General features: G+C 63.6%; 59 protein-coding genes (2 of these 59 only partly in view). 22 read left to right on the forward strand and 37 right to left on the reverse strand.

What is annotated here, in order from left to right; genetic code table 11:
- The 3 genes from thyX to AMS69_RS16660 form a co-directional block, all read left to right on the forward strand.
- On the forward strand, positions 1-260 hold the 3' portion of the coding sequence (thyX, locus tag AMS69_RS16655; RefSeq protein ID WP_053969189.1) for an FAD-dependent thymidylate synthase. Its footprint begins 484 nt before the window's first position; the window shows 260 of its 744 coding nt (coding positions 485-744); the start codon falls outside the window, past its left edge; the stop codon is at positions 258-260.
- 198 nt (positions 261-458) lie between these two features.
- The gene (locus AMS69_RS20320) at positions 459-632 is read left to right on the forward strand and encodes a DUF7556 family protein (protein ID WP_154021034.1); all 174 of its coding nucleotides are present in this window, start codon (positions 459-461) and stop codon (positions 630-632) included.
- Positions 633-684: 52 nt separating this feature from the next.
- Positions 685-1,089, forward strand: a complete 405-nt coding sequence (locus tag AMS69_RS16660; RefSeq protein ID WP_014040534.1) for a translation initiation factor IF-2 subunit beta — start codon at positions 685-687, stop codon at positions 1,087-1,089.
- On the opposite strand, the gene AMS69_RS16665 is transcribed toward AMS69_RS16660, so the two are convergent.
- The 6 genes from AMS69_RS16665 to AMS69_RS16690 form a co-directional block, all read right to left on the reverse strand.
- Positions 1,090-1,269 carry a DUF7836 family putative zinc-binding protein gene (locus tag AMS69_RS16665; protein ID WP_004515550.1) on the reverse strand — a complete coding sequence of 60 codons (180 nt, stop codon included), beginning with the start codon at positions 1,267-1,269 and terminating at the stop codon, positions 1,090-1,092.
- 73 nt (positions 1,270-1,342) lie between these two features.
- Complete coding sequence (locus AMS69_RS16670; RefSeq protein WP_053969190.1) at positions 1,343-2,311, reverse strand: transcription initiation factor IIB; 969 nt, start codon at positions 2,309-2,311, stop codon at positions 1,343-1,345.
- Between the two features lie 477 nt (positions 2,312-2,788).
- A complete protein-coding gene (locus tag AMS69_RS16675) occupies positions 2,789-3,091 on the reverse strand; it encodes a hypothetical protein (protein WP_053969191.1) in 303 nt (100 codons plus the stop codon).
- Between the two features lie 55 nt (positions 3,092-3,146).
- Positions 3,147-3,422, reverse strand: a complete 276-nt coding sequence (locus AMS69_RS16680) for an ArsR/SmtB family transcription factor (protein ID WP_014040537.1) — start codon at positions 3,420-3,422, stop codon at positions 3,147-3,149.
- Between the two features lie 200 nt (positions 3,423-3,622).
- The gene (locus tag AMS69_RS16685; RefSeq protein WP_053969192.1) at positions 3,623-4,144 is read right to left on the reverse strand and encodes a fasciclin domain-containing protein; all 522 of its coding nucleotides are present in this window, start codon (positions 4,142-4,144) and stop codon (positions 3,623-3,625) included.
- Positions 4,145-4,218: 74 nt separating this feature from the next.
- Entirely contained in the window at positions 4,219-4,503 is a 285-nt protein-coding gene (locus AMS69_RS16690) for a DUF357 domain-containing protein (RefSeq protein ID WP_053969193.1), read from the reverse strand.
- Between the two features lie 101 nt (positions 4,504-4,604).
- Between AMS69_RS16690 and AMS69_RS16695 the strand changes: the two genes are divergently transcribed.
- Positions 4,605-5,654, forward strand: coding sequence for an NAD(P)/FAD-dependent oxidoreductase (locus AMS69_RS16695; RefSeq protein WP_053969194.1), 1,050 nt, complete (start codon positions 4,605-4,607; stop codon positions 5,652-5,654).
- A gap of 62 nt (positions 5,655-5,716) precedes the next feature.
- Positions 5,717-6,004, forward strand: a complete 288-nt coding sequence (locus AMS69_RS16700) for a DUF7545 family protein (RefSeq protein ID WP_014040541.1) — start codon at positions 5,717-5,719, stop codon at positions 6,002-6,004.
- A gap of 16 nt (positions 6,005-6,020) precedes the next feature.
- On the opposite strand, the gene AMS69_RS16705 is transcribed toward AMS69_RS16700, so the two are convergent.
- Both AMS69_RS16705 and AMS69_RS16710 read right to left on the reverse strand, forming a co-directional pair.
- A complete protein-coding gene (locus AMS69_RS16705) occupies positions 6,021-6,680 on the reverse strand; it encodes a 2,5-diamino-6-(ribosylamino)-4(3H)-pyrimidinone 5'-phosphate reductase (RefSeq protein WP_053969195.1) in 660 nt (219 codons plus the stop codon).
- Between the two features lie 38 nt (positions 6,681-6,718).
- Positions 6,719-7,183 carry a hypothetical protein gene (locus tag AMS69_RS16710; protein WP_053969196.1) on the reverse strand — a complete coding sequence of 155 codons (465 nt, stop codon included), beginning with the start codon at positions 7,181-7,183 and terminating at the stop codon, positions 6,719-6,721.
- A gap of 244 nt (positions 7,184-7,427) precedes the next feature.
- Here AMS69_RS16710 and AMS69_RS16715 point away from each other — a divergent pair, with 244 nt between their 5' ends.
- The 3 genes from AMS69_RS16715 to AMS69_RS16725 all read left to right on the forward strand — a co-directional run bounded on the left by AMS69_RS16715 (position 7,428) and on the right by AMS69_RS16725 (position 11,300).
- Positions 7,428-8,708, forward strand: a complete 1,281-nt coding sequence (locus AMS69_RS16715) for a Single-stranded DNA binding protein (RefSeq protein ID WP_053969197.1) — start codon at positions 7,428-7,430, stop codon at positions 8,706-8,708.
- On the forward strand, positions 8,705-10,465 hold the full coding sequence (locus tag AMS69_RS16720; protein WP_053969198.1) for a hypothetical protein: 1,761 nt from the start codon (positions 8,705-8,707) through the stop codon (positions 10,463-10,465). Before AMS69_RS16715 ends, AMS69_RS16720 begins: the two co-directional genes overlap by 4 nt.
- Before the next feature lie 85 nt (positions 10,466-10,550).
- Positions 10,551-11,300, forward strand: coding sequence for a metallophosphoesterase (locus AMS69_RS16725; RefSeq protein WP_053969199.1), 750 nt, complete (start codon positions 10,551-10,553; stop codon positions 11,298-11,300).
- 17 nt (positions 11,301-11,317) lie between these two features.
- On the opposite strand, the gene AMS69_RS16730 is transcribed toward AMS69_RS16725, so the two are convergent.
- A complete protein-coding gene (locus tag AMS69_RS16730) occupies positions 11,318-12,166 on the reverse strand; it encodes a class 1 fructose-bisphosphatase (protein WP_053969200.1) in 849 nt (282 codons plus the stop codon).
- Between the two features lie 177 nt (positions 12,167-12,343).
- On the opposite strand from AMS69_RS16730, the gene AMS69_RS16735 reads away from it, so the two are divergent.
- The gene (locus tag AMS69_RS16735; RefSeq protein WP_053969201.1) at positions 12,344-15,178 is read left to right on the forward strand and encodes a DEAD/DEAH box helicase; all 2,835 of its coding nucleotides are present in this window, start codon (positions 12,344-12,346) and stop codon (positions 15,176-15,178) included.
- A 21-nt stretch (positions 15,179-15,199) separates the two neighbouring features.
- Here the strand turns inward: AMS69_RS16735 and AMS69_RS16740 are convergent, their stop codons facing one another.
- Both AMS69_RS16740 and AMS69_RS16745 read right to left on the reverse strand, forming a co-directional pair.
- Positions 15,200-15,937: a sporulation protein gene (locus tag AMS69_RS16740; RefSeq protein WP_053969202.1), complete on the reverse strand. Its 738-nt coding sequence runs from the start codon at positions 15,935-15,937 to the stop codon at positions 15,200-15,202.
- A 158-nt stretch (positions 15,938-16,095) separates the two neighbouring features.
- Positions 16,096-17,232 carry a PAS domain-containing response regulator gene (locus AMS69_RS16745; RefSeq protein ID WP_053969203.1) on the reverse strand — a complete coding sequence of 379 codons (1,137 nt, stop codon included), beginning with the start codon at positions 17,230-17,232 and terminating at the stop codon, positions 16,096-16,098.
- A 200-nt stretch (positions 17,233-17,432) separates the two neighbouring features.
- Between AMS69_RS16745 and AMS69_RS16750 the strand changes: the two genes are divergently transcribed.
- Both AMS69_RS16750 and AMS69_RS16755 read left to right on the forward strand, forming a co-directional pair.
- Positions 17,433-18,041 carry a zinc ribbon domain-containing protein gene (locus AMS69_RS16750; protein ID WP_053969204.1) on the forward strand — a complete coding sequence of 203 codons (609 nt, stop codon included), beginning with the start codon at positions 17,433-17,435 and terminating at the stop codon, positions 18,039-18,041.
- Between the two features lie 35 nt (positions 18,042-18,076).
- On the forward strand, positions 18,077-19,834 hold the full coding sequence (locus AMS69_RS16755; RefSeq protein ID WP_053969205.1) for a MutS-related protein: 1,758 nt from the start codon (positions 18,077-18,079) through the stop codon (positions 19,832-19,834).
- A gap of 10 nt (positions 19,835-19,844) precedes the next feature.
- Here the strand turns inward: AMS69_RS16755 and AMS69_RS16760 are convergent, their stop codons facing one another.
- The 6 genes from AMS69_RS16760 to AMS69_RS20750 form a co-directional block, all read right to left on the reverse strand.
- Positions 19,845-20,309 (reverse strand): SRPBCC family protein, encoded by a 465-nt coding sequence (locus tag AMS69_RS16760; protein WP_053969206.1) that lies wholly within the window; start codon positions 20,307-20,309, stop codon positions 19,845-19,847.
- Positions 20,310-20,582: 273 nt separating this feature from the next.
- The gene (locus tag AMS69_RS16765) at positions 20,583-20,894 is read right to left on the reverse strand and encodes a hypothetical protein (RefSeq protein WP_053969207.1); all 312 of its coding nucleotides are present in this window, start codon (positions 20,892-20,894) and stop codon (positions 20,583-20,585) included.
- A gap of 355 nt (positions 20,895-21,249) precedes the next feature.
- The gene (locus tag AMS69_RS20745) at positions 21,250-21,420 is read right to left on the reverse strand and encodes a hypothetical protein (RefSeq protein ID WP_170083379.1); all 171 of its coding nucleotides are present in this window, start codon (positions 21,418-21,420) and stop codon (positions 21,250-21,252) included.
- A 128-nt stretch (positions 21,421-21,548) separates the two neighbouring features.
- The gene (locus AMS69_RS16770) at positions 21,549-23,930 is read right to left on the reverse strand and encodes a heavy metal translocating P-type ATPase (RefSeq protein ID WP_053969306.1); all 2,382 of its coding nucleotides are present in this window, start codon (positions 23,928-23,930) and stop codon (positions 21,549-21,551) included.
- Positions 23,927-24,700, reverse strand: a complete 774-nt coding sequence (locus tag AMS69_RS16775) for a sulfite exporter TauE/SafE family protein (protein ID WP_053969208.1) — start codon at positions 24,698-24,700, stop codon at positions 23,927-23,929. Before AMS69_RS16775 ends, AMS69_RS16770 begins: the two co-directional genes overlap by 4 nt.
- 1 nt (position 24,701) lies before the next feature.
- Positions 24,702-24,878 carry a hypothetical protein gene (locus tag AMS69_RS20750; RefSeq protein ID WP_023843297.1) on the reverse strand — a complete coding sequence of 59 codons (177 nt, stop codon included), beginning with the start codon at positions 24,876-24,878 and terminating at the stop codon, positions 24,702-24,704.
- A 167-nt stretch (positions 24,879-25,045) separates the two neighbouring features.
- On the opposite strand from AMS69_RS20750, the gene AMS69_RS16780 reads away from it, so the two are divergent.
- Genes AMS69_RS16780 through AMS69_RS16795 form a run of 4 tightly spaced genes read left to right on the forward strand, consistent with a single transcriptional unit; the run spans position 25,046 to position 29,109 of the window.
- Positions 25,046-26,275, forward strand: a complete 1,230-nt coding sequence (locus AMS69_RS16780; RefSeq protein WP_053969209.1) for a halocyanin domain-containing protein — start codon at positions 25,046-25,048, stop codon at positions 26,273-26,275.
- 4 nt (positions 26,276-26,279) lie between these two features.
- Positions 26,280-26,849 carry a cytochrome c oxidase subunit II gene (locus AMS69_RS16785; RefSeq protein ID WP_053969210.1) on the forward strand — a complete coding sequence of 190 codons (570 nt, stop codon included), beginning with the start codon at positions 26,280-26,282 and terminating at the stop codon, positions 26,847-26,849.
- Complete coding sequence (locus tag AMS69_RS16790) at positions 26,849-28,537, forward strand: b(o/a)3-type cytochrome-c oxidase subunit 1 (RefSeq protein ID WP_053969211.1); 1,689 nt, start codon at positions 26,849-26,851, stop codon at positions 28,535-28,537. Before AMS69_RS16785 ends, AMS69_RS16790 begins: the two co-directional genes overlap by 1 nt.
- Positions 28,538-28,560: 23 nt before the next feature.
- On the forward strand, positions 28,561-29,109 hold the full coding sequence (locus AMS69_RS16795; RefSeq protein WP_053969212.1) for a hypothetical protein: 549 nt from the start codon (positions 28,561-28,563) through the stop codon (positions 29,107-29,109).
- A 5-nt stretch (positions 29,110-29,114) separates the two neighbouring features.
- Here the strand turns inward: AMS69_RS16795 and AMS69_RS16800 are convergent, their stop codons facing one another.
- The 9 genes from AMS69_RS16800 to AMS69_RS16840 all read right to left on the reverse strand — a co-directional run bounded on the left by AMS69_RS16800 (position 29,115) and on the right by AMS69_RS16840 (position 38,875).
- Positions 29,115-30,377, reverse strand: a complete 1,263-nt coding sequence (locus AMS69_RS16800; RefSeq protein ID WP_053969213.1) for a hypothetical protein — start codon at positions 30,375-30,377, stop codon at positions 29,115-29,117.
- A gap of 40 nt (positions 30,378-30,417) precedes the next feature.
- Positions 30,418-31,545 (reverse strand): double zinc ribbon domain-containing protein, encoded by a 1,128-nt coding sequence (locus tag AMS69_RS16805; protein WP_053969214.1) that lies wholly within the window; start codon positions 31,543-31,545, stop codon positions 30,418-30,420.
- A 60-nt stretch (positions 31,546-31,605) separates the two neighbouring features.
- Positions 31,606-32,811 (reverse strand): PP2C family protein-serine/threonine phosphatase, encoded by a 1,206-nt coding sequence (locus tag AMS69_RS16810; protein ID WP_053969215.1) that lies wholly within the window; start codon positions 32,809-32,811, stop codon positions 31,606-31,608.
- A complete protein-coding gene (locus tag AMS69_RS16815) occupies positions 32,808-34,046 on the reverse strand; it encodes a serine/threonine protein kinase (RefSeq protein WP_053969216.1) in 1,239 nt (412 codons plus the stop codon). The genes AMS69_RS16810 and AMS69_RS16815 overlap by 4 nt, the downstream gene beginning before the upstream one ends.
- 56 nt (positions 34,047-34,102) lie before the next feature.
- Positions 34,103-35,287, reverse strand: coding sequence for a vWA domain-containing protein (locus AMS69_RS16820; protein ID WP_053969217.1), 1,185 nt, complete (start codon positions 35,285-35,287; stop codon positions 34,103-34,105).
- 133 nt (positions 35,288-35,420) lie between these two features.
- Positions 35,421-36,023: a hypothetical protein gene (locus AMS69_RS16825; RefSeq protein WP_053969218.1), complete on the reverse strand. Its 603-nt coding sequence runs from the start codon at positions 36,021-36,023 to the stop codon at positions 35,421-35,423.
- A complete protein-coding gene (locus tag AMS69_RS16830; protein ID WP_053969219.1) occupies positions 36,013-37,128 on the reverse strand; it encodes a DUF3179 domain-containing protein in 1,116 nt (371 codons plus the stop codon). The genes AMS69_RS16825 and AMS69_RS16830 overlap by 11 nt, the downstream gene beginning before the upstream one ends.
- 108 nt (positions 37,129-37,236) lie before the next feature.
- Positions 37,237-37,875: an alpha/beta hydrolase gene (locus AMS69_RS16835; RefSeq protein WP_053969220.1), complete on the reverse strand. Its 639-nt coding sequence runs from the start codon at positions 37,873-37,875 to the stop codon at positions 37,237-37,239.
- A 166-nt stretch (positions 37,876-38,041) separates the two neighbouring features.
- Positions 38,042-38,875, reverse strand: coding sequence for a VOC family protein (locus tag AMS69_RS16840; RefSeq protein WP_053969221.1), 834 nt, complete (start codon positions 38,873-38,875; stop codon positions 38,042-38,044).
- 285 nt (positions 38,876-39,160) lie between these two features.
- Here AMS69_RS16840 and AMS69_RS16845 point away from each other — a divergent pair, with 285 nt between their 5' ends.
- The gene (locus AMS69_RS16845; RefSeq protein WP_004592453.1) at positions 39,161-39,397 is read left to right on the forward strand and encodes a UPF0058 family protein; all 237 of its coding nucleotides are present in this window, start codon (positions 39,161-39,163) and stop codon (positions 39,395-39,397) included.
- Between the two features lie 132 nt (positions 39,398-39,529).
- Here the strand turns inward: AMS69_RS16845 and AMS69_RS16850 are convergent, their stop codons facing one another.
- Positions 39,530-40,003, reverse strand: a complete 474-nt coding sequence (locus tag AMS69_RS16850; protein ID WP_053969222.1) for a DUF555 domain-containing protein — start codon at positions 40,001-40,003, stop codon at positions 39,530-39,532.
- 249 nt (positions 40,004-40,252) lie between these two features.
- On the opposite strand from AMS69_RS16850, the gene AMS69_RS16855 reads away from it, so the two are divergent.
- From AMS69_RS16855 to AMS69_RS16865, 3 genes are read left to right on the forward strand one after another with little or no spacing between them, the layout of a single operon-like run.
- Positions 40,253-41,161, forward strand: coding sequence for a DNA-3-methyladenine glycosylase family protein (locus AMS69_RS16855; protein WP_053969223.1), 909 nt, complete (start codon positions 40,253-40,255; stop codon positions 41,159-41,161).
- Between the two features lie 53 nt (positions 41,162-41,214).
- On the forward strand, positions 41,215-41,490 hold the full coding sequence (locus AMS69_RS16860; protein WP_053969307.1) for an acylphosphatase: 276 nt from the start codon (positions 41,215-41,217) through the stop codon (positions 41,488-41,490).
- A 40-nt stretch (positions 41,491-41,530) separates the two neighbouring features.
- Positions 41,531-42,964 carry a bifunctional ADP-dependent NAD(P)H-hydrate dehydratase/NAD(P)H-hydrate epimerase gene (locus tag AMS69_RS16865; RefSeq protein ID WP_053969224.1) on the forward strand — a complete coding sequence of 478 codons (1,434 nt, stop codon included), beginning with the start codon at positions 41,531-41,533 and terminating at the stop codon, positions 42,962-42,964.
- Between the two features lie 6 nt (positions 42,965-42,970).
- On the opposite strand, the gene hflX is transcribed toward AMS69_RS16865, so the two are convergent.
- Together hflX and katG are read right to left on the reverse strand one after the other, a co-directional pair.
- Positions 42,971-44,281 (reverse strand): GTPase HflX, encoded by a 1,311-nt coding sequence (gene hflX / locus AMS69_RS16870; protein WP_053969225.1) that lies wholly within the window; start codon positions 44,279-44,281, stop codon positions 42,971-42,973.
- A 174-nt stretch (positions 44,282-44,455) separates the two neighbouring features.
- Complete coding sequence (gene katG / locus AMS69_RS16875) at positions 44,456-46,651, reverse strand: catalase/peroxidase HPI (RefSeq protein ID WP_053969226.1); 2,196 nt, start codon at positions 46,649-46,651, stop codon at positions 44,456-44,458.
- A 199-nt stretch (positions 46,652-46,850) separates the two neighbouring features.
- On the opposite strand from katG, the gene AMS69_RS16880 reads away from it, so the two are divergent.
- The gene (locus AMS69_RS16880; RefSeq protein ID WP_004960824.1) at positions 46,851-47,198 is read left to right on the forward strand and encodes an FUN14 domain-containing protein; all 348 of its coding nucleotides are present in this window, start codon (positions 46,851-46,853) and stop codon (positions 47,196-47,198) included.
- A 15-nt stretch (positions 47,199-47,213) separates the two neighbouring features.
- Here the strand turns inward: AMS69_RS16880 and AMS69_RS16885 are convergent, their stop codons facing one another.
- The 6 genes from AMS69_RS16885 to AMS69_RS16910 all read right to left on the reverse strand — a co-directional run bounded on the left by AMS69_RS16885 (position 47,214) and on the right by AMS69_RS16910 (position 50,694).
- Complete coding sequence (locus AMS69_RS16885; RefSeq protein WP_053969227.1) at positions 47,214-47,942, reverse strand: ribosome assembly factor SBDS; 729 nt, start codon at positions 47,940-47,942, stop codon at positions 47,214-47,216.
- Positions 47,943-48,029: 87 nt separating this feature from the next.
- Positions 48,030-48,800, reverse strand: coding sequence for an archaeal proteasome endopeptidase complex subunit alpha (psmA, locus tag AMS69_RS16890; RefSeq protein ID WP_053969228.1), 771 nt, complete (start codon positions 48,798-48,800; stop codon positions 48,030-48,032).
- Positions 48,801-48,802: 2 nt separating this feature from the next.
- The gene (locus AMS69_RS16895; protein WP_053969229.1) at positions 48,803-49,288 is read right to left on the reverse strand and encodes an Rpp14/Pop5 family protein; all 486 of its coding nucleotides are present in this window, start codon (positions 49,286-49,288) and stop codon (positions 48,803-48,805) included.
- 68 nt (positions 49,289-49,356) lie between these two features.
- Positions 49,357-50,076, reverse strand: a complete 720-nt coding sequence (locus tag AMS69_RS16900) for an RNase P subunit p30 family protein (RefSeq protein WP_053969230.1) — start codon at positions 50,074-50,076, stop codon at positions 49,357-49,359.
- The gene (locus AMS69_RS16905) at positions 50,076-50,501 is read right to left on the reverse strand and encodes an RNA-binding protein (RefSeq protein ID WP_053969231.1); all 426 of its coding nucleotides are present in this window, start codon (positions 50,499-50,501) and stop codon (positions 50,076-50,078) included. Before AMS69_RS16905 ends, AMS69_RS16900 begins: the two co-directional genes overlap by 1 nt.
- A 7-nt stretch (positions 50,502-50,508) precedes the next feature.
- Positions 50,509-50,694 carry a hypothetical protein gene (locus AMS69_RS16910; RefSeq protein ID WP_004515500.1) on the reverse strand — a complete coding sequence of 62 codons (186 nt, stop codon included), beginning with the start codon at positions 50,692-50,694 and terminating at the stop codon, positions 50,509-50,511.
- 636 nt (positions 50,695-51,330) lie between these two features.
- Between AMS69_RS16910 and AMS69_RS16915 the strand changes: the two genes are divergently transcribed.
- On the forward strand, positions 51,331-51,900 hold the full coding sequence (locus tag AMS69_RS16915) for an NUDIX hydrolase (protein WP_053969232.1): 570 nt from the start codon (positions 51,331-51,333) through the stop codon (positions 51,898-51,900).
- A gap of 19 nt (positions 51,901-51,919) precedes the next feature.
- Here the strand turns inward: AMS69_RS16915 and AMS69_RS16920 are convergent, their stop codons facing one another.
- Both AMS69_RS16920 and thiC read right to left on the reverse strand, forming a co-directional pair.
- The gene (locus AMS69_RS16920; RefSeq protein ID WP_053969233.1) at positions 51,920-52,744 is read right to left on the reverse strand and encodes a hypothetical protein; all 825 of its coding nucleotides are present in this window, start codon (positions 52,742-52,744) and stop codon (positions 51,920-51,922) included.
- Between the two features lie 289 nt (positions 52,745-53,033).
- Positions 53,034-54,476 carry a phosphomethylpyrimidine synthase ThiC gene (thiC, locus tag AMS69_RS16925; protein ID WP_053969234.1) on the reverse strand — a complete coding sequence of 481 codons (1,443 nt, stop codon included), beginning with the start codon at positions 54,474-54,476 and terminating at the stop codon, positions 53,034-53,036.
- Between the two features lie 117 nt (positions 54,477-54,593).
- On the opposite strand from thiC, the gene AMS69_RS16930 reads away from it, so the two are divergent.
- Positions 54,594-54,896 carry the 5' portion of an extracellular solute-binding protein gene (locus AMS69_RS16930; protein WP_053969235.1) on the forward strand. The gene runs 579 nt beyond the window's last position, so the window shows 303 of its 882 coding nt (coding positions 1-303); the start codon lies at positions 54,594-54,596; the stop codon falls past the right edge of the window.

Below are 54,896 nucleotides of genomic sequence, written 5' to 3' on the forward strand. Positions count from 1 at the left end.
ATCAGGAACTGCTCGAACTCGGAATGCCGCCGGAGGACGCCCGGTTCGTGCTGCCGATCGGTACCAAGGTGAACATCGTGATGTCGATGAACGCCCGGATGCTGATGCACGTCGCGGATATGCGAGCCGCGGCGGACGCACAGTGGGAAATCCGGGAGATGACAGAGGAGATGCTTGACCTGGCGGCCGACTGGTGTCCCAAGACCTTCGAGTACTACGAACGGGAGATGAAGGGACGCAAGAACCGGCTCGCACCCTGACGGCGTCGGCCCTTCTCACAGCGGTTCAGGGCAGCCGGCGTTGCTCGTTGGAATCGACAATCGTTGAATCGACCTTGATACTCACAACGGCAATAGCAAGACACAAGTCGTTTTGTTGCGTAACTGGTCGGATTCCAGAGTATCAAAAGACGAAACGAGTACGACACATTCATTACCGCACATCCTAGATGAACAATTGTGTCTTACGAGGTTGAACGTCCCACCCGTCGGTCGGGAACTGCGTCTGATGTGATGTGTGCTGTCGACGATGTCGACGGCCAGCAGCGGTTCGTCATCGCCGATATTGCCCACGATGACACCTGGATTTCGATGGTAGCGGACGAGACCTGTACACTTACAGCCTGGCGATAGCGGACGACCACTGGCTGAAAAGTTTTTGGTGGCTGCTCTGTGACGTTGGAGTATGGAATACGACGATATGCTTGACCGGGCGATGGAGGAAACGCCCGAGATCGACGGCACAAGTGAACGGTTCGAGGTCCCGGACCCGGATGTCCGACAGGAAGGGAACGTCACCGTCTACGAGAACTTCCAGTCGACGTGTTCCCGGCTCGGACGCGAGGACGACCACGTGATGAAGTTCCTCCAGAACGACCTCGGGACGAGCGGCCACATCGACGAGAGCGGTCGGGCACGCCTAACCGGCGAGTTCGACGCCGACCGTATCGAAGCGTCCATCGACGAGTACGTCGACGAGTTCGTCCTCTGCTCGGAGTGTGGACTGCCGGACACGCAACTGGAACGGGAACAGGGTGCGCTGTTGCTCCGCTGTGAGGCGTGTGGCGCACGCTCGGCGACGAGCGAGTAGTTACTGCAGTCCTTTCAGCGTCTGCAAGTCGTTTTCCGTGCGGGTAAAAACAGCGAGCCGATGGCTCGCGTGACAGTTCGGGCAGTGGAACGTCGTGTCGTGTCGCGGCAAATCTGTCGGCGTCGACTCCCAGTCTTTCTTACACTCGGGACAGAGCAATCGCACGTACGCTTCTTCCATGTATGTTACTCACACACATATCCGATGATTAAAAGCCTTGGCGTCTCCCCATCAGTCTGCCTTCACCCGGGCATCAGGCCGGGAGGTCCTCGGCTTCGAGGAGTTCCTTGTATCGGTTTCGGATCGTCACTTCGGAGATGTCGGCGACATCGCTGACCTGACTCTGTGTGACTTTCTCGTTTGTCAGCAACGCAGCGGCGTAGACGGCCGCAGCGGCGATGCCGACCGGCGACTTGCCGGAAAGCATCCCGGACTGACGAGCGCCTTCGACGAGGTCGCGGGCCTGCCGTTGGGTCTCCTCCGAGAGGTCGAGATCCGAGATGAACCGCGGAAGGTAGTGTTCCGGGTCCGCTGGCTGGACTTCGAGGCTGAGTTCCCGGACGATATAGCGGTAGGTCCGTGTGAGCTCCATCTTTTCGACGCGGGAGACGCGGGCCATCTCGTCGAGCGACCGGGGGTTGCCGGCCATGCGAGCGGCCGCGTACAGCGCGGACGTGGCGACGCCCTCGATGGAACGGCCCGGGAGCAGGTCGTCACCGAGCGCTCGGCGGTAGATGACGCTGGCCGTCTCGCGGACGTTCTGGGGAAGCCCCAGTGCAGAGGCCATCCGGTCGATTTCGCCAAGCGCCTGCTTGAGGTTGCGCTCCTTGGAGTCGCGGGTCCGGAACCGCTCGTTCCAGGTGCGGAGCCGTTGCATCTTCTGGCGCTGTTCGCTGGAGAGGGAGCGGCCATACGCGTCCTTGTTCTGCCAGCCGATGTTCGTCGAGAGGCCCTTATCGTGCATCATGTTCGTCGTCGGCGCGCCGACGCGGGACTTGCGATCCTTCTCGGCGGAGTTGAACGCCCGCCATTCCGGTCCGCGGTCAATCTCGTCCTCTTCGATGACCAGTCCACAGTCTTCACAGACTGTTTCGCCGTGCTCGGCGTCGGTAACGACGTTGCCACTGCATTCGGGACAGGTCTCTACAGCCTCCTGTTCCGTCGGTTCGCTTATTTTCTCGTCTCGTTCTCGTGTGCTTGTCCGCGTTGTTGATTCACTCATGATTGGGAGTCCTGTTCTGCCGGGTGCAGAAATTTTAATACTGTTTAGGGAATTGCCTTACCCTATAGTTAGTTCGTAAAGTATATAAATCTTTCGCCGATGTCTCGCTCGAACCGCGATACAACGCCATGATAGGGTTCACCATGGCTCGCTGTAGGGGTATATAATTTTGACGGTCGTCTCCGACTCCCGTGTGTAACGCACAACCGGGAGACTGCAACACCGTGTGACTCTGTCGGTGTACTGCAGAACAACCGCCCGCCTTCCTACGACAGTCACCCCGATTCAGTCGGGAACAGCGAGTGGGTCCCGAAATTACCGGGTCAGTGGGAGTCACAGTGTGGTTCCGCACATCGTGGGGGGGTGATGAGGTGTAAAGAACGATGTTACCAGTCGCCACAGTTTAGTTACATATACATTCCAGATACGTACATCAAGGACGGTGACACCCCGTTTGGGAAGTATCGCGACGAGCGCTCAATCGAGCGAGATCCACGCCAGAAACAGCAGCCCACCCAGTTCCAGTATCGCGACAAACGTCATCGCGCGGCCGGCCACAGGGGCGGCGTTTCGTAACAACACGGCGACCTCCGGATCAAGCACATAGTAGTAGACAGACAGGCAGTTCTCGGCGAGCAACAGGCACCCGAAAACCGTCAGTCCGAGTGCGTGTTTCGAGCCCACCGACAGGTAGTTGCGGGCCCAGACAGACAGCAACGCAAGCAGCACCAGGACGTTGAGCGCGGACGCGACACTTGCCGCGGTCATCCAGACTGCCATCTGTCCCCTCCTATGCCGGCTCGTGGTAAAACTCCATGCTCGATTTCAGCCATTATCACTCGATCTCCGCAATGATTTCTTCGATGGTGTCCCAGTACTGTTCGGTCCTGTCCGTCAGCGTGTAGACGGAGCCGTAGTCGCCGCCGGTGTTGTCGACGACGCCATTGTCCAACAACACGTCGAGGTGATGTCGGACAGTCTTGTAGTCGAGGTCGAGGTCCTCCGCGAGTTGATTGGCATTCCGGGGCCGCCGCTTGAGGGCCTTGAGGATACGGGCTCTGTTTGGCCCCCCACGGGTCCCGGAAAGAACATACCAGAGGACACCCTCCATCACCGGACTCAACTCTTCGGGCACACGTATATCCTCTGGCCAAATCCATGAGGGCTGCCGACGACCGAAGCCCGGGCGGCTATGCATCAGCGGACGCAGCGAGACCCGGTTTGATGCGGCTGAACAAACGGGAGGGGGTCGTCAGAGGAGGGCCGTCCTGGTTTGCTGTCATAACCACGCAAACTGTGGTGTGCGCCGGGCTATGGAAGCAAGACACCGGTGCCATCGACGTTGTCGCCGTTGATGGCGTGAATGTATCCGTTCGAGGCTTCGATGTTCGTTTGGGCGATGGCCGCCTGGCCGCCGTTGAGGACGGTCCCGTCCACATCTATTTGCGCTCCGTTGAGTGTCGGCACCTGGTCGGAGGTAGTGACTGACTCGGCGTCGCGACGGCCCGGTGCCACGTGGTACGTGAGGATTTCGGCGAGGTCGTCTCGTTCCAAGAGTTTGTCCTTGCTAATACCTAAGACGCGCAGCAAGTTTTCGAACGCCGTATTGGTCGGCGCAAACACGGTCAGTTGTCTGTTTCCGTCGAGTGTCGCCACAAGGCCTGCTTCGCTCAGTGCCTCAACCAAAATCGTGAATCGGTCGTCATTCGAGGCAATGTCGGCAATTGTCTCGCCGTCTCTCGGCGGCGCGGCACTCGCGGCACCGACGCACCCGACTGCGACTGCTGTTCCGGCACCGATACTCCGTAGGATACCGCGTCTGGTCCGTTTCATGGAAACGCAAGCGATTTGGAGGGCTGGTGACACTTAACCGGTTTCCGAACTGGGACCCAAATCAGACCATAGTTTCAGACAGTGAATAGGTGACCCTCGGTCGGCACATCGAAAAGCCCGATGCGTGCGCCCGCGTCCAGCCACGCGTGCCCGTACGAAAACGACGCCAGCGCGTTCACGAGGTCGTCGTCGTCTCGAAAGTGACGCCCATCTTCAAGATACGACGACGCCATCTCCTCGCACTCCAGAGCGGCGTCGTACATCGGCGTTCCGTCTGGAGGGGCGACTGATGCCGCGTCAAGTGCTTCGGCAAGCAGTCCCTCGTACCGGTCGGTCTTCTCTTCGAGATCGGCGGCCATACCCACAGCGAGCGGCGGCAGCGGCCTAAGCGTGTCGTCACGGTTCGAGTTCGGCGCACGACAACACAAGCTAAATACGGCCTGGTAGTCTAACTTGGCTAATGACAGAATCGGTCGAACACCGACGACTCATCGTCGCTGGCACGGGCGCAGCAGGACTGACAGCGGCCATCTACGCCGCCAGAAGCAACAACGACCCACTCGTTCTAGAAGGCGATGAACCGGGCGGGCAGCTCACGCTGACCAGCGAAGTCGAGAACTTCCCCGGCTTCCCCGAGGGTCTCTCCGGTCCAGACCTTATCAACAACATGAAAGAGCAGGCCCAGCGCTTCGGCGCTGAACTCGAACACGGTATCGTCGCCGACATCGACGACAGCGAACGGCCGTTCCGCGTGGAACTGTCGAACGGCGACGTCTACACCTGCGACGCCTTCATCGCCGCCTCCGGAGCCAGCGCCCGGACGCTGGGCGTTCCCGGCGAGGACGAACTGATGGGCTATGGTGTCTCGACGTGTGCGACCTGTGACGGCGCGTTCTTCCGCGGCGAGGACATGCTCGTCGTCGGCGGCGGCGACGCGGCCATGGAGGAGGCCCACTTCCTCACGAAGTTCGCCGACACCGTCTACATCGCACACCGCCGCGAGGAGTTCCGCGCCGAGGACTACTGGATCGACCGCGTCCAGCAGAAAGTCGACGCGGGCGAAATCGAGATCATGCGGAACACCGAACTGCTGGAAATGCATGGCTCCCCCGAGGACGGGGTTGACCACGTCACCCTCGCACGGAACGACGAGGGCTATCCCAGCGAGAAGCTCGACGACGACGGGACCGAAACCTTCGACTTCGATGTGGGCGCTGTCTTCATCGCTATCGGCCACACGCCGAACACCGACTATCTCGAAGACACCGGCGTCGAACTGGACGACACCGGCTACATCCAGACCCACGGCGGCACCGGCGGCGACCAGACCGCCACCGACGTCGACGGAATCTTCGGTGCTGGCGACGTGGTCGACTACCACTACCAGCAGGCCGTCACCGCGGCCGGGATGGGCTGTAAGGCCGCCATCGACGCCGACGAGTACCTCGAAGCACAGGCCGAGGCCGCCGCCGAGGCGGAGTCCGAAGCCGCTGCGGAAGCCGACGACTAGGGCACCTCTTTCTCCAGTCCCACATCCACAGACCCTTTAGGATAGCCCCCGGAGTGAACGGCATGGCAACCGACACTGTCACGCTGACTATCGACGACGGCGAGGAGACCGACGAACTCACAGTTCCGAGCGAACTCGTGGATATCCTCCGAGAGTCGCCCGAGGAGACGGACCCGCAGGTCGTCGGCGACATTGCAATGTTCGGCATGACCCAGCGGATTCACAGCGCTGTCCACCACGCGCAGGGCGAGCCGGACGAGCAGATCGTCGCGCTCGAAGAGGAAACCAGCGAGCTGTTCGAGGAGCGCTTCGGCCAGTCCTTCGCCGAACTGACCGGCCACGACCACTAATTCTGCCGGCCAGTTCTCAGAATTGCCAGTGTAGTACCACTCCGTCGTCAAGCCGCTGGACGTCGGCCAGCTCCGGCTCCGGGAAGTCCTCGATGAAGCCGTCGCCGTCGGCCAGCGTCGGCGCGTCCCGGCCGCCGATGACCTTCGGACCGACGTAGACGAACAGGTCGTCGACCAGCGCCTCCTCAAGCAGGCCGAAGATGAGTTCGCCGCCGCCTTCGACCATGAGCTGGTCGATGCCGTCGCCTTCAAGCTTCGCGAGCGTCGTCGTGAGGTCGACACGGTCCTCGCCAGCGGCGATAACGTACGCGCCAGCGTCTTCCATCTCCTCGATGAAGTCCGGCGGCGCGGCTTCGCTGACGAGGAGGTAGGTCTGGGCGCGGTCGTCAAGCACCGTTGCGTCCGGTGGCGTTCGGATGCGGGAGTCGGCGACGACGCGCGCGGGGTTCTCCGGGTCGCCACGCTCGACCCGGGCGGCGCGGCGGTCGGGGTCATCGATAGTCAGTGAGGGGTCGTCGGCGAGAATCGTGCCGACACCGACCATCACGGCGTCGCTGTCGGCCCGAAGCTGGTCGACGCGGTCGAAATCGTCCGGGCCGGAGATGGCGATCTGTTCGCGGCGGCGGGAGGAGAGCTTCCCGTCGACACTCATGGCGGCGTTGACGACGACGTGCATACTCGTTCGTGCCGGTGATACGTCAAACGGCTTTTGGGTTACGTTCGGGAGGAGGTCGTCTCGGGGCGCTTGGAGAGCTTTCGGACGTCGAGTTTCTTGACGGTGCCGTCGGCGGTTTGCAGCTTCAACACCGTCTTGTTCAGTACCAGCTCCGCGACGTCAAGCGTTACTTCGCTGGTCCAGCCCCGGAGTCTGACCATCCCTTCCTCGTCGATTTCAAGGAACGTCCGCGGCTTGCGCTGGGTGCCCATCGTCCACTCCTCGTCGCCGACAGAGAGTTCCTGCCCGCCGCTTTCCGTCCAGCGGAACACGCAGGCGAACTGCTCGCGGGGTTGGTCGGCGCGGTCGTGATCGACCCGCGTCCACTGCTCGAAGTCGACGCCGAAATGGGCGGCCCACAGTTCCAGATACTCGAAGTCGAACTTCTTTTTGCCGTCGTTGTTCCGACCGCTCCGCCAGATGACGTGAGCCGCAGATGGTTTCGACCCGAACAGACTGCCCATAGTCAGGACCTCCGGTATCCGCGTTCGGTATCAGGTCCGATATTTTCCTTCCCGGTTAGCTTGACAGGCCCAGTAACGAGAAATTCAGCCGTCTGGAACACACTAACTCGGTCAGAGAGCATACACTGAGAGATTGCAGTATCACAAATAAGAATTTTGGGCGATTTCAAACAGGTTGTCGACGGCCGTGCCCGCGAGGGCCGGCCGAAAACGCTTTTGAGTGCGCCCACCGAACCGTCGGTCGATGTCTCTCGAAGACCATGCCGAGGAGCTCGCCTCCGACCTCGGTGTTGACAAAGAGGAGGTCACACGCGACCTAAAGAACCTCGTGAACTACTCCGTCCCCATGGACGAGGCCAAGCAGAGCCTCAGGCGGAAGTACGGCGACGGCAGCTCGGGCGGCGACGCCACGCCGTCGAGCAAGGCCATCAGCGAGGTCTCGACCGACGACTCGAACGTGACGGTCACCGCCGTGGTGCTCACGTCGGGTCGCCGGTCCATCCAGTACAACGGGGAACAGCACGTCATCCGCGAGGGCGAACTCGCCGACGAGACGGGGAAGATATCCTACACCGCGTGGGACGGTTTCTCCGGCGATCTCGAACCCGGCCAGACGGTCCGGCTCGGAAACGCTGGTGTCCGCGAGTGGGACGGCCAGCCGGAACTCAATCTGGGTGACAGCACCGACCCCGAGGTCGTCGACGAAACCCTCGACATCGACTACGATGTCGGCGGCCGCGCTGCGCTGCAGGACCTCGCACCGGGCGACCGCGGCATCAGTGCCGAGGTGCAAGTGCTGGAGTGCGAGCAGAAAGTTATCGACGGCCGCGACGGCGAGACGACGATTCTCAGCGGCGTCCTCGGCGACGAGAGCGGCCGGCTCCCGTTCACCGACTGGGAGCCCCACGACGAAATCGAAGAAGGGGCGTCCGTGCGCTTAGACGAGACGTTTGTCCGTGAGTTCCGCGGCGCGCCATCGGTGAACGTCTCCGAGTTCTCGACCGTGACCGCGCTGGACCGCACGGTCGAGGTGGCCGAAGACGCACCGCGGCTGTCCATCCGCGAGGCCGTCGAGAGCGGCGGCCTGTTCGACGTGGAACTGGCTGGCAACGTCATCGAGGTCCGGGACGGCTCTGGCCTCATCGAGCGGTGCCCGGAGTGTGGCCGTGTCATCCAGAACGGCCAGTGTCGCTCCCACGGCGCGGTCGAGGGCGAGGACGACCTGCGGACGAAGGCGATTCTCGACGACGGGACCGCCACCGTCACCGCGGTGCTTGACGCCGAACTGACCGCCAGAGTCTACGGCGGTGACCTCGACGACGCCCGCGAGCACGCCCGCGACGCCATGGACAAGGAAGTCGTCGCCGACCGCATCAGCGATCGCATCGTCGGCCGCGAGTTCGTCGTCCGCGGGTCGCTGTCGGTCGACGAGTACGGCGCGAACCTCACCGCCTCGACATTTACCGAGGCAGACGACGACCCGGCAGCGCGTGCGCAGACCCTTCTACAGGAGGCAGACACATGAGCGAATCCGGAGACGGCGGCCCCGGCCGCCGTGAAGTCGCCCACCGGCTGTTCGCCGCGGAGTTCGACGACGCCGACTTCTCGTACTCTGAGTCCGACGAGGAGCGGGCCCCGAACTACGTCGTCACGCCGACCGGCGCGCGTGTCAACCGCCTGTTCCTCGTCGGTGTCCTCACCGAACTCGAACAGGTCAACGACGACGTGCTTCGGGCCCGCGTGGTCGACCCGACCGGCCCGTTTGTCATCTATGCTGGCCAGTATCAGCCCGACGAACTGGCCTTCCTCGAAGCCGCCGACCCGCCGATGTTTGTCGCCGTCACGGGCAAGGCCCGCACCTTCCAGCCCGACGACAGCGACCGGGTGTTCACCTCGGTCCGGCCCGAGAGCATCAGCGAGGTCGACGCGGACACCCGGGACCGCTGGGTCGTGCAGGCCGCCGAGCAGACCGTCTCGCGCATCGGACAGTTGGCCAGTGCGAAGCAGGCCGGTCTGGCCGGCGACGACCTCCGCCTCGCGCTGCTCGACCGGGGTGTCGGCGAGAGCGCTGCGGCCGGCATCACGCTCGCGCTGGACCACTACGGCACCACCGGCGACTACCTCGATGCACTTCGAACGACAGCGCTTGACGCCGCTCGCGTCGTCGCTGGCGACACGGACGAAGCGGAGGGGCTGTCGCTGTCACCGGGGGACGGGACCGACGACCCGATTCCGCTGCTTGCCTCCCTCGACCTCGATACTGCCCTTTCGACGCCGGAGACGACCGACGAAGACATCAGCGCGTCAGCCGAATCAGGGTCGCCATCGGAGGGAGCGACCGACGACGGAGACGTGACCGAGCCGAGCGCACAGACGGCCGCAACGCCAGATAGCGAACCGGCGACGGCCGACGTGGCCGACGCGGCCGAGACAGGTGCGCCCGCAGACGCCGCCGACGCCGAGCCGGCCCCAGAGTCAGCCGGTGCGCCGGCCGGCGACGAATCGCCCGAGCCGGACGCTGACGCGGCCACCAGCAACGCTCCCGCCGAGACCCCCGAAACCGCAACCGACGCAGCGGCGGACGAGACCACCGCAGACGACTCCGCAAGCGAGGACGCCTCGACGCCCGCATCGAGTGAGTCCGTGGACGAGGCGACGACGTCGGGCGAGCCATCGACCGACGCGACGCCGGGGGACGTGCCTGACGCGTCGTCGGAACCCGACGATGACCTCGGCGACTTCGATACCGAGTTCGAACTGGATGCAGACGAGCGCGAAGAGATAGAACAGGAGTACGGTACGGACTTCCAGAGCGGGACCGAGGTCGACGAGCCCGGCGCGGCCGACATCGAGACACCGGATCCCGAGGAACTGGCCGACGCGGCCGAGACAGGTGCGCCCGCCGACGCCGCCGACGCCGAGCCGGCCCCAGAGTCGGCCGGTGCGCCGGCCGGCGACGAATCGCCCGAGCCGGACGCCGACGCGGCCACCAGCGACGCCCCCGCCGAGACGCCCGAAACCGCGACCGATGCGTCGGCGGACGAGACTACCGCCGGCGAGGCCGCGAGCGAGGACGCCGCCGAGGATGTGGACCTCGAAGACGCCGCTATGGAAGTCATGGACGAACTCGACGACGGCAGCGGGGCCGACCGCGAGGAACTCCGGTCGACGGTCGCGGGCCGGTACGGCGCGGACGCCGACGCCGTCGAAGACGCCATCCAGGACGCCCTGATGGGCGGTCGCTGCTACGAGCCTGAGGACGGGAAGCTCAAGCCAATATAACCGAAGGACGGCTCATGGCCGGTTCCGGGAGCGCTCTGGAACCGAGCCGCGGTGCTTTTCTCGCCCGACGGCTAACACAGGAGCGATGCGCGTCGAACCGCTCCCCGGCGTTCCAGCGGCCACCGTCGATACTGACGGCGAGCGGTTGCTGGCGGTGGCCGACTACCACGCCGGCATCGAAGCGGGCCTCAGATACGAGGGCGTCGAACTCCAGTCGGCCGCCGCGGCCCGTCGGGAGCGGTTGCTGGTGTGTCTGGACCGCGCCCGTGCTGACCGCCTCGTAGTCGTCGGCGATCTGGGCCACGCTATCGGCGATCCGTTCGATGACGAACGGGGGGAGCTTGAAACGCTGTTCGGTGCCCTCGACATACCTGTAACGCTGGTGAAAGGGAATCACGACGGCGGGCTGGAGTCCGTCCTGACCGACTTCGACGCCGATATCGAAGTGACGCCGGGACATGGCACGCGTATTGGTTCGGTCGGGTTCGCCCACGGCCACACCTGGCCTGCGCCGGATGTACTCGAATCCAACGTCGTCTGTGTCGGCCACGAACACCCGGTCGTCCGACTTGAGGACAGCGTCGGCGGCACACAGAAGGAGCGCGCCTGGCTCCGCGGCTCGCTGGTGGCCGACCCCTTTGCCGAGCAGTTCGGCCAGCCGCTCGATGACGCTCCTGATATTGTGGTCTTCCCAGCGTTTAACGACCGCTCCGGCGGGACATGGGTCAACGTCGACGGGCAGGAGTTCCTCGCTCCGTTCCTGCCCGAGGGGCTGGCGGACGCCGAAGCGTTCCTCCTCGATGGCACGCGGTTAGGGGCCTACCAGCAGGTCTGAGCCGACTGTCTGTCAACCTATTCTTCCGAAAGCCCCGCTTCGAGTTCGTCGACAAGTTCGGTGTTGCCGAGGAACGTCGGCGTCCGGTCGTGGATACCATCCGGTTCGACAGCGAGTAACGACTGCGAGCCATCGCTGGAAGCGCCACCGGCCGCCTCGACGAGGTATGCGAGTGGGGCCGATTCGAAGTGGACCCGGAGTTTCCCGTTCGGATACCCCGTCGTCGCCGGATAGCCGAACAGCCCGCCGTACTCGAGGACCTGCGCCAGATCGGCGACAGTCGCCCCACCGTAGCGGAGCTTCAGGTCCCGCTCGAAGGACTGCGCGATGGCGTTGAACTCGTCGGTTCGCTCGCCGGTCTTACCCGCGAGACCGACAACTGTCGCCTCCGCCGGCAGTTCGAACTGTCCCCAGCGCTCGCTGTGCCCGTCCCGGAGGAGGTGCTCCTGAACGACATCGCGGTCGGACCGGGCGATAGTTAGCGTCGTGTACGGGCCGTACAGCACCATCAGCGACGCGACCATTTCCCGACCTGCCGCGGGGAGTTCGGCGTCGTAGACCCCGATTATTGTCCCCACGGAGTTGTTCGAGGCGAGGTTCGAGGAGCCATCGAGCGGGTCGATAGCGATACTGTAGCCATCGCCGCAGTCGACCACGTCGCTGCGCTCCTCGCTCGCGTACGCACCGATGCCGTCGATGTACGCGAGCGCGTCGAAAAACAGGTCGTCGGCCCACACGTCGCCACCGACCTGTTGTTCCCCGCTCGGGTTCTCGCCGGCGGCTCTGTTGGCGTAGTTCGCCAGATTCCCACTGACGTAATGTGCCGTATCCTTCACCGCTCGTTCGATTTCATCGAGCGTGTTCACGGGCCATCACCGGTCGCAGTTGCACAGGTGTCAGTCATGGTTTCACATGTCTCTGTGCAACGACATAAGGCTGTACCCGCCACGCCCCTGCAACGCCCGCAATGCCCTGGTTACCGACGGGGGACGAGAGAATGTGACACAACGTGTTTAACCCGGTGTAGTCGCTAGAGAGGGGCGATGACTGACGGGGTCGCTCGCGGCGATGACGCCTTTACTGCACTCGGTCCGGCCGTCCGCAGTGCGCTCTCAGAGCGCGGCTTCACGACGCCGACTGACCCACAGCGAAAGGCGATTCCGACCCTGGCTGACGGGCGGGACGCGCTGGTGGTCGCACCGACCGGTACCGGTAAAACAGAGACGGCGATGTTGCCGGTCTTCGACGCATTAGCACAGTCCGAGGACCGTTTTGGCATCGGCGCGCTGTATATCACGCCGCTTCGGGCGCTCAACCGCGACATGCGCCAGCGCCTCGACTGGTGGGGCGAAACGCTCGGCCTCGAAGTGGACGTTCGCCATGGCGACACGACGGACTACCAGCGCCAGAAGCAGGCCGACGACCCGCCGGACGTGCTCGTAACCACGCCCGAGACGCTTCAGGCGATGCTTACCGGGTCGAAGCTCCGGACGGCGCTCGAAGACGTGGAACATATCGTTATCGACGAGGTGCACGAACTCGCCGCGGCCAAGCGAGGTGCGCAGTTGACCATCGGACTCGAACGGCTCCGAGAACTGTCCGGGCAGTTCCAGCGCATCGGACTCTCGGCGACTGTCGGCGACCCACACGAGGTCGGCCGGTTTCTCACTGGCGGCCGGACGTGTGCCATCGTGGAAGTGGACATCGGCAGTCGACTGGACATCGAGGTGGTCCGGCCCCAGATTACCGACCGTGACGAAGAGCTGTCGAGTACACTCGTCACCGACGCCGGGACGGCCAGCCACGTTCGGTATATCGCGGATCTCATCGGCGAGCACGAGTCTGTCCTGCTATTTGTCAATACCCGGCAGACAGCGGAGGCACTGGGCTCGCGGTTCAAGGAACTGGGAACCGACCTCGGCGTCCATCACGGCTCGCTGTCGAAAGAAGCGCGAATCGACGTGGAGGACCGGTTCAAAGCCGGCGACCTCGACGCCCTGCTGTGTACCTCTTCGATGGAATTGGGTATCGACGTGGGCCACGTCGACCACGTCGTCCAGTACGGCAGCCCCCGGCAAGTGTCCCGCCTCGTCCAGCGGGTCGGCCGCGCCGGCCACCGGCGCGATCTCGTCTCCTCGGGGACGGTTGTCACCACCGACACCGACGACACGCTGGAGGCGCTGGCGATTGCGAGACAGGCCGAAGCTGGCGACGTCGAACCGGCCGAAATCCACGACGGCAGCCTCGATACCGTTGCCAACCAGATCGCCGGGCTGGTGATGGACACCGGCGAAATCCGGGCGATGCGGGCCTTCGAGATACTGACCCGCGCGTACCCGTTTCGTGATCTCGGCGAGACCCAGTTCAAGCAGGTCGTCGAAGAACTCGCGGCGAACAACGTCATCTGGCTGGACGAGGACCGGGACACTCTGGAGAAGCGGCGCGGGACCTGGCAGTACTTCTATCAGAACCTCTCGATGATCCCCGACGAGGCCACCTACGACGTGGAGGACGTGGCCTCGGGCCAGCAGGTCGGAACCCTCGATGAGAAGTTCGTCGTCAACTTCGCCACGCCGGGCGAGGTGTTCGTCCAGCGCGGGGAGATGTGGCGCATCACGAACATCGACGAGGAGGAAGAGGTCGTGACCGTCTCGCCCATCGAGGACCCCGCCGGCGAGGTCCCCTCGTGGGTCGGCCAGGAGATTCCGGTTCCAAGAGCTGTCGCCGCAGAGGTCGGTGAACTCCGCCGCGTGGCTGGTCGACAGCTACAGGACGGAGCCGAGACTGACGCCGTCGCCAGAGACGTAGCGACTCGCTACGCCGCCGGCCCCGAGACTGTCGCCGACGGCCTCTCGCAGGTCGAGAACCACGAGGGGCCGATCCCCGACGACACGACTATTCTGGTTGAGTTCCACGGCCGAGAGGTCATCATCAACGCCTGCTACGGCCACAAAATAAACGAGACGCTGGGCCGGGTACTCTCTGCGCTGCTCGGCCAGCGAGCGGGCGAATCAGTCGCGATGGAGGTCGACCCCTACCGGATCACGCTCGAAGTCCCGCGGCGCATCACCGCCGGCGACGTCATCGAGGTCATCGAGGATACTGACCCCGACCACCTGCCCGCTCTCGTCGAACTGAGCCTCAAGAACGCCGACGCGCTGAAGTTCAAACTGGCGCAGGTGGCGACGAAGTTCGGCTCACTCAAGCGCTGGCGGGGCCGCGGGTCGACGGATTTCGGCCGCGACCGTCTGCTCGCTGCGCTGGAGGACACGCCGATGTACGACGAAGCCCTCCGAGAGGTACGCCACGAGGACCTCGCCATCGGGGCGACGGCTGACCTCCTCCGGGACATCCAGCGCGGTGACGTAGCCCTCGAAACGGTGGGCGAGCAAACGCCAATCGGGACCGGCGGGAGCGCCTCCGGGCGAGAACTCCTCTCGCCGGAGAACGCCGACGCGAGCGTCATCAAGACGGTCAAGGAACGAATCCAGAGTGACCGTGTCATCCTCATGTGTTTACACTGCAAGGAGTGGGACCGAAAACAGCAGGTCAAGCGTGTGCGCGACCAGCCGTCGTGTCCACACTGTGGCTCGACCCGCATCGCCGCGCTGAATCCCTGGGCCGACGAAGTCGTTTCGGCCGTCCGGACCGATGACAAGGACGACGAGCAGGAGAAGATGACCGAACGAGCCTATCGCTCGGCCTCGCTGGTCCAGAGTCACGGGAAGCGAGCGGTGGTCGCGCTGGCGGCCCGCGGCGTCGGTCCGCACAACGCCGCCCGCATCATCAACCGTCTGCGGGAGGACGAAGACGAGTTCTATCGGGACATCCTCCGACAGGAGCGGGAGTACGCCCGCACCCAGTCATTCTGGGGTTGACGGCCAGCGGACGCCGGCAGTTTAGCTCAATTCCCGGATCGCTTCCGCGAGTCGCGGCTCGATAGCAGCAGGATCAGGCGCTTCTATCGTGAGTTTCGTGTGTCGCTCGTCGGCGTCGGTCATCTCCGAGAGCAGTCCGGCGCTGCGGTCGACCTCCAGATACACCGTGAGATGGCTGTCGTCGAACACTGGAACGACTTCCACCTCGTCGACCTGGTCCGCGAACTCGCCGCGCTGTGGCCGAAACTCGAACTCCTGAACGAAGTTCGTCGAGGCGGTAAACAGACTCCCGGCTGTGGCCTCGCAGGCAGAGGCATAGAGCGAGAAGCCAAGCGAATCGAGCGCGTCGAACACTACCTGCGTGCGCTGTGTCGGTTCGACCTCGATGTAGTCCTCGTCACCGGGGTCGACCGCCATCGAGATGTCGAGGCCAGTCTCGATTTCAACGGCCGTCGAGCGTGTGGTCACTGGTGTCTCCCGGGGAACATCGATAGTAGTCTCGAAACGGCGTTCCTCGCCCGCTTCGATGGTGAACGGCTCGGTGAGTTGCCACTGGTCGATGATGGCGTCCTTGTACCCCTCGTCGGACCTGTACTCAGTTTCCAGCGCGAAGTAGATCGCGTCGATATCCTGGTCCGTCGATCCGCCCTCAACGTGAACTTCGGCACGGACGGCCTCACCGGCTCTGACAGAATCTGTCGGCAACACCGTGTCCACCGTAGCAGACCCGATGCCGATTCTGGAAAGCACGTCTTTCATTGGTAGTGTGCAATTCAGCCGTCATGTGATATAAAGTTCAGGGCGATACGGAGCGAAGAAATTGTCTGTCGACGGATACAGACATTTCTGCGCGTGGCGGCCCGTCAGCACACAGGGTCGTCGATACCGACCGGTATCTGCGACAGTTGTCCAATCGATCAGCTATCAGGGGCATCCTGACCGAGTATGACCAGCCCTGCTATGTTGTTATCCAGGTCAGTCAGGGAGTGAGCGCGGAACTCGTATGGCTGTCGCTGACCGCTGTCGAGTCGGAGGCTGGCCGTGACAGTCGTTCGGCCAGTACGGAGTGCGTCGTCAACCGCGTCAGTAATCATCTCCCGCTCGTTGTCAGGAAACAAGTCAGTGATCGGCGTTCCGACGGCTGTTTGTTCAGTGTGGCCAGTAGCCTCGAGTGCGCGGCGGTTACAGTGCTTGAGGCTGCCATGAGTATCGGTAACGAACAGTGGCTCATCGAGCGTATCAAGCGCTTGCTGAATGACGGCCCGTTCTTCGCGTAACTTCTGCTCACGGGCGTGCCGTTCGGTGATGTCGGTAAACGCGACGACGAGTTGCTCAACCTCACCGTCTCTGATGATCGGCGTGGTGTTGACTTCGTGAACGACCTCGCCGACCGGATGGGTAAGGGTCACCGTATATGAAATCGTCTCTCGCATGTCGACGCATGTCCGATACGCGCCGACGACCGCTCTGGCATTCTCGTCTCCAAGTGCCTCCTGCGGGGTCTTACCGATAAGTTCCGACTCTGAAAGTCCGGTGAACTCCTGAACCCGTGAGTTACACCGACGGAAGCGAAACCCGTCTTGCTCGACATCAACAAGCAGGAGTCCGTTCCGAGCGTTCTCGAAAACAGCGGCGTACTCCTCTTTCGTCTCGCGTAGCTGTTTTTCTGAGTGATAGCGAGTGACAGCGTTGTTGATACGGTTGGCCAGTAGTTCGTACTGATCGGTTCCGGATTGTTTCTGCAGGTAGTCAGTTGCGCCGGCAGAGATCGCATCGCTTGCGATCTCTTCGCTGCCTCGGCCAGTAAACAGGATGAACGGGAGCTTGGAGTGTTCCGCCCGGACGGCCTCTAAAAACTCAAGTCCGTCAATACCGGGCATCTCAAAGTCGGAAACGATGCAGTCAGGGGAGAAATCGTCGAGTAGCTGTAGGCCCTCTGTCGCGCTTGCGGCAGTCTCCACGTTGAACCGACTGTCCTTGCGTTCGAGGAGGTCGGCGGTCAGACTGGCAAGCCCCTTGTCGTCATCAACGTGTAGAATGTCAACGCCCCCCATATTCTCTGCTTGGACTGTACGGGATTATTTCTTTCTATCAGCTAGGTCACACTCACAATCCGGAAACCGCCGCAAAGACAGCGCACTCTGTTGCACTGGTCGTGCTATGTTGTGGCTGAGTATCATTGCATCTACTGACCAAAGCCAGTGTGTTTGACACTATCCGGGTCACTCAAACCGCTCGGGGCACAAAGGGGAGCATGACCGAGTGGCGTGACGCGTCGGCTCCCGCCTGTCCGGAGTGTGGTGAGTCGCTGGAACCCACAGCGATGGCCTGCCAACACTGTGACGCGTCGCTGCTCACCGACGAACAGGCCGAAATGCTCGACGAGCGTCTGACCGAGACGCTGGAGGCGATGGACTCCGGTGCGCCGACGTGGGCAGTCACGCTCACTGGCCTCTCGCTTGGAATCGCCATTGCGCCGCTCGTGCTGTACGCCGTCGTCATTCTCGTCGGCACTCTCTCGCTTCCCGTGGCCCTCGGCGTCCTGCTGGCCGGCTGGCTCTGCCCGGCCGCGTATCTCTCTCGGCTCCGCAACCCCAGCGAGGTGCTGGCCCGCGGACTGTACCTCGTCGTCGCCGGTGTAGGCGTCGTCGTACTCGTAGTGGGATATGAAGTCTTCCTGTCAGATGGCCCATCAGTCGTCTCCGAGCAGACTGCGCTCGTGTCGCTCGGTCTGGCGATTCCGGCGGCACTGGGCGCACTCATCGCGCGTCGCGCCGCCCGCCGGGCAGACCGGCAGGCCCGTGGCGAGCCGGGACCGCTGCACGAGCGGTTCGGCCCCGACGACGACGAGCCGGAGAACTGAAAACGCCTAAGCGGGCCGCCCGTGTCCACCCGTGCATGCGACTGGAGGAGTACTGGGGCATCGGCCCGAAGACGTCCGAACTGCTCACCGAGGAGCTGGGCGTCGAGCGGGCCATCGAGGCCATCGAGTCGGCGGACACACGAGCGCTAACCACGGCCGGCCTCTCCCGGGGGCGCGCGACGCGCATCCTCCGGCGGGCGACCGGGGCCGAATCGATGGACTTGCTCGCCACCAGAGACACCCGCGACGTGTACAAAGAACTGCTCGACCTCGCCGAAGAGTACGCGGTCACGGCGGATGCGGCCGACAGCATCCGGGTGCTGACGCCGCTACCGACCCGCGAGGCGATGGACGAGCGGCTGGACGACGTACTCGAAGCGCGGGACACGTGGGCTGGCCTCGCCGACGAGGACCAGCGGGCCGTCCTCGACGCCTTTGCTGCCTTCGACGCGGACGGAGGGGAACTGGCCGCGGTCGACGTGGCGCTTGCCCTCCGGGACACCGGCATCGAGAACGGAGTGTTCGAGCCGCTAGCGGCCATCGACGGCGAGTCCCTGTCGGCGGGCCGGGCAGCACTCGCCGGCCTCGCGGGCGACAGCGAGTCCGTCGGCGAAGGGGCCGACGAGGAACTCGACCGCCTGCGCGACCAGCTGGGGCAAATCGAAGACCTCGCGGCCGCCTCGATGGAGGTCGTCGAGGCCGTACAGGAGGGCGCGCGGCGGCCCGACGAGTTCCAGGACGCGCTCGTCCGCCACGTCACGACCGAGACAGGTATCGACGCCGCCAGAGTCCGAGACGCGATGCCACGAGAGGCGACCGACGCGCGTGACTTCGTCGACGTGGCGCTCAGGGAGCTTCGGACCACGCTGCGAAGCGACGTGCAAGACCGTGAGCAGGCGGTCGCCGACCGGCTGGAAGACGACCTCTCCGACGCCCGCGAGGACATCGACGCCGCGGTCGAGGCGGTGGACGACATCGCCTTCTCCGTCTCGCTCGCCCGCTTTGCCATCGCGTTCGACCTGACACGGCCCAGCTTCGTCGAGGACCGCAAGACTATCGCAGTCAAGCGCGCTCGGAACCTCAGTATCGCCGACGCCGAGAGCGTCCAGCCGGTTACCTACGCTATCGGCGACCACGCGCTGGAGCTGGACCGGGCGAACCAGCCGCCCAGCGGCGACCGCGTGGCCGTCCTGACTGGCGCGAACTCCGGCGGGAAGACGACCCTGCTGGAGACGCTGTGTCAGGTGCAACTGCTGGCCCAGATGGGGCTGCCGGTCCCCGCCGAGGCCGCCGAGGTGGGCGTCGTCGATACCGTCGTGTTCCACCGCCGGCACGCCTCGTTCAACGCCGGCGTCCTCGAATCGACGCTGCGCTCGGTCGTGCCGCCGCTGACCGAGAGCGACCGGACGCTGATGCTCGTCGACGAGTTCGAGGCCATCACCGAACCCGGCTCCGCCGCCGACCTGCTGCACGGGCTGGTGACCCTGACCGTCGACCGCGACGCCCTCGGCGTGTTCGTCACCCATCTCGCGGAGGACCTCGAACCCCTGCCCACCGAGGCCCGCGTCGACGGCATCTTCGCTGAGGGGTTGAATCAAGAGCTTGAACTCCAAGTGGACTATCAGCCCCGCTTTGGCACTGTCGGGAAGTCCACCCCGGAGTTCATCGTCTCCCGACTGGTTGCGAACTCGAACGACCCTGTCGAGCGAAACGGGTTCGAGACACTCGCCACAGCCGTCGGCGAAGAGGCGGTTCAGCGGACGCTTTCCGACGCGCTCTGGACCGACGAGTAGCGCAGCGCGGTTACGACAGCGACCTGGCGACGACTTGCTCCTCCCCTTCGACTGCTTCGGCGACGGTAGCCAGAAGCTGCCGAACCTCTCGGCGATTGTACCACCTGATGATCGGTGCGAGGAGAGTCTCTGGGAGTGGTCCCGGAACCTCGTAGTCGGCCGCGTAGGTGAGGCGCGTGCCGCCGTCCTCGGGTTCGAACCGCCAGGCGATGCGCCCCGTCAGGTCACCACGCATCTCGTAGACGATTCGCTCCGGCGGTTCGTACATCGACGCTCGAACTTCGCCGGTAAACGTGAGTCCGAACATCGTGTACTCGTAGGCAGCGCGGTTCCCACCGTTTGGCAGGCGCTCGATGCGGTCGGCACGCGTCAGGCTCGGCGTGACGGTCGCCTGATTCGACGGCTCGTCCATGAACACGAACACCGTCTCGACTGGCGCATCGAGCCAGCGGTCGTCGGAGGTGTGGACCGTCATATGTGGCAGTTCGCGCTCCAGTATCTTACAGGCTCGGCCACACAGACCAGCAGACCAGTCCGGGATCAGAATACTTCGACCGGTCCCGGCGGCTACAGCCGGCGAGTGCGGCGTGACTGTACTCGGCTCTTCGAGTCGCGTCGCCGCCTACCGATGACAGCGGCGAGGTATCGTCGGTCCATAGATCTGGACTTCCCGGCAGGAGTCGAACCTGCGCCGGGCGAAGGCCCGGATCCGTCTGGAACGTTCGGGAAGGCAGTGACGAGGCGGTGCTTACGCGTCACCGGTCACGTCGACGCGGTTGACCGCCATCACGCCGAACCCCTCTTGGAGGAGTTCAGTGCGGCCATCGACAGTGTTCTGTTCGTCGTTGACCCGCAGTGTCAGCGACACGTCGGCGTCGACCCGGATGTCGGTCCAGGTGGGCCGCACGCTGGTCACGCGGTCGACGGCCACGTCTTCGACGCCGTCGACGGCCGCGAGGACGTCGGCGACACCGGCTTCGAGGGTCTCGGACCCGCCACGCGGAACGCGCAGTGATACGTCGGCCGATACCTCGGTCGGGGGGGTCGCCTGCAGCGACATAACGCCGACGGCCGGAGTCGAACCGGGCCGAGAGGGCACTCACCAATCGAGTCGCGTCGGTCGGGGGCTGCGCGGGTGGCGGGCGCGTGCGTCCGGCTTGGAGCGGCCGGTGACGGATTCCCACACCGGGGCGGTGGGGAACCCGAGGGCTGGACAGCGAGATAGCTACACGATGCAGTGCAGGCTCAGGGCCGAGTGGGGACATACCGGCAGACCACACTGACCGGCGCAGGCCTCTCAGACGGAGCAGTCGAGCGGTGGGTGGAGTCCTGCTGCTCGACAGTGAGCCAAATCGAATCGCCGCCGCAGTGCGGCGTCCGTGAGTGGGACGCCGGTCCCACGGGGGCGAACTAGTCTATGGTGCCACGGGCGGAATTTTCACCGAGCGGGTGTCCGCGGCGGCCCGTTCCCCGATAAGGGATGCATACTCGACCGTAGCGTCGAGGCTACGTTCGATGGCCGACCGCCCGCTGTATAGCCAGCGAGCGAACGACGTTGGTGCGGGAACGGGAATTGCGTAGGTCATGGGTCACCACGTCGGTGAAAGCGACGTACATACGACCAGAACCGGTGATATATTAAATCTGTTTCAGACATGATAGCAGATAACAACCTTCAGCGGTTACTGCTACGGCTGCAACCGACAGCACGATGTCAGTCGGCCGCTGCTGGCTGTTTCGGTGCGGCCGGTTCGTCAGGATTCGGCTCGCCGTGTGAAGCCGTGCCCGCCAGCGTCCGCGTGGAGTTCCCCACGACGAGCAGACTGCTCGCCGTCATTGCCAGGGCCGCAAACAGTGGGTTCAGGACGCCGAGCAGCGCGAGTGGGAGGGCAACGGCGTTGTAACAGAACGCCCACGCGAGGTTCTGACGGACCCGCGTACGGGTCGCGGCCGTCACCGCGAAGACGTCAGGGACGGCCCGCAGGTCGTCCGTCGTCACGACTGCATCAGCCGCGTCGGCAGCCAGCGACGTGCCCGACGCCATGGCGATGCCAACGTCAGCAGTTGCGAGTGCCGGGGCATCGTTGCTCCCGTCACCGACCATCGCGACGGTCCCGCGGGACTGCAGTCGCTCGACGACCTCGGCTTTCGCCTCGGGCGGAACGCCAGCGAACACCTCGTCGACGCCGTCGTGGCGCTCGAACGGGGTGGCGGCTTCGGGCCGGTCGCCGGTGATGACGACGACATCGCGGTCACGAGAAAGCGTCGAGACGACTGACTCCCAGTGCGAGCGGAGCCTGTCGCCCGCAACGAGCACGTCCCGTGCTTCATCCTCCCAGCCAACGAGCGCCGGGACGCGCCCGTTCGCGGTCGCACGCTCACACCGGGCCCGGAGGTCGGCGGGCACGTCGAACCCGAGGTCGTCGAACAGCGCTTGTGTCCCGACAACGACGTGGTCCCCATCGACCGTCGCGCTGACGCCCTGACCCGGATGTTGCTCGAACGCCGAGACGGCCGCGTCCGGGATCCGAACAGCGTCCGTCACCGCCTCGGCGATGGGGTGGTCCGCGAACTGCTCGACTGCGGCCGCCCGGGTCATCGCGTCCTCGTCAGCCCGCTCCAGCAGTTCCATCTCGCCGGTGGTCAGTGTGCCCGTTTTGTCGAAGGCCACCACGTCCGCGTCGGTCGCCGTCTCGAATACCGCGTCACCGGTGACGACGGTCCCGCCGTCGAGTGCCCGACGGATGCCGGCCGCGGTCGCAAGCGGCGTCGCCAGCCCGAGCGCGCAGGGACAGGAGACCACGAGTACCGCCAGCCCGGTCAGCATCGCGTCCGTGGGTGTCGCTCCAGTGGCGAGGTGCCCGCCGGTGGCGAGGACAGCCAGGACGACAACAAGTGGGACGAAGACGGCGGCAATGCGGTCGACCAGTCGCTGGACGCCGCCGCGCGTACTCTGGACCTCCCACAGCAGGTTCGTGAGCCGGTCGACCGTGCTCTCGGCGTCAGGCCCGACACGGGCGACAATACCGCCCTGTGTCACGAGCGACCCACCGATAACCTCGTCGCCGTCCGTCTTCCTGACGGCCAGCGACTCGCCGGTGACGAGCGATTCGTCGACGGCCGCGGTCCCCTCGACGACGGTCCCGTCGACAGGGATTCGCTCGCCGGAGCGGACGACGACAGCATCGCCGGCCGACAGCGCCGCTACGTCGACCTCCTCGTGGCCTCCGTCGATGCGTCGCCGGGCGCTATCGGCCCGCTGTGTCGTGAACTCCGTGAGGCGGTCCAGCGCGCGCCGCCGGACCCGATCCTGATAGTAGTCGCCGACTGAGACGGCCATGACGATGACCGTCGCCACGTCGAAGTACACCTCCGTCCGACCGAGGATGACGGCGACGACACTGTACAGGAAAGCAGTCACGGCGGCCATCGCCACCAGCAAGTCCATGTTCGGACGGCCGGCACGGAGGCTGACGTACGCGCCGCGGAGCAACGGCCACCCGGTGTACCCGACCACAACACCGGTCATCACGGCCATGTTCCACAGCAGGTAAGCCCCCGCCTGCCCCGACGGGTCGAACAGTAACAGGGACTGGTCCACGCCGAGATACGCCGGGTAGAGAAAGAGGATGTACCACAGCATGGTCATCATCCCGAAGAAGCCACCAACGATGAGCCGCCCCTCAAGTTCGTACTCGTCGTCGGTCTCCGTGGCCTGCAGGCTTGCGTCGTAGCCGGTGCCGGCCACCGCGTCCGCGAGGTCCGACTCCGAGAGCGCGTCGGTGTCGTAGGTGAGTTTCATCGTCCCCGTCGGATAGCTGGCGGCCGCGGCGGCGATGCCATCGTGGTCTGTGGCCCGCGCTTCGAGGAACGTCTCGCAGGTCGCACAGTGCATCCCGTCGACCGAGAGGAACGTGGTCTCGCCGTCGGCGTCGTCCGGATCGGGGCCAGTGTCGGCAGCATCGCGGGTCTCCGTAGCCGGGTCGTCGAGCGTCCGCGCGACCTCCAGACAGCCGCGACAGCAGAACGTCCCCTCCACGGCGTCGTCGCTGACGGGCGCGTCAACCGGTAGGTCACAGAGCGTGCAGGTGGTCACATCCATGGCATCGGCAGGGGTGGTTTCGGGATGGCGATACCGAACGCCGCCAGCCCGTTCGACAGCGGGACGAGCGCGAGCGCGATGAAAACGACACCGAGCGCCCGATGCAACGTCGCGCGATGGCCCGGCGACAGTGTTCCGAAGGCGGTCCCGTAGGCGAACACCAGCGGAAACGTCCCGAGGCCGAGCGCGGCAAGCGAGAGGCCGCCGGTGAACGCGGAGCCAGTCGCGAACGCGTACAGGAACGCCGGGTACAGCAGCGGACAGGGGAGCAGGCCGTGCATCGCACCCAGCGCGACCATCCCCGGGCCGTCGACCCACCGGTCGACCCGCTCGACGAGCGACGCGGAGAGCCGCTGGAACAGGTCTCCGACCAGCGGCAGCGACCGGGCCACGTCGACGGCGCGGCCGCGGGAGAGATACCCCAGTCCAACGGTAATGATAGCGAGGCCGACGAAAATCCCGACGGTTCCACGGACGGCGGTTCCGAGGCGTGCCAGGCCGGCCACGTCGTACAGTACACTCCCAGCAGCGCCGAGTACCGTCCCGACGAGCGCGTAGCTCACCGTCCGTCCGGCGTTGAACAGCGCGTGTTGGCGTATCTCGTGGCCTGACACCGGTCCGCCGTCGTCGAGTCTGTCGGCGTAAGTAGTGACTAACGGCCCGCACATCCCGAGGCAGTGGACACTCCCGACGAGTCCCAGCCCGACGAACGCCGCGAGACCGGCCGTCTCACCGGAACTCAGCCCCGCCGTCCCAAACTGCATATCAGACGGTACTCGACTCTGTTGGTTGTGTCATCCAGAACAGACTGCCGGCGATGATGACGACGCTGACCAGCGAGAGCGCGACAATGGAGCGGCCGGTTCCCTGCATGTAGTACGCGACCGGCGCGAGCCCGAGCAGCGCCAGCAACGTTACGAGCCGAGGGCTTGACGCAGACATATCTGGCCGTACGTTAGAGGGATTATAAAAAGAAGCGGGTCGTTCCTGCCTGCTGAAAACACCATCAGGGGTTTTTTTAGGTAATCTGCTATTCTCCCAGATATGGTACGGCACGAAGCTAGAGGCAGTCAGCTGCCAGATTCGCACGACGCGGTGGGGGTGCGACAATGGCGCTGAGTCGGCGACAGTTCGTCGGTGCCGCAGCCGGGACAGCGGCGCTGGCCGCGACCGGCACGGCGACGGCACAGGAGGAACCGGACTACGGCGGCTGGTTCGATGACGTTTCGAACTACGACGGGACCGTCGACAAGCGGGGCCAGGACACCGTTACGATCACCGTCGGCGCGCAGGGCAACAACGGCGCGTTCGCCTTCGACCCGCCCGCGGTGATGGTAAACCCTGGCACAGAGGTTGTCTGGGAATGGAACGGCGAAGGCGGCGGCCACAACGTCGTTTCGGACGGCGACGGACCGCTTGACTCAGGCAGCCCGGTCAGCGAGGCCGGAACGACCTACAGCCACACCTTCGAGTCAGAGGGGATGTTCAAGTACGTCTGTACACCCCACAAAACGCTCGGGATGAAAGGCGCAGTCGTCGTTCGACCCGGCGGCTCCGGTGGCAGTGGCTCCGGCGGCCAACAGCAGCAAGGCCCGCCGGCGAACCCGGACTACGGCGGCTGGTTCGATGACGTTTCGAACTACGACGGCACTACCGTCGACAGAACCGGCGCCGACAGCGTCGAGATATCGGTCGGCGCGCAGGGCAACAACGGCGCGTTCGCCTTCGACCCGCCCGCGGTTCGGGTGACGCCTGGGACAGAAGTGACGTGGAAGTGGACCGGTGAAGGTGGCGGCCACAACGTCGTCTCGGACGGCGATGGCCCCCTCGACTCCGGTGACCCAGTCAGCGAATCGGGGACCACCTACAGCCATACCTTCGAAGAGATGGGCGTATACAAGTACGTCTGTACGCCTCACGCGTCACTCGGCATGAAGGGCGCTGTCGTTGTCGGTGGCCCGCTCGATGGCAGCGGTGGCGGCAGTGGCGGCGGAAGCGGACAGGAGGGTAGCGGTATCGAACTCTCCGGCCCGCAGTGGCTCCTCTCAGGCTCGGTCCTGCTTGCGTTCTTCTCGCCGCTGTTGTTCGCAGTCGCGATGCGACGCCGACAGAACGGGCGGCCGCCACAGACGGGTGACAGTGGCGAGCTGCGTCGGGCGACCGGTCCGGAGCCGGTTGAAGAGGCTGCCGAAACTGAACCGGCCGTCGAGCTGGGCCACGACGAGTACGACCCGAAGGGAACGGCGGCGCTGGTCGCCTTCTACTTCGTGTTGATTGCCCTGCTGTGGGTGTTCATGTACTTCGTCGAGTTCCTCGGCCGCGTCTCCATAATCGGGTGATACCATGCAGGTTCATAGATTCGAAAAAGTCTGGCTCGGTGCAGCGATACTGCTCATCGTCGGATTTATCGCCACCATCGCGTACGGTTCGGTCGGCGTTGGCGTCGGGATGGTCGACGATTCGGGCGGACAGATCAGCGCGCAAGCGGTACAGAACGGGAACACTGGCACCCATTTCGATGATCCCGGTGTCGTCAAAGAGGACGGGCAGTACGTCGTGTACGTCGTCGCCCGGCAGTTCCAGTTCGTTCCGGGGAGCGGGGACAATCCGGTCCAGGTCCCCGCAGGTGCCAACGTAACGTTCAGAGTAACCAGTGCAGACGTGGTGCACGGCTTCTCTGTGGTCGAAACCAACATCAACACGATGGTGATCCCGGGTCAGGTTTCCGAAGTCTCGGCCCGGTTCAACGAACCCGGTACCTACGGGCTCATCTGCCACGAGTACTGCGGGGCGGCCCATCACACGATGGGTGGTTCCGTCGAAGTCGTCCCGCCGGAGGAGTACGATATGCAACAGGAGAACATCGAGCAGTCCGCAGATGATGCACAGGCGAAGGAGGAGGCGGATCAGTAATGGTGTTCGTCGACTCCTATCCGAAAACGTCGAAACTCGTCCGGAGCGAGTTTATTGTAGCATTCGTCGCGCTTGGAATCGGCGCGCTGTTTGGCATCATCCAGTCGCTTCACCGCACTGGCGTGTTCCGCGGGTTCGTCAGTTCGGCGGACTACTACACGATTCTGACGGGCCACGGCGTCCTGCTGGCGCTCGTGTTCACTACGTTCTTCATTGCGGGGCTGTTCACGTGGGCTGTCGCTAACAGCCTCGAACGCGAGTTACCACACCGCATCGCCTGGTCGGCCTTCTGGGTTATGCTCACGGGGACAGTGCTCGCGGCCGTGTCCATCATCGGCGGTATCGTCGGCGCGCCGTCGGTTCTGGGTCACGACCTCGAAGCCGACGTGCTGTTTACCTTCTACGCCCCGATGAAGGCACACCCGGCGTTCTACATCGGTGCCGCGCTCATCATCGTCGGTTCGTGGATCGCCGGCCTCGCGTATTTCAAGGCGCTGTGGGAGTGGCGCTCTGAGAACCCAGATGAGCGCATCCCGCTGCAGACGTTCATGGTCCTGACGACGATGCTGATGTGGTACGTCTCCACCATCGGCGTCGCCGTCGAGGTAGTCGCCTTCCTCATTCCGTGGTCGCTCGGACTCATCCAGAACGTCGACCCGCTGCTGACGCGGACGCTGTTCTGGTACTTCGGTCACCCGGTCGTGTACTTCTGGCTCATGCCGGCGTACCTCGTCTGGTACACTATCCTGCCGAAACTGGCCGGCGGGCGACTGTTCAGTGACCCGCTGGCTCGCGTGGTCTTCGTCGCCTTCCTGCTGCTGTCGACCCCGGTCGGCTTCCACCACCAGTACACCGACCCCGGCATCCCGTCGGGCTACAAGTTCATCGCGATGACGAACACGATGTTCTTGCTGTTGCCCTCGCTGTTGACCGCGTTCACCGTGGTCGCCTCAGTTGAACACGGCGCTCGCCAGCGGGGTGCAAAGGGCTACCTCTCCTGGCTTCGGGATCTGCCGTGGGGTAAGCCGGCCTTCGCCGGCTGTATGCTCGCCGGGCTGATGTTCGCCGCCGGTGGCTTCTCCGGCATGATCAACGCCGGGATGAACATCAACTACCTCATCCACAACACCATCTGGGTGCCCGGCCACTTCCATCTCACCGTCGGGACTGCGTTCGCACTGACGGCGATGGCTATCAGTTACTGGCTGGTCCCACAGATCACCGGGAAAAAACTCCGACAGCGGAGCCTCGCTTCAGTGCAGCCGTACGTCTGGTTCGTGGGCATGGCAATAATGTCGAACGCCATGCACCGGGCCGGCCTCGCCGGCATCCCGCGACGGACTGCCGAACCGACGTACGACGAGTTCGCGTTCGAGGGCGTCGCCGGAACGGTCGGCGAGATGCGCCTTCAGATCGCTATCGGCGGCTTCCTGCTGTTCGTCGGCGCGGCGATGTTCCTCATCGTCATGGCCGACACCCTGCTCGCTCGCCGTGGCGGGACGCTGTCGGTCAACGGCAATATCCCGGAACCGCTGTCCGGCGCCGATCACAGCCCGCGTATCCTCGACAACTACAAGCTCTGGACGGCGATTGCACTGCTGCTCATCGTCATCGCCTACGGGCCGCCGCTCGCCAGCATGGTTGCTGACGGACTGTTCGCGCCCGGTAGTCCGCCGATCCCAGTCTAACACCACTTCACTACTCTCTCATCATGTTCGAAGACGTCGACGGTCCGGAGCAGAAAACGCTGCTACGACTCCTCATTATCGTCGGAATCGGCCTCCCGATTCTCATCGAAGTCGTTACCTTCGGGAGTATGATGGGGCATCACTTGCTTGGAGACAGCGGGGCTGAGGCGGTCCCTGAAACACCGACGGCGGCGGAGACCGGTGCCGGCGTCGGTGACCCGATTCTGGAATCTGCGGACATCTCGGCCCGGATCGATGCGGCGTCTGTCGTCACCGCTGACGAGGGGTGGCGGTTCACGCTTACGATCAACGTGACGAACACCGGGTCAGACCCCGCAGCGGTTCGTCTCGACAGCGTTACCACCCGCGGCGGGGAGACAGTTGCGGATACCGCGAGCACTGGACAGCTATCAGTGGGCAACACTGACGACCTAACGCAGTCGTGGCTCCTCCCGCCCGGCGAGCGCCCGGACAGCGTCTCTATAACGGTGTTCGTGTATCCGGACGGGGAATCAGTACAGTCGACGCAATACACCGTTGCGCTCGGTGACATTCCCGTTTCGAACCGCTGACCGCCTCACCCGTCGGCGGGGTCATCACAGGACGGGCAGGTGTCGGCGTCGGACGGGAGCGACTCGCCGCATTCGCTACAGTACGATTGTCCGGCGTCGCGGCCGCCCGGCGTGAAGACGGACGTATCATCCATCCACGCTTCGTCGGTTGTCGAGGGAGTCTCATCCGGTCCGCCCGTTTCCAAGTCCGTGTCTCTACCACTGTGGTCAACAGGGCCCGCCGGGTCCGTGTCGTCATCTGACGACTGCGCGTTGTTCTGTGCTGATTCGTGAGCGGCCGGTTCCGCCGCCGGAACCTCGTCGGGTGAAAACACTCGTGTCCCGGTGTGCCCCGGAGACTCCACGTCACTGCCAGCATCTCCGGTGTCGGTTTCCCCACCAGTCTGGTCCCGGGACTTCGGTGCAGCGTCGGCAGCCTGTTCGGCGGCTGGACTCTCCTCGCCGTTTTGCACCGTCCCGACCGGTGGCATAACTGGGAACCGCTGGTCAGGACGGCGTTGCGGGTTCGAAAGCGGGGCGCGGATTCTGACAGCGGCCCCGGCGAGCAACTGGAAGAGGAGGTACGCACTCACCAGTACACCGGGGACAGCAATGAAGAGGGATGTGGCCTGTGCTGGCTGGACGCCCATCAGTTGGATCGCTGTCTCACCCACGGGACTGACCCCGGCCTGAGTCAGCCACGGTGACAGCGCCGGCGGGACGCCGGGTGCGATGACCGTCTGGACCAGCCACCCAGTGCTGAGCGAGACTGCGCTTACAAACACCAGCAGCGACAGGAACGGGGGGACCGAAAGTGTGTACACACGGTGACCGTAAGCGACGGTCCGGACGACCAGATGCACTGTTCCGAACAGTGCAACCACCGTGAGCGGCCCTCGCTGACCGAGAGTGAGAGTTACCAGCAGGCAGCCAATGAGCACACTGCCGGGAATAGCGAGCAACACACTCGGATGGTCCAGCCGATACGCGTCGGCAAGGTTACCGTGTCTGTTCCGAAGTCGTCGGTTGATGAGGACGACGGTCGCCAGTGACGGACCGCCGAGCCAGAGACCGGCGGCAAGCACGGTTCGTAACGAGACGGTTCGGCCAGCAAATGTCGTGAGAACAGTTCGTTCGAGCCCCGGGAACTGCGCCAACAGCAGCCCCGTCGCGAGTACCCAGCCACCGTAGACGAGCCATGCCACGGCCACGCCGACAAATAGCCAGGTTTCAACTCGCAGTAGTGCGGCGGACTCACGGACTTCCAACCACAGTCGACCACGCTCCATCAGCCTGATGTTTCCCGACCGACCGCTTAATTGTGGGTGGTCACGCCGCCCGAATTGTCATCGTGACGACGCCCGATAGTTCAAGTTCGTCGCCCGGTTGGATTGGTTCCCGGTCGCCCTTCTGCAGTTGGGTCTCGTTCAGTCGCGTCGGGTTGTCCCCGAGGTCAACGACATAGTATCCTTCGGGCTGGCGGTCGAACCGGACGTGTTCGCGGTGGATCCGAACCGCTTCGTCTTCCGGTCGCCCGGCGTCCAGTAGCGCCGCCCGGATCTCCCGGCCGATGCGGTCCCCGTCTTCGACGGTGATGTCTCGACCTTCGACCGAGAGGACGAGTTTGTCCGGGACTGTCGCGTCGTCGGTGGACTGTGAGGCGAGTGTGTCGACGGCGTTGCCCGTGGCTGCTGTCTCACGCGCTGTCTCGTCGGGAGTCGACGACCCGGCTGCCGAATCAGCCGTCGATGTGTCACGCTCGCCGCGATGCGCATCGAGGTCCTCTCCACAGTTGACACAGAAACTGGCGTCGTCGTCAACAGCGGTGTCACAGGACGGGCACGCGTCAAGCGACCCGTCGTCTCCCGGTGTGATGTCCTGTACATCGGCACCACAGGCGGCACAGAAATTCGCATCGGCGTCAAGCTCGCGGTCACAGTCCGGACAGCTAATGGTCGCCGCATCGTCATCTGCCTCCGGGGTTCCGTCGAATGTCTCGCCGTCCTCGTCGGGCTCACTACCGTGCTGTTTCGAGGTGCCGTCGGTCTCGTCAGGGTCCCCCGAACCGTTCGGCCTGGTTCCGTTTTCGGTCTCGGTGTCGGCGTCAGTTTCCTGCTCCGTCGCTGTCTCTGTCATTCCCGCCGTCTCGTCGCCGGCCTCGGCTGCCCCAGTGTCCGAAGCCTCGTCGTCGCTTTCGTCGTCGGCGTGGCCGTCTGGAGTGTCGTGTTCGTCGGTGACCCCTATCGGCCGACCGTCTGCCGGATCCGCCTCGTCCGTGCCTTCCGGTATCAGGTCAGCGTCGTCCGGCACCCCATCATCGGTGTCAAAATCGGCGGCGCTTTCGTCAGTGTGTTGCCACTCACCACAGTCCGGGTTTGTGCACCATCCGCCCGCGACTGTCGGATCAAAATCCTCGTCGCATATGGGGCATTTTACCGTACGGTCGGATTCAGGCATGGATTTCGTTAGGTCCTACAGAGTCGAGAAATAAAATACTTGTCCCACGAAACTTTCTCTCTATTCGTCTGTCATAATCACTGTGTCGCGTTCGGAGATATCGAGGTCTGGATCGATATCTCGAACTGGCATACCGCCGCTTTCCGGCGTTTTCGGAAGCGCGCTGTCAGCAAACAGGAGTACGGAGATGTTGTCCTTCCCGCCACGGTCGTTTGCCAGTGACACGAACTCCTGACTCGCCGCGGCGAGGGACGCCGCGTCGAGGACAACGTCACGAATCTCGTCGTCGGTGACGGCTGCTTCGCGGATACGCTCGGCCACCGACTCGGCGTGGTCCGAATCGACATACTCCTCGTACAGTTCCGGCGCGTCGGTCTGTGCGTCGATGAGTCCGTCGCTGGTCGCCAGCACCGTGTCTTCCGCGTACAGCCTGACCGTTCGCGTGTCCACCCCGACAGTCGCATCGTCGGGGTCCTCGTAGCCCGACCCGCCCAGCGCGCGCGTGATCTCATTGCCGTTCGGGTGGACGTGTGCCTCAACGGGGTCAATTTCGTCGTTGTCGACCCACTCCTGAACAACGGCGTGGTCTCTGGTCAGTGGCGAGATCGTCTCACGGGCACTATTGACGACGTAGGCCCGACTATCACCGACCCAGCCGTAGTGGAGCTTTCCGTCGGCATAGATCCCCGCGACGACCGTCGTGTAGGACTGGGTCCCAGTTTCGTTTGCGTACCGGATGATCTCGCGATGCGCCGCCGTAATCGCCTCTGCAACGGCAGTTTCGAGGTCCCGCTCACCGGGCGGGTCCGGAAGGACATCACGGGCCACGTCCACATCGAAGCCTCCGGGATAGCTCCGGGCCGCCCGGATCGCCACGGGAGCAAGCTGTTCAGCCACGATGGTGGTCGTGATGTACGACGCGATATCCCCGGCGTCGTGTCCGCCGGCCCCGTCGGCGACCACGAACACGCCGGCCGAGCGGTTCATCGGTTTCCCCTCGCTATCGGTGTCAGACGTATCTGCGTCGGCAGTGTCAGCTGTGTCCGTCTCGGCAGCGATATCCGCCGCCGCCTCGGTATCGGCTGCCGCGTCTGTCGCCTCCGCTGTCTCGTCGTCATCCGCTGTGGCCGGCTTCTGTTGCGGTCTGTCTTGCCCGCGGTAGCCGTCCCGGTGGCCCTCCTCGAACACTGCCAGAGAAACGCTGTCCTCGTTGATGCCCTGTCCTCGCTTCCTGTCGCCGATGTCGTAGTTCGTGCTGTATCTCATGACTCCTCCGGATGGAACTCGAACGTAACCCCGTAGGTCGGATGGACCAGCGACACCAGATCGCCGTCGGTGAGTGTCACCGATTCGGGGGGCACGTCGCCGTGTCTGTCGGTCGGGTCCTCGCCTTCGGAGCGTAGACGGTTGCGTCCGGGTTCGGAGAGGACCCGCTGCCAGCCGGCGCCTTTCTGGACGAACGTCCCGTTGAGGCTCCGGTCGTGGAGGGCCCACTCGCCGTCCTCGATATCGAACTGTACCTGCACCGAGGAGATGTACTCTCCCTGCGGGTCTTCGATTGTTATCGATGCCGGGGGACCGCTCGCGCCCTGTCGCCCGATAGTGTCGCCCGGTTCGACGGTGAACTGCCTGTCCGCCTGGATGTACGTCACCGACGCCGTCGCGGGCGGCGTCGGATCGCGCCGTTCGAGGACTTCTTTGAGAACCGTCGCGTTCCGGTATCGGTCGCGGTAATGTGACTGCGTGGCCCGTTCGACGATTTCAGCCAGATACTCGTCGCAGTCGGCCCCGAACGCCTGCGGGTTCACGCCGTCTTTCTTCGGGACGCTCCCTTTCAGGAGGAACAAGAGGATCTTCCCGATTGAATACACGTCCGACCAGGGACCCTGCCGAACGTCGGTTCGGCTGGCCTCGGCGACTTCGCGGGGCTTGAACGGCCCCAGAATTGTCGTCCCGGTGTTCCCGGAGGACGGGTCCTCTGTAGCATCGAAGCCCGTCGCCGTGTTGAAATCGATCAGCGTGGGCGTGATATCGGGCGTAAGCATCACGTTCTCCGGTTTCAGGTCCCGGTAGACGATCTCGTTCTCGTGAAGAAAGCCCATCGCGTCACAGAGGTCGATGCCGATCTGGCGGACCTGCTCGCTATCGTCGATCGGGCCGTGCTGGTCGATGACCTCGTCGAGTTCGATCCCGTCGACGATTAGCTGGACGACCAGGAACGGAACGTCACGCTCCGTGACCTGGTCGTAGTAGTCCATCACATTCTCGTGACCGCCGGCCCGGCGGATGCGTTCCAGCGAGCCGACCTCCTTTTTGAAGTATTCCTCGATGATGTCGGGGTCGTTCTGGGATTCGGTGTAGTTGGGGTACTTTACGGCGACCGACTCGCCGCTGTCGATGTCTTTAGCGCGGAACGCCTTTGCGAACCCTCCCTTGCCGAGGAACTCCGCAAGTTTGTACTGACCGGCGATGACATCACCGCTCTCAGGTTCCCAGTTCATGAATCACCTGTTTCTCCGGCCAGTAGCAGCCAAGCTGACAACACAGATCGGGACGGTCACTTCTGGATACCTTCGTCAGTGACGATTTTTGTCGCCTTGTTTTGCTCCTTGCGCCCGCCTTCCATCACGATGCGCGTCTCCCGCTCGGCTGTCTGGACGGCTTCGGTGTCCTCACCGTGGATGCGCGTCATTCGCTCCAGTTGCGTCTGGGCTTCGGCGACGTTGCCCTTGCCGAGTTCCGTCTTGATTACAGTCTGGCGGTGGTCCACGTCGACCTGTTCGTTGTGCTCGGCCAGTTTTGACTCGTCGTCGGTGTAGTCGACGGTGATTGATTCCCGCGTCGTCTCACCGCCAGCGTGCAGCGTGACATCCGCAAGGGACACAGCGTCCTGTGGGTCATTGGCCGGAGCGTGTATTTTCAGCACGACCCGCTGAGTCTCCCGCTCAAGCAGGTCGGGCAGCGGCACGACAGCCGTGTTGTCCTCCCAGTCCGGGTTCACGGACTGTGTCTGTGGGAGCGAGCGGTACACCTCGCTCACTTCGACACCGTCAGTCACGTCGAGTTCGAGACGCGCGTCGGGAGCAACAACGGTCCCGGCCTCCTCGACTGCGTCCCCGAAGAACGACTCGATGTCACCGGCGGCGTCCAGATGTGTCCACTCGCCGCGAGCAACGGTCCCAAGCGTCCGAATCGTCTCCTCGCGGTAGTCGCTCCCGATGCCGGCCGCCTTGATTCTGATACCCTCAGTGTCGATTTCACGCGCTAGCGTCCCGAATGCTTCCGGGTCGTGGGAGTTGTCTTTCCCGTCAGAGAGGAGCAGGACCCGTCGGGCCGTGTTGTCGTCGGTCGGTAAATCCTGCAGGGACGCTTTCGCTTCCAGCAGGCCGCTGTACATATCAGTACCCCCGCCAGCGGAGATGTCGGCGACCGCGTCCACTGCCGTTTCGCGCGAAATAGTCCCCCACCGTGTCGGTGCAAGAACCGTCGTAACCTCGTTGTCGAAGGCGATGATCGAAACGTAGTCGTCTTCGTCGAGGAGTCCAAACACCCATTCAGCGCCGGCGCGTGCCTGCTCGATGTCGTCGCCGGCCATCGACCCACTGGCGTCGATACAGAGGGCGATCTGTCGCGTGGGTGGTTCCTCCAACCGTCCGGGCTCGACTTCGATTTCAGCGGTCAGTTTCGCCCCGCCCGTCGGCACGTAGGGTCGGTTGACCTCGCTCACGACAGTAGCGGTCATACTGGTAGATGGGTCGTACGGAGTAATTATATGTTTCCCTCAAATCGAGGGAAAAAAGTTACACGCACTGTCCGGTTCGGTAGCCTGTTGCTACTATTTGTTCCCGGGTAGTAGGCACTATTTACGGTGGCTGTCACGCTGTCTCAACTCGACTCCCCACCCAGAGAAGGGTTCCGAACAGCGCCACGACAGTGAGCGGGAGGAGCCACTGGAACAGTGAGAGCAGCCCAGCGCTTGCCTGCACGCCGATGACGAGCAGGATAGTAGGCCCACAGCAGGCGAACCCGGAGAGCAATCCCGGGAGTCCCGACACAGCCCCTGCACCCGGGCCGAGACGGCAGGCCGCTGGGCCGCGCCACGCGACGACGGAGACCGCAAGATTGAGTCCGACCAGCAACGCCAGGACTGCCCCGAGAAACATATTCAGCGGGGCGACGAGCAGTTCGACCGGGCCGGCGACCACTAGTGCAATCGGTTCCCACTGGAACGGGCCGACCTGTCGGAACGTACGGGTAAGCGGGTTACTGACGACAGACACCTCGTAGCCGACGGGGCCGAGACCGAGGTGTCTGAGCCCAGTGAGATACAGCAGGAAGTACGCCAGTCCAGACACCGCCAGACCCACCTGTCCGTCACGGCGGCTAAGCGCTCCGCTGACCGCAACCACGGTGTTCCGAAACAAGCGTTGGATGCTGGCAGCCATACCAGCCCAGTCGGTCGGATTGTCAGTCGACATACGCACTCTCCGGATAGAAACCGGCCCAGGCGAACCACATCGCGTCGAAGGACAGCGTGCGGTCCAGCGGGAGCGAATCGGCATCATACGTCGTCCCGTGGACCGTGTAGCCGTCGTCCGACGCCGTAACTGACAGCGATTCCGGGTTCGCGTACACGTACCCGGTTGCGAGGTCAGTATCCGCGACAGCGACGTACAGCGTGTCGTCGATACGGCCGGTCAGCACTCGCTGGCGCAGCAGTGTTTCCTTATCGAATGCGAGCGCCCCTGTTTCCGTCCGGGTTCCGATGACGACAGCCTTCGGATGTGTGCGGCTGTCGTCGTGTAGCGGCTCGAACAGCGTCCGGGTACTCGAATAGTAGCCGCGCTTCTCGTTGTACTGGCCGTACGGGTCAACGCCGTAACGCCGCTGGAAACCGGTGTCTTCGGTGAGGGTACGCGTCTCCGGGTAGGTACTGGACCAGCGGTCCCACGTCGTCCAAGTGACCCTGAACTCCCGCAGAGATTCACCAGCTAGTGGGCCAGTAATCGCTGTTGCCAGCATCTGTGGCCACCAGCTATCGGTGCCCCGGTCGTACATCGTCAGGTTCGAGTTCACAAGCCGCCCGGAGACGCCGAACTCCACCGGGCCACGCTCGAATCCCTGTGCAGTACCCGTCAGCGGACAGTATGTCACAGCGACGGAGTCGCCAGCAATAGTGTCGTTCACGATTTCGTGGTGGACAAGAATGTACTGGGGGTAGGCTTTCGCCTCCCCGTCCCGGACCAGACCGAATACCGGGTCATCCGGAGCCAGTCCGTCCGGGGGCGTGTCGGCGAACGTCGGGTCGTCGATGGCTGGAATACCGTCTTTGGGAACGCCGCCGCTGACGATATTCTCCTCGAGTGTCCCGATTTCGTAGTCCAGATGCAGGCGGCTATCCGCTGTCGGTGGTTCTGGTCCGTCGTTCCTGTCGGTTACCGTCGACGCCGCGCTGGTTTCAGTACCAGACCCAGGTGCCGAGCCGGCTCCAGGAGTAGACCCATCACTCCCAACACAGCCTGCGCTACCGAGTGTCACGCCGGCCCCAGCTGTCGCGAGAAACCGTCGGCGGGAAAGCCCCATACAATGTGTGCGTTTCCCAACCACTAAGTCTCGCGGTGAGGGACCGGTAACTCCCTGTTTGGCCGCTTATCCAAGAGAACTCGGCGACCGGGCCAGCGGTCGGACCGCCTAACTGACGAGGGTATCGACCAGCGACGAAACGTACGCCAGTTCGTCCTCGTTCACGCCGTGGCCCATCCCTTCGTAGATGCGTTCCTCTACGTCGCCGTTGAGTCGCTCAAAGACCGAGGCCGTGACGTGAACGCGCTCTTCGGGGATGTGCGGGTCAACATCGCTACAGCCCAGAAACACCGGCGTCTCCTCGAGGTCGCCCTCGTACGCGCGTTCGTCGATAGACTCGCCGATGAGACCGCCACTGAGGGCCACTAGGCCGCCGTAGCGTTGTGGGTTGCGAGCAACGAACTCGCTTGCGAGACAGGCCCCTTGAGAGAAGCCCAGCACGAGCACGTGATCGGTCGGAATCCCGGCTTCCTCGGCCTCCGTGACGGCGTCCTCGATAGCCTGCAGTCCCGAGGTCCGCCCGGGTTCGTTCTGCTCAACCGGCGAAAGAAACGAATTGGGATACCAGGTGTTCCGCGCGGCCTGTGGCGCGAGGAGAGCCAGTGCGTCCTGCTGGAACTCCGCCCCCATCTGGACGATGCTTCGAGCCGTCGCACCTCGGCCGTGGACCAGCACTGCCGCTGCGCTCGCCTGCGACAGCGCGGTTCCCGCGGTCACGAGCTGCTGCCCCTGATGAGGGCCGCTCATCGCTCTCTTCCCGGCCGTCGGCTGCGCCCTGTCACGCCCGTCCAGTCAGTCTCTGTTCTCGGTCGCCCGCCGTTCCAAGTCGGCCACAGTGTCGGGTGCATACCCCAGATAGCGCCCGGAGATACTTGACTTCGCACATCGGTCAGTCGGTCTAACTGTCCCGTATTCAGGTTCGCAGGCGGAGTTCGATGTCGTCACCGTCGCGTACTGTGAGACCAGTACCGGTTTCCGAGACAGCGTAGTCAGACTGACGCAGGCGCTTCTGTGTCGCATCAAGAGCCGCTTCGTCGGGGAGTCGAATTTCGAACCATGCCAGCCCCTGCCCGGCGTGGGGCTTGGATCGCCGTTGCCAGACGTTGGCCCCGATGTGATGGTGGTAGTCACCGGCCGCCAAGAACACCGCGCCGTCGTATGTGGCCCTGACGCGGAGTCCGAGTGCATCAGCGTAGAACGTCCGGGCCGTCTCCACTGACGAGACTTCCAGATGCACGTGTCCGATATCGGAGTCGGCGGGCATCGACTGTCTGCCGGTCGCAGCGGCCGCGACTGACTGCGTATCGAGGGGGTCGGTTACCATTTCGACGTGACCCGACGGTGTCTCGTCCCACGACGCCCGCGGAAAGTCCCGATAGATTTCGACGCCGTTCCCGGCCGGGTCCGACAGGTACAGCGCCTCGCTGACACCATGGTCCGATGCGCCGTCAAGTGTCCACTCCGAGTTGATACGCCGGAGTGCGTCACCCAGCGCTGCTCGCGATGGGACGCGAAACGCGACGTGATACAGCCCGGTCGCTGAAGCCTCTCTTGCTGGTGCGTCTGGACGATGATTCAGAACCAAGAGCGCCTGTTTGCCCGCACCGAGTATCGCCCGGTCGTCGTCTGCGTCTATAACGTTGAGGCCGACAACATCACGGTAGAACTCGACAGTCGGTGATAACGCAGCAACAGTCAGGGCCACCCGACCGATCTCGGTTTCCGATGGAAGGGTCGCGTTATCCATGCTGAAAAGAGGCGTAGCCGGCCCATAATTCTGGGTGCCGGCCGTCGGCACCTGCAGCACGGTTGAGGTGACAGTGGTCTCCCTGGCCCGGCCCGTCGTCAATAGTGTGTACTTTGCTATCATTCCCCGTCGAGGTTTGAGAAATGGTAAAATTTAGCGTAAAATACCTAGAATATACTCCGTGCGAGGAATTATACATAAACTATTACGTAGTACTGGCAGAGACGTGTGTTAACCTTCATCAGAGTAGTACTATAACCTTCGAGTTGTTACCTTGGGTTGACTATGAAAAAGCAGGAGCTCATCCACCTTCACGGCCTGCTTGCACAGGTACAGAACCACTACGAAGCCGAATCCGGGACAGAAGTAGACCACGACGAATACGAGGAACTTGGCGTCAAGCCGACATCGATTCACAAGTCGAAAACAGACCACAAGGCCGCTGTCTTTGCGATTGCTGACGGTATTGCCTCCGAGATGGCTGACGAGACCAAAGAGCCTGTTTCTGCCGCCGCGGACTGACGGTTCTCCGGTAGCTTCTACGCAATTCTCTCAACGAGCGCTACGGCTAGTGACTGTATAACCACTATCATAGATATGTGAGAGTTACAATACGATGAGAGTGTAGCGCACCCTGCTGCTCGGAAGCCAGACTTACTCGTCGATTAGTTCCTCGAACTCGGGTAACACGTCGTCCGATTCGTCTCCAGACTGGTCCGATGGCAGGTCGTCGGATTCGGCTGCCGGTTCCGCGGACGAGGACTCGTCTTCAGTCGTCTCGTCGGACTCCTCTGGAATCTCCTCGATTTCCAGCACGTCGAGCGGGATGTTCTCAAGTCGCTGCCCGATCTCCTTGCGAGCAATCCGAGCGGCGTGTTCGTCCCGTTCGACGTTGAACACAGTCATCTCCAGTTCGAGTGCGACGAGACTCTCGTCGGCTGCGAGAAAGGCAGGTTCCAGTGTCTCACCGCAGTGTGGACAGTGCCGGTCTCCCATATTGATTTCGACGTAGTTGAGGTCAGGATTCAACATCTCGCCCGTCTTCGAGATGGCGATACGAACTGCCTCATCCGCAGATGCCACGTCGTATACTGGGACTGCGGCCTCGACAACAACTCGGCAATTCATGGTAGTATGTTTGTTTCCCAATATAATGAAGGTTAGCCCTGAACCAGTGAGTACCACACGCCACGGATATCAGGAGTCAGCAAGACAGAACGGACGGTCAAGCGGTACACAGACAGGCACCCCAAAACATCACGACGGCGAAACGCAGGGACAGGCGAGCCGTCTTCGGTTTCCTGCTTGCGAGTGTGTGCCACTGTGGCGCGGACGCAACTCGTAACGCCATTACCTCCGGGACTGTATACTCGGACAATGGAACAGGGCGTCATCGATGTCGGGTCGCTTGCCGGCGGTATCGATTTGCAGGCAACTGTCGAGAGCGGGCAATCCTACCTCTGGAACCGGGAGGATGGCGAGATGTACCAGCGCGACGGGGCAACCGGCGGCGGCGCGTGGTACTGGACGACAGTCCAGCGAGACGGGTCACCAGCGGTCATCCGTGTCCGGCAGCGAGACGGGGTGCTCGAATGGGAATCGACAGTCGACGCCGAGGCAGAACTCAGGCGACTCCTTCGGCTTGACGACGACCTCGCCGCGATTCGGGCAACGGCACCGGACGATGACGTGGTCCAGTCGGCCTACGAGACGTTCTGGGGGATGCGACTCGTTCAGGACCCCCCGTTTGGCGCCCTCATCTCGTTCATTTGTTCGGCCCAGATGCGCGTGGCGAGGATCCACAGTATGCAACAGGCGCTCCGCGACGCGTTCGGCGAGACAATTGAGTTCGGCGGGCGGACGTACAACGCCTATCCGACGCCGTCCGCGCTGGCAGAGACAACAGAGGAGCGGCTCCGGGACCTCGGACTGGGCTATCGCGCCCCGTACGTCCAGCGCACCGCGGAGATGGTCGCTACTGGCGAAGCCCATCCCGAAGAAGCCGTCGGACTAAGCTACGAGGACGCCAGAGAGTCGCTCACCCGCTTTGTCGGCGTCGGTGACAAGGTCGCGGACTGCGTGTTGCTGTTCTCGCTTGATTACCTCGAAGCGGTCCCGCTAGACACCTGGATTCGAACGACCATCGAGGAGTATTACCCGGAGTGTGAGCGGGGGAACTACGCTGACACGTCGCGGGCCATCCGGGCCGCACTGGGTGGGGAGTACGCCGGCTACACGCAGACGTATCTGTTCCATTACCTCCGAACAGGCAGTAACGAGGAGTGAGACGCATAGCGGAAGGCGACAGTATAACGGAGTCCGCCGGCAAACTCTCGGCCATGGCACGCACGCGAGCACACGTGTTCGTCTCCGGTCGTGTTCAGGGTGTCTATTACAGAGCTACCACGCGGGAGCGCGCACAGGCCCAGGGCGTCGACGGGTGGGTCCGAAACCTCGACGACGGCCGCGTCGAGGCAGTGTTCGAAGGCCCCGAAGCCGACGTGGAAGCGATGGTCGAGTACTGCCACGAGGGGAGCGAGCGCGCGAACGTCACCGACGTCGAAGTCGAGTACGGGGACCCCGAAGGGCTGGACGGCTTCGAGGTCAAGTGGTAAGTCCCGTAGAGTTACTTCGCTGGCGGGCGAACCCGCGGCTATGCTCACCGGCTCGGAAATGGGTGTGGTCGACGAGAACGCCGCCGCGCTCGGCGTCCCGCGCAAGCAGCTGATGGAGTCGTCCGGTCACGCCGTCGCACAGGCGGTCCGTACCATCGCTGACCCCGGCGAACAGGTCGTCATCGTCGCCGGCAGGGGAAACAACGGCGGAGACGCGCTCGTCGCCGCCCGCTTCCTCGACGACTACGACCTCCGGGTCCTCCTGTTGGGTCGTCCGGATGCTATCTCGACGACGATTGCCAGGGAGAACTGGGACGCGCTTCAGCACGCCGAGTATCCGACAGAGACGGTCAGGGATTCCTCGGCGCTGGACCTCTGCACTCCCGACATCGTCATCGACGCGATGCTTGGCACAGGTATCGCCGGCGACCTCCGGGAACCGGAGGCGACGGCCGCCGCGGCGATGAACGGGAGCGACGCGACCGTTCTTTCGGTGGATGTTCCGTCCGGCCTCGACGCTGAAACGGGGCGACTGGCCGACAACGCCGTCGACGCCGACCACGTCGTCACGTTCCACGACACCAAGCCGGGCCTGCCGGACCTCGACGTGCCAGTCACCGTCGCCGACATCGGCATCCCTGACGCGGCGGAACTGTTCGTCGAGCAGGGCGACCTCACGCGACTCGAACGCGACCCCGCGAGCCACAAGGGCGACAACGGCGAAGTGCTGGTCGTCGGTGGCGGGCCGTACACCGGCGCGCCGGCGCTGACGGCCCAGGCCGCGCTCAGAGGCGGAGCCGACCTCGTCCGGGTCGCCTGCCCGGCCGTCGTCGCACGCGAGATTCAGTCCTACAGCGAGAACCTCATCCTGCGGCCGTTCGACGGTGACCACCTCGCGCCGCCACACGTGGACCGCCTGGCCGACCTGGCGGCGGACCACGACACCCTGGTCGTCGGGCCGGGGCTGGGGGACCACGACGCGACGCTGGAAGGGGTCGCGGAGCTACTGTCGGGGTTCGACGGGACGGCCGTCGTCGACGCCGACGCGCTGTCAGTAGTCCCGGACGTTGAGACGGACGCCGACCTCGTCTGCACGCCCCATCAGGGCGAACTCCTCGGGATGGGCGGAGAGACATCCGAGGACTGGCGGGAACGGGCAGACCTCGTGGAGTCCTTCGCAGCGGAGATCGGACACACGATGCTGGTCAAAGGCCCGTACGACATCGTCTCCAACGGCGAGCGGACTCGCGTCGGCCGAACGGGCAATCCGGGGATGACGGTCGGCGGAACCGGCGACGTGCTTGCGGGTGTGACAGGCGCACTCGCTTGCGTGCAGGCCCCGCTCGACGCGGCCGCCATCGCCGCCCATACCGTCGGCACCGTCGGCGACCGTGTCGTCGAGGATCGCGGCTACGGACTGGTCGCGACGGACCTGCTAGAAGAGATACCGAGCGTGCTGTGGCAGCGAGAATAGGCCGAGTCAGGCCGACGCACCGACCAGCTCCCCCGCTTTTGCCCGGGATTGCTCGATGATCGCTGGCCGCGCTTCGAACTCGATGACCACCTGGTCGCCGTAATCGACTGTTTCGACGCTAGCGTGGTCGTGAATCCACGAGACGAGGCTCATCGTGTCGTCGGTCATCGGAAGCACGAGTCGTTCGCGCTCGTAGTCAGGCAGTTCGTGGTCGATGCGCTCGGCCAAGTCCTCGATATTAAGCCCCTGTTTGGCGCTGACGGCGACGGGGTTCGGTGCCAGCGAGGAGAGCGCGTCTCGCTTGCGACGGACCTCCTCGTCGTCGACCATGTCGGTCTTGTTGAGGACCGTGACGATGGGGGCCTCGTTGCGCTCGTACAGCGTATCGTGGCTCGTCACCAGTTTCTCCCGGATTTCCTCGACAGACTCTGAGACATCGACGACAAGCAAGACGAGGTCGGCGTGGTACACCGACCCGAGCGTCGACTTGAACGACTCGACGAGCCAGTGTGGGAGGTCCTGAATGAACCCCACCGTGTCAGTGACCAGCACCTCGCGCTTCCCGACCTCGGCGCGGCGAGTGGTCGTCCCGAGTGTTGTGAACAGCCGGTCTTCGCTCTCGGCCGTCGTGTCGAGGTCGGGGTGGAGGTCGTCGTTCTCGTCGACATCGAGGTCGTCAGCGAGGCGCCGCAGGAGCGTCGACTTCCCGGCGTTAGTGTAGCCGGCGAGGGCAACAAGGTCGAAGCCGGACTCTCGACGCTGTTCTCGGCGATGGCGCTCGGTCTCCTCGATGGATTCCAGTTCATCCCGGATGTTGGCGATCTGCTTTTTAATGTCCTCTTCGCGGGACTCGTCGTACTCGCCGAGGCCCATAAACCCCGGGCGCTCGTCGCGTTTGGCCAGGCTGGCCTTGGCCTCGGCCCGCGGGAGTTCGTAGCGGAGTTCCGCGAGTTCGACCTGTAGCTGGGCTTTCCGCGTCTGGGCCCGCTGGCCGAAGATTTCGAGAATGAGCCGGAAGCGGTCGATGACACGCACCCGCTCGGGGAGTTCGTTCCCGATATTGTATGTCTGGTACGGCCCGAGCTGGTTGTCGAAGATGACGACGGCAGCCCCTTCGCGGGCAACCACGTTGCTCAGCCGCGTTACTTTCCCCTCGCCGAGGTGGTACGCCGGGTCCTCCGTTCTGGTCTGTGTGACCTCGCCGACGACATCGTACCCGGCCGCCCGGGCAAGGTCCCGGATTTCCGTCGTATCAGCGGTACCACTGTCGACGCGCTTCGCGATGACCGCTCGTTCGGTGGTGTGTGTCGCCGTCACTCGTCGTGAAGATACGGTGTCCGATTATTTAACCCCCCGGGCGGTTCACGGCACCATCCAGTGAGCCGGCAGTTCGGTAATAAAACGGCAGATTCCGCGGGGTAATGGCGGCCGATAACTAAAGTGGAATCACCTGTCTTGCGATAGCCACCACGGCGGTGGCGTTTCGCTCGCCTATTCGAGGTCGAAGCGGTCGAGCGTCATGACCTTGCGCCACGTGTCAACGAAGTCATGGACGAGCTTCTCCTCCGCGTCAGCAGAGCCGTAGACCTCCGAGATGGCTCGCAGTCGGTCATTCGAGCCGAAGATGAGGTCGATGCGTGTGGCTTCCCACTTGACCTCGCCGGTGTCGCGGTCGAGGCCCTTGTATACGTGTTCGGAGTCCGCTGCCGGCTCCCACTCCGTGCCCATGTCGAGCAGGTTCACGAAGAAGTCGTTGGTCAGCGTCCCCGGCTCGTCGGTGAGGATGCCGAGGTCGGTGTCCCCGTGGTTCGCACCGATGGAGCGCATCCCGCCGATCAGAGCCGTCAGCTCCGACGCCGTCAGGTTCAGCAGGTCCGCGTTGTCGACCATCACTTCCTCGGCCGGTCGCGTGATATCGTCCTGAATGTAGTTTCGAGCCCCGTCGACCTTCGGCTTGAGGGCGTCGAAAGAGGCGGCGTCGGTGTGTTCCGGCCCGGCATCCACTCGGCCGGGTTCGAACGGGATCTCGACGTCGTAGCCGGCGTCCGCTGCCGCCTGCTCGACGGCTGCGTTGCCGCCCAGCACGATGAGGTCAGCCAGCGAGACGCGCGTGTCGTCGTCCCGAGCGCCGTTGAACTCCTCCTGGATGCCTTCAAGCGTGGTGAGGACCGTCTCCAACTGTTCGGGCTCGTTGACTTCCCAGTTCTTCTGGGGTTCGAGTCGGAGGCGAGCGCCGTTTGCGCCGCCGCGCTTGTCGCTGTCGCGGTAGGTCGATGCCGACGCCCACGCAGTCTTGACGAGCTGGGTGACGGAGAGATCCGAGTCGAGAATTTCTTCCTTGAGCTCGGCGACCTCCTCGTCACCGATGAGGTCGTAGTCGGCGTCCGGGAGCGGGTCCTGCCAGAGCATCTCCTCGTCAGGAACCTCCGGACCAAGGAACCGCTCCGGCGGCCCCATGTCGCGGTGGGTCAGCTTGTACCAGGCCTTCGCGAAGTTCATCCCGAACTCCATCGGGTTCTCTTGGAAGGTCTCCATTACTTCCCGGTAATCCGGGTCTCGCTTGAGCGCGATGTCCGTCGTGAGCATCATCGGCGTCTGCGTCTCGTCCGGGTCGTGGGCGTCCGGGACGCTGTTTTTCAGCTCCTCGCTCTTGGGTGCCCACTGCCACGCGCCGCCGGGACCCTTCTCCGGCTCCCACTCGTAGTCGAGCAGGTTGTTGATGTAGCCCATGTCCCACTCGGTCGGCGACTGGGTCCACGGCCCTTCGATACCGCTCGTGATCATCTCGCCGCCCTTGCTGTTCCCGTTCTTGTTCTGCCACCCGAGGCCCTGCTGCTCGATGGGAGCTGCTTCGGGTTCAGGACCGAGGTTCTCCTCGGGGTCGTCAGCGCCGTGGACTTTGCCGAACGTGTGTCCGCCGGCGATGAGTGCGGCCGTCTCCTTGTCGTTCATCGCCATCCGGTCGAACGTCTGCCGGATGTTTTTCGCCGACGCCTCCGGGTCCGGGTTGCCGTCCGGCCCCTCCGGATTCACGTAGATGAGGCCCATCACGGAGGCACCGAGCCCTTCCTGGATCTCACCGGGCTCGTCGAAGCGCTCCTGGGTTTCCATCTCGTCTTCCGGCCCCCAGTTGACAGCCTTGTCCTCCTCGAAGGCGTCCTCGCGGCCGCCGGCGTAGCCGAACGTCTTGAATCCCATCGACTCGATGGCGACGTTCCCTGCGAGGATCATCAGGTCAGCCCATGAGATCTTCTTGCCGTATTTCTGCTTGATTGGCAGGAGCAGCCGCCGGGCCTTGTCGAGGTTCGCGTTGTCGGGCCAGCTGTTGATGGGCGCGAAGCGCTGGCGGCCGCCGGCCGCGCCGCCGCGACCGTCGGCGGTCCGGTACGTCCCGGCGCTGTGCCAGGCCATCCGGATGAACAGCGGGCCGTAGTGACCGTAGTCAGCCGGCCACCAGTCCTGCGATGAGGTCATCAGCTCTTCGAGATCCGACTTCACCGCTTCGAGGTCGAGCTTCTGGAACTCCTCGGCGTAGTCAAAGTCGTCTTCCATCGGGCCGACATCCCGGGCGTTCTGGTCGAGAATCTCCAGATTTAGCTTGTTTGGCCACCAGTCCTGGTTAGATTTCGGTCGCTTCGAACGTCCGCCTGCGGCACCGCTCATATCGGAATTCGGTGTTTCTGCCATCTTAACAGTAAGAAGGATTCGTCCCTTGGATACAAATCTTTGGATATGAGTAAAGAAATAGTACTGTGTCGAAAATAATTCCCTGAATTCTTCGGGTTACCCGGGCAGCAGACATATTATTGTTTGCTGATATATTCAGACATGAGGGGAGACAGAGGCGAGCACAAAGGATTTAAAAGCAGACGGTCAGGTACGCGGTATGGGTGAGTTCGTACTCCAGCTAGATGGGTTGGGCCTCCAGCAGATGGGCCTCGAATTCGGTGGCGGCGGCCTTATCGGCGGCATCATCGGGTTCGCTGCCAAGAAGGTCGCAAAGCTCATCGCCGTCATCGTCGGCATCGAACTGGCGCTGTTCAAGTTCCTTGAGACACGCGGAATCCTCGAAGTGAACTGGAACGCGATAGGGGGAGCCGCACAGAACGCGACTGGGACTGCCGGGAACGCGGCAGCGACACAACCGCCGTCCTGGGTCACGTCGCTGCTCTCGGCCCTGCCGGTCAGCGCTGGTTTCACGGCCGGCTTTCTCGTCGGATTCAAGAAGGGGTAACGCGACGCCGCGGCGTCAACCGCGTGTACTGATATCGTCTTCGTCTTTGATAATTCGGGTCTCCGCCTCGCCGCTTGTGTGTTCGTTTACCACGTCGTAGAAGTCGTTCTGGAGACCGGCCGGGAACGTCATGACGCCGACCCACGAGCCGTCGGACTGCCACTCCTCGCGTTCGAGGTCGCCGAACTGCCGGATCTGTGCCTGTGCGCTCCCGGCGTAGTCTGCGGGGACCTGCACCGCGACGGTGACCTCGTCGAACCGGATAGGGATGACCGGCCGGAGTGCATCGAGGGCATCGTCGACCTGCGCCTCGACTGGCTCCATCGGGTCAACTCTGAAATCCGTTTCTTCGAGCGCGGATTCGATGCGCTCCGGCGGGTGTGGCGCGTCGTCCATCTGCGGGTTGACCGCGTTGCGCGTGATCCGCTGGATGAGCTGTTTGTGCTTTTGTTCCTGCATCTCGCGGCGCTGGTCGGCCGTAATCTGAATTTCCCCCCGCTTGATGACCTCGGGGATGATAGCCATCGGATCGGTGGTGTCAAACACCTCTTCGAGCATGTTCTCTGGCGGCCGGTCACCCCGAGAAGCGTCCTCGAACACGTCTTCCGCTGCGATAACGTCTTCGAGGTCACCGTCGAAGTCATCACGTTTTATCGCTAGTGCAGCGTCCGGTTCCACCAGTACCTCGAACCGCTGGCCGTGGGATTCGAGGCGCGCCGTCACCGCCTCGTCAAGCGATATCATACCCTTCGGTAGCAGTGGGCCAGTTAAAGGCCTTACTGCGTGGTCGGACAGAAAAGGTCCGAGCCGCCCCGAAGGCCGTCGGAAGCGTTACTCTTCCTCGGTGTCTTCGTCGTCCTCGTCGTCGCCAGTGTCGAGCAAGTCGGCCTCCGCGAGATGGGCCTCTTTTTCTTCGTCGGTCAGTTGGCCGAACGTCTCCGTTTCGACGTCGACTGTGGCGACGCCGATTCCTTCAGGGGAAAGTTCGTCGTCGTTGGCCGACGCGAGGGCGGCCAGCGCAAGGTCGACGCCCTCGTCGAGGGTCATCCCTTCGTCGTAGTGTTCTTCGAGGTAGTCCCGGATATCGCCGCGGTCGGCCCCGACAGCAAGGGCCTTCCACTCGTAGGGCGTCCCGGAGGGATCCGTCTCGAACAGGCGCGGCTCGCCGTTGACGATGCCGCCGATGATGAGCGCAACGCCGAACGGGCGCGCGCCGCCGACCTGCGTGTACTGCTGGATGTAGTCGGTGATTTCCTTGGTGAGGGTCTCGACGCCGACCGGCTCGCCGTAGCGAAGCTGGTTCACCTGCGCCTGTCGGCGGGCGAAGTCGATGAGCTGTCGGGCGTCGGCGACGTGGCCGGCTGAGGCGATGCCGATGTGGTCGTCGGCCTTGTGGATCTTTTCGACCGAGGAGCGCTCCATCAGCGGCGACCGGATGCGCTTGTCCACGGCGAGAACGACGCCGTCGCTCGTTCTGACGCCGATGCTTGCTGTGCCGCGTTTGACCGCTTCGCGGGCGTACTCGACCTGGTAGAGGCGTCCGTCCGGCGAGAAGATAGTGATCCCGCGGTCGTAGGCCTGCTGTTGGTTTTGTCCCTGCATAGTTATCGGAAATCGAGTGCTGTCGCGCCGACGAACGCGCCGTCGGAGGCCGTTTCGACATCGTAGCGCGGCGGCCGAACCGTAGCCCCCCGGTCTGCGTTCTCGAACACGACGTGTCTCTGTTCAGTGGCTTCCGGCGGCCCGCGTATATACTTTTCTTCACAGGCGCGCACGGTGCCGCTAATCCCCCGGATGCGGACCCGAACCTCGTCGTCATCGACGCTGTGCAAACAGGTCAGAGCGGCCCGTGCCGGGTCCGTCTGGCCGCGTCTGGTCCGGACGATAGCCTCGGCCGTGCCGTCGTAGTCGTGGAACTGCAGGACGGTCATATCCGTTTCGGCACTGCCAGTGTCGCCGAGCAGGTTCTGGGCGGCGTACCACACCTCGCGCTGGAACGCCCGGCGGCCGAAAGAGGCGTTCGGCCACGTCTCGATACCGACGGCGAGGTAGCGCCACCGGGGCCGGAGATGTTTCGGGAGGTGTTTCATGCGTGGTCGTTGGCGCGAAGAACAATGAGCGGTGCGGTGTGGTGACCGGTCAATGCGGGGTAGCAGAGCTACTGCTCGGCACCGTCGGCATCGTCTGCGTCGTCTGCCAGCCGAACGCCCGGCTCAATGACGGCGTCGCTCTGGCGCTCGCGGTTGCGCTCAACCACGCGGCCCCACTCGGCCAAGCCCTCGCGGACCGCATCGGCGTCGAAGCCGATGGTCTCGCCCACGGCAATGATGTCCCGGGGCGCACGGATTTGCAGGTGATTGGTCGGTGACGCTGAGATGACAAACGGCGCGCCCGCATCCTCGACCAGTTCCCTGAGCTTCCGGAGTTCCTTGATGGCCCGGACGCGACTGCCGCCGGAGGCCCGGAGCACTGGGCCAAAATCAAACTCGACGCGGACGCCGTTGTCGGCCGCCGCGTTCGCCAGCACGTGATTGAAGTCACCGTCCTCACGCATTGGGTGGGCAAGCACGTCGACGGTCGGTTGCTCGACCGCGAACCGATTGATTCGGCGGTCGCCGCCGTGGACGACCACGACCGTCCGGTCGCTCCGGTAGTTCCCGACGAAGCCGCTGGCCCGCGAGGGGTCGTCAGCCCGGACCTCGACGCCCTCGGCCACGTCGACGCCGTACTCGTCGGCGATGGCGTCGGCGTCATACTCGGCCGGCTCGTCGCCGTGGTTCCTGACGACGACGCCGTCGTAGTCCGAGTCGGCGGCCGTCAGCGCGTGCCGGGCGACGGTGCTGTCGCCGTCGGGGTGGGCGTAGACGGCCTCGTACATCACAACTCCTCGAGGAGGTCGCGGGCGTTTTCGACGGCCTTCTCCCGCTTTGCGGGGTAGGCCTCGACTTTCGCCCGGAGCGTGATGCCGTCGCCGCGCTCCACGCTCCCGCCGAACGCGACCTGTTTGTCGAAGGTGAGGAAAAACGAACAGTTGTCGTCGACCCGGTCGTCCAGTTCCGAACGCACGGCGTCGATGTCCGGCGCTGACGCGACCTGCGTGAGGACGTGGCGGATGTCGTCGGCGTTCTCGACGCGAGCCGAGAGGACGATAATGCGGTCGCCGTAGTGCCCCTCGCTTTTGGCGCGCTCGATGGGGTAGTCCTCCGGCAGGAACGTCCGGAGCGCTTGCTCGACACGTTTGTCGTCCTCCGTCGCGTAGCAGAAGGTCCGAAGGTCGACGTAATGGAACGGAACCGACGACATCGAGGCCCTACTCGTCCTCAGCGGCTTCGAGGTTGTCCTCAGGGACGCCCTGCTCCTGTCCGTCCTCGAAGGAAACCGTGTAGTTGGCGTCGCCGAACATCGTCTCGACGACCTGCGTGATTGTGCCTTCCTCGCCGTCGTAGTCGCTGTGCTCGTCGTGGAGAATAACGCTGTCGTCCTCTTCGAATGCCATACGGGGCGGTACTCGGTGGCTCGTCAAAAAGGGACTGATTCGGGTTTGCTCGGCCCAGCCGCGGACGTGGTCGGAAAGTGCACTGTGATACGTCCTGTTTGGACCAATCGGGACGGCGACGAACCTCGGTCGGACGTAGAGTAGGGGTGTGCCCACAAGAGACGACCGCTCCGATTGGATTCTATCGCTTCCATTACGAAATGAGGAGAGATTAGACTAGTCTAAATATTTGTTTAGACAAATAGAATTAAGTGGGCGGGAGTTCCACATCCACGTGCGTTCCGCCAATCACGGAACGCAAAGGCGTACAGATCGAGTGGATGGAACGACCCGTCAGGTCGTCACAACAGCCAAAGAGTTCCTGCTACACGGGAGCGTGGCTATCATTGTTCGGACCGCTTCCCGTGTTTCACTTCGACTGACTCAGACCAGCATGTATCCGCACCCATATTTCACAGCCAGTGTCAGCAGCGCATCGGATCCAGCGGCGAAATCTCCCGAGAGACGCCCCGACAGCCGATCTGTCACAACAACTGTTATGGGACTCTCTAAACTATCAATCGGCATGATCAGCCCACCGCTTTCCCCCATCGAGACGGTTGTTTCGTCGAGGTGTCAGACACAGATAGGACACAGATGACGAGCGTCGACGACCTGTGGTATCTCTCCGACGGAGCCTGTCAGACGGCCGAGCAGACGTATCACGACCTCCGGAAGCGCTACACGGATTTTGTCGAGTTCACGCGCCATCGGAACGTCCCGCGGAACCGATTCCGAGACGTGGCCACTGTCGCCCGGGACCACGGTGCGCCCTACGGCGCGCATGCGCTCACCTACCGATCCACTGGCGAACTCCTGCTTGTTCGCCACGAGGGTGTCGACATGTGGGTGCTTCCCGGCGGTGAACTCGATGCCAGCGAATCGTTTCAGGAGGCCGCACTGCGGGAGTTAGACGAGGAGAGCGGCATTGAAGCGACAATCGAGGGACTGGCGATGCTCGGGCGGGTCGAGTTCTACTGTGACGGCAACATGGCCTGGGGCGTCCTACCGGTGTACGAGGCGCGAGCGGAGACGACCGACATCGCCGTCGACGACCCGGACCACGAGATCAGTGAGGCCCGGTGGTTCGACGAACTACCGGCCGACACGCGCGACCGCGAGGAAATTCTGCAGTGGCGCGGACAGCGGTTCGGCGACGGGGCCTAAGCCGTCAGAATCAGGTTCGTTACTCCGGCCCGAACGACTGGCCTTCGCGAGCGTCGGCGTTCATCCGCCGGACGGTCGCACGGGCGTTGCTGGCGTCGTACCCGAACAGCACGCTCTCGGCGTACTCGTCGGCCACCTCGACGGCCTTTGAGAGGTCGTCGACATCCACGTCGACAGCGTACAGCTCGATACTGAACGGGGTTGAGAGACGGTCCTGCCAGCCTTTTGCGAGAATCTCTAGCCAGTAGGTCGTCGAGTACGCCATGTCGTAGATGGGGACGACGAACTCGTCGACGTACTCAGCGATGTCGTCGACGGCGACGCCGGAGCGGGCTTCGAGATGGCCGGGGTAGGGGTCCGGATACAGCGTGAGGTACATCTCACCGGGCACGCGCTCGCGGGCCTCGGCGACGAACTCCGTGATAACGTTACTGCGCCAGGCCGACCAGTCCTCGAACTCGCTGTCGGCGAAACGTTGCTCGCACCGGTCGCAGTGACAGTACTCGTCCCGGGGGAAGCCAACATCGTCGAGGCGGACATCCTCGTTGACGGCTGCCGCCTCCTCGATGATGTCGAGCAGTCCCTCGCGGTAGCGGTCGTGAGTGGGACAGACGTACGTCCAGTCGAAGTACGGCTGATTCCGTGTCGCCGGCGTTCCCTCGTCGTCGAACGCGAGCAGTTCTTCCTCGCTCTCGACCGCGTTATCGCCGAAACAGGACACCATGTTGACCGCGCCCGCAATCGGTTCGACAGCGCGGCCGGTCACGTCCTTGACCTCGTAGAACGCCCGGTCGAACTCGGACCACTCCGTCTCCTCCTCGTTACGGGTGACGACGCCGTACATACACGCTGGTACGGCGGTTCACCGGGTAAGGGTTCGGAAAGCGACGGCACTGCCAATGAAATAGCTGAGAGAATACTGCCGACCGTCGGGACCCCACCCCAGACGACACCGCTGAGGACCAGTGGGCAGGGCGGCCGACAGTAGGTTTAGAGGGCGATACAGCCGAGTTATGCAGCCTTACCGCTTGACGACGTACACGAGGGCAAGCGCCGCGACCGCGACGAGGGCGATGACTTTCTTTGACATCGTTTCAATAAACGAACACCGATTATAAAGAACTACCGCCGTGCTAATCGTCGGCACGCCCCTCTGTATCAGCGGGCATATCGGCATCAGGGGCAGGGATATCGGCCTCGTCGTGAGTCCCGACCGGCGGCCGGTTTACCTCCGCCGCTGGCGAGTCATCGAGGGGAGTCCGGTCGTCAGCGTCGGCTTCAATCGACTCCATGTCGCCATCAGATCGTGCATCCTGATCGATGCGCATCGAACAGAACTCCACACCACACATCGAGCAAAAGCGCGCCTCTTTGTAGTTGTCGCCGGGGAGCGTCTGGTCGTGGTACTCGCGGGCGCGGTCGGGGTCCAGCGCTAGATCGAACTGCTCGCGCCAGTCGAAGGCGTACCGGGCCTCCGAGAGCGCGTCGTCCCAGTCCCGTGCCCCCTCGCGCCCGTTTGCCACATCGGCAGCGTGGGCCGCGATTCGATAGGCCGCAAGCCCGTCTCGAACGTCGGATTTCTCCGGGAGGCCCAGATGTTCCTTGGGAGTCACGTAACAGAGCATCGCTGCACCGGCACGGCCAGCCTCTGTCGCGCCGATAGCGCTCGTGATGTGGTCGTACCCCGGCGCAACGTCGGTCACAAGCGGGCCGAGGACGTAGAACGGCGCGCCGTCACAGACTTCCTGCTGGCGTTCGACTTGCTCGGTGACCTGATCCATCGGGACATGGCCCGGTCCCTCGACCATCACCTGCACGTCGTGTTCCCAGGCGGTCCGCGTGAGTTCGCCGAGCGTGTCCAGTTCGGCGAACTGCGCGTCGTCGCCGGCGTCAGCGAGACAGCCCGGCCGGAGCCCGTCGCCGAGGCTGAAGGTCACGTCGTACTCGCGGAATATCTCACAAATGGCCTCGAATTTCGTGTACAGTGGGTTTTCCATCCCGTTTTCCTCCATCCACTGGGCGAGGATAGAACCGCCGCGGGAGACGATACCCGTCTTCCGGCCGTCAGTCAGCGGCAGGTGTTCCATCCGAACGCCGGCGTGAATGGTCATGTAGTCGACGCCCTGTTTCGCCTGCTTCTCGATGACATCGAGCAGCAGTTCGTGGGTAATCTCGCTCGGGTCGCTGGCGCGCTTGACCGCCTCGTAGATGGGGACCGTTCCGATGGGGACCGGGGAATGCTCGACGTTGGCCGACCGTATCTCGTCGAGGTTGCTCCCCGTCGAGAGGTCCATCACCGTGTCCGCACCGTAGTGGACAGCGGTGTGGAGCTTCTCCAGTTCGCCCTCGATGTCGCTTGTCTCCTCGCTGTTGCCGATGTTTGCGTTGACCTTCGTTGCAAACTCCCGGCCGATAATCATCGGGTCCAGCGCGTCGTGGCCGACGTTCGCGGGAATCACCGCCTGCCCGTCGGCGACCTGCTGTCGGACGAACGCCGGGTCGACACCTTCTCGTGCTGCGACTCGCTCCATCTCTTCGGTGACGGTCCCGTTCCGCGCTGCTTCCATCTGCGTCATAATTACTAGGTTATACTACTAAGTGATAAAACGCCGTGGTCAAGCGCGTGAAAGGCACCCTGTCAATACTGGGAATAACCCCAACACAGATGTATCCGAACAAGAAATGAGCGAATAATGGCCCGACAAACCCGGCGTGCAGTGCTTGCGGCACTGGGAAGTGGCATCGCCGCAACTGCAGGCTGTGGGGCGTTCGGTCGAGAGCGAGTGGACGTGCTGGTCGCAGGGAGCTTGCAGAAAGCGGCCAGTGAGACGCTCCAGGCCCAGACAGACGTCGAACTTGCCGTCGAGGCCCGCGGGTCAGTACAGGCCGCTCGTCTAGTCGCCGACGGGAAGCGCGACCCGGCCATCGTCGCGCTGGCGGACCCGGCCCTGTTCGACCGAGTCATGGACGCCGCCTGGCACGCTGTGGTCGCCAGT

Origin of the sequence: Haloarcula rubripromontorii, from assembly GCF_001280425.1 — an archaeon.
In the GTDB taxonomy this organism is placed as follows: Archaea; Halobacteriota; Halobacteria; order Halobacteriales; family Haloarculaceae; genus Haloarcula; species Haloarcula rubripromontorii.

Bases quoted from the DNA above. Each gene is read 5' to 3' on its own strand.
- AMS69_RS16660 (WP_014040534.1), top strand. From the start codon at position 685: ATGGAATACGACGATATGCTTGACCGGGCGATGGAGGAAACGCCCGAG.
- AMS69_RS16665 (WP_004515550.1), bottom strand. From the start codon at position 1,269: ATGGAAGAAGCGTACGTGCGATTGCTCTGTCCCGAGTGTAAGAAAGAC.
- AMS69_RS16670 (WP_053969190.1), bottom strand. From the start codon at position 2,311: ATGAGTGAATCAACAACGCGGACAAGCACACGAGAACGAGACGAGAAA.
- AMS69_RS16675 (WP_053969191.1), bottom strand. From the start codon at position 3,091: ATGGCAGTCTGGATGACCGCGGCAAGTGTCGCGTCCGCGCTCAACGTC.
- AMS69_RS16680 (WP_014040537.1), bottom strand. From the start codon at position 3,422: ATGGAGGGTGTCCTCTGGTATGTTCTTTCCGGGACCCGTGGGGGGCCA.
- AMS69_RS16685 (WP_053969192.1), bottom strand. From the start codon at position 4,144: ATGAAACGGACCAGACGCGGTATCCTACGGAGTATCGGTGCCGGAACA.
- AMS69_RS16690 (WP_053969193.1), bottom strand. From the start codon at position 4,503: ATGGCCGCCGATCTCGAAGAGAAGACCGACCGGTACGAGGGACTGCTT.
- AMS69_RS16695 (WP_053969194.1), top strand. From the start codon at position 4,605: ATGACAGAATCGGTCGAACACCGACGACTCATCGTCGCTGGCACGGGC.
- AMS69_RS16700 (WP_014040541.1), top strand. From the start codon at position 5,717: ATGGCAACCGACACTGTCACGCTGACTATCGACGACGGCGAGGAGACC.
- AMS69_RS16705 (WP_053969195.1), bottom strand. From the start codon at position 6,680: ATGCACGTCGTCGTCAACGCCGCCATGAGTGTCGACGGGAAGCTCTCC.
- AMS69_RS16710 (WP_053969196.1), bottom strand. From the start codon at position 7,183: ATGGGCAGTCTGTTCGGGTCGAAACCATCTGCGGCTCACGTCATCTGG.
- AMS69_RS16715 (WP_053969197.1), top strand. From the start codon at position 7,428: ATGTCTCTCGAAGACCATGCCGAGGAGCTCGCCTCCGACCTCGGTGTT.
- AMS69_RS16720 (WP_053969198.1), top strand. From the start codon at position 8,705: ATGAGCGAATCCGGAGACGGCGGCCCCGGCCGCCGTGAAGTCGCCCAC.
- AMS69_RS16725 (WP_053969199.1), top strand. From the start codon at position 10,551: ATGCGCGTCGAACCGCTCCCCGGCGTTCCAGCGGCCACCGTCGATACT.
- AMS69_RS16735 (WP_053969201.1), top strand. From the start codon at position 12,344: ATGACTGACGGGGTCGCTCGCGGCGATGACGCCTTTACTGCACTCGGT.
- AMS69_RS16740 (WP_053969202.1), bottom strand. From the start codon at position 15,937: ATGAAAGACGTGCTTTCCAGAATCGGCATCGGGTCTGCTACGGTGGAC.
- AMS69_RS16745 (WP_053969203.1), bottom strand. From the start codon at position 17,232: ATGGGGGGCGTTGACATTCTACACGTTGATGACGACAAGGGGCTTGCC.
- AMS69_RS16750 (WP_053969204.1), top strand. From the start codon at position 17,433: ATGACCGAGTGGCGTGACGCGTCGGCTCCCGCCTGTCCGGAGTGTGGT.
- AMS69_RS16755 (WP_053969205.1), top strand. From the start codon at position 18,077: ATGCGACTGGAGGAGTACTGGGGCATCGGCCCGAAGACGTCCGAACTG.
- AMS69_RS16760 (WP_053969206.1), bottom strand. From the start codon at position 20,309: ATGACGGTCCACACCTCCGACGACCGCTGGCTCGATGCGCCAGTCGAG.
- AMS69_RS16765 (WP_053969207.1), bottom strand. From the start codon at position 20,894: ATGTCGCTGCAGGCGACCCCCCCGACCGAGGTATCGGCCGACGTATCA.
- AMS69_RS20745 (WP_170083379.1), bottom strand. From the start codon at position 21,420: ATGACCTACGCAATTCCCGTTCCCGCACCAACGTCGTTCGCTCGCTGG.
- AMS69_RS16775 (WP_053969208.1), bottom strand. From the start codon at position 24,700: ATGCAGTTTGGGACGGCGGGGCTGAGTTCCGGTGAGACGGCCGGTCTC.
- AMS69_RS20750 (WP_023843297.1), bottom strand. From the start codon at position 24,878: ATGTCTGCGTCAAGCCCTCGGCTCGTAACGTTGCTGGCGCTGCTCGGG.
- AMS69_RS16780 (WP_053969209.1), top strand. From the start codon at position 25,046: ATGGCGCTGAGTCGGCGACAGTTCGTCGGTGCCGCAGCCGGGACAGCG.
- AMS69_RS16785 (WP_053969210.1), top strand. From the start codon at position 26,280: ATGCAGGTTCATAGATTCGAAAAAGTCTGGCTCGGTGCAGCGATACTG.
- AMS69_RS16790 (WP_053969211.1), top strand. From the start codon at position 26,849: ATGGTGTTCGTCGACTCCTATCCGAAAACGTCGAAACTCGTCCGGAGC.
- AMS69_RS16795 (WP_053969212.1), top strand. From the start codon at position 28,561: ATGTTCGAAGACGTCGACGGTCCGGAGCAGAAAACGCTGCTACGACTC.
- AMS69_RS16800 (WP_053969213.1), bottom strand. From the start codon at position 30,377: ATGGAGCGTGGTCGACTGTGGTTGGAAGTCCGTGAGTCCGCCGCACTA.
- AMS69_RS16805 (WP_053969214.1), bottom strand. From the start codon at position 31,545: ATGCCTGAATCCGACCGTACGGTAAAATGCCCCATATGCGACGAGGAT.
- AMS69_RS16810 (WP_053969215.1), bottom strand. From the start codon at position 32,811: ATGAGATACAGCACGAACTACGACATCGGCGACAGGAAGCGAGGACAG.
- AMS69_RS16815 (WP_053969216.1), bottom strand. From the start codon at position 34,046: ATGAACTGGGAACCTGAGAGCGGTGATGTCATCGCCGGTCAGTACAAA.
- AMS69_RS16820 (WP_053969217.1), bottom strand. From the start codon at position 35,287: ATGACCGCTACTGTCGTGAGCGAGGTCAACCGACCCTACGTGCCGACG.
- AMS69_RS16825 (WP_053969218.1), bottom strand. From the start codon at position 36,023: ATGTCGACTGACAATCCGACCGACTGGGCTGGTATGGCTGCCAGCATC.
- AMS69_RS16830 (WP_053969219.1), bottom strand. From the start codon at position 37,128: ATGGGGCTTTCCCGCCGACGGTTTCTCGCGACAGCTGGGGCCGGCGTG.
- AMS69_RS16835 (WP_053969220.1), bottom strand. From the start codon at position 37,875: ATGAGCGGCCCTCATCAGGGGCAGCAGCTCGTGACCGCGGGAACCGCG.
- AMS69_RS16840 (WP_053969221.1), bottom strand. From the start codon at position 38,875: ATGGATAACGCGACCCTTCCATCGGAAACCGAGATCGGTCGGGTGGCC.
- AMS69_RS16845 (WP_004592453.1), top strand. From the start codon at position 39,161: ATGAAAAAGCAGGAGCTCATCCACCTTCACGGCCTGCTTGCACAGGTA.
- AMS69_RS16850 (WP_053969222.1), bottom strand. From the start codon at position 40,003: ATGAATTGCCGAGTTGTTGTCGAGGCCGCAGTCCCAGTATACGACGTG.
- AMS69_RS16855 (WP_053969223.1), top strand. From the start codon at position 40,253: ATGGAACAGGGCGTCATCGATGTCGGGTCGCTTGCCGGCGGTATCGAT.
- AMS69_RS16860 (WP_053969307.1), top strand. From the start codon at position 41,215: ATGGCACGCACGCGAGCACACGTGTTCGTCTCCGGTCGTGTTCAGGGT.
- AMS69_RS16865 (WP_053969224.1), top strand. From the start codon at position 41,531: ATGCTCACCGGCTCGGAAATGGGTGTGGTCGACGAGAACGCCGCCGCG.
- katG (WP_053969226.1), bottom strand. From the start codon at position 46,651: ATGGCAGAAACACCGAATTCCGATATGAGCGGTGCCGCAGGCGGACGT.
- AMS69_RS16880 (WP_004960824.1), top strand. From the start codon at position 46,851: ATGGGTGAGTTCGTACTCCAGCTAGATGGGTTGGGCCTCCAGCAGATG.
- AMS69_RS16885 (WP_053969227.1), bottom strand. From the start codon at position 47,942: ATGATATCGCTTGACGAGGCGGTGACGGCGCGCCTCGAATCCCACGGC.
- psmA (WP_053969228.1), bottom strand. From the start codon at position 48,800: ATGCAGGGACAAAACCAACAGCAGGCCTACGACCGCGGGATCACTATC.
- AMS69_RS16895 (WP_053969229.1), bottom strand. From the start codon at position 49,288: ATGAAACACCTCCCGAAACATCTCCGGCCCCGGTGGCGCTACCTCGCC.
- AMS69_RS16900 (WP_053969230.1), bottom strand. From the start codon at position 50,076: ATGTACGAGGCCGTCTACGCCCACCCCGACGGCGACAGCACCGTCGCC.
- AMS69_RS16905 (WP_053969231.1), bottom strand. From the start codon at position 50,501: ATGTCGTCGGTTCCGTTCCATTACGTCGACCTTCGGACCTTCTGCTAC.
- AMS69_RS16910 (WP_004515500.1), bottom strand. From the start codon at position 50,694: ATGGCATTCGAAGAGGACGACAGCGTTATTCTCCACGACGAGCACAGC.
- AMS69_RS16915 (WP_053969232.1), top strand. From the start codon at position 51,331: ATGACGAGCGTCGACGACCTGTGGTATCTCTCCGACGGAGCCTGTCAG.
- AMS69_RS16920 (WP_053969233.1), bottom strand. From the start codon at position 52,744: ATGTACGGCGTCGTCACCCGTAACGAGGAGGAGACGGAGTGGTCCGAG.
- thiC (WP_053969234.1), bottom strand. From the start codon at position 54,476: ATGACGCAGATGGAAGCAGCGCGGAACGGGACCGTCACCGAAGAGATG.